This window comes from Empedobacter falsenii, from assembly GCF_019308355.1.
Lineage (GTDB): Bacteria > Bacteroidota > Bacteroidia > Flavobacteriales > Weeksellaceae > Empedobacter > Empedobacter falsenii_B.
In genome coordinates this window covers 1-57671 of sequence record NZ_JAAGKM010000007.1, presented here as the reverse complement: position 1 = coordinate 57671, position 57671 = coordinate 1, and the positions used below count along the sequence as shown (strand labels likewise).

Annotated in this window: 63 protein-coding genes, 1 pseudogene and 1 riboswitch (1 of these 65 running past the window's edge); of the genes and pseudogenes, 49 read left to right on the top strand and 15 right to left on the bottom strand. The window is 32.7% G+C overall.

Features of this window, described 5'->3' with window-relative positions; translation table 11 throughout:
* The 11 genes in view from rplB to rpsN are tightly spaced (at most 36 nt apart) and all read left to right on the top strand, a layout consistent with a single transcriptional unit that may run on beyond the window.
* Positions 1 to 466, top strand: partial view of a 50S ribosomal protein L2 gene (gene rplB / locus G0Q09_RS05000; protein WP_038335472.1) — the 3' portion only. It extends 359 nt beyond the left edge of the window; 466 of the gene's 825 nt are visible here — the last part of the coding sequence; its start codon lies beyond the left edge, outside the window; the stop codon is at positions 464 to 466.
* A gap of 3 nt (positions 467 to 469) precedes the next feature.
* Positions 470 to 748, top strand: coding sequence for a 30S ribosomal protein S19 (gene rpsS / locus G0Q09_RS04995; RefSeq protein ID WP_019974202.1), 279 nt, complete (start codon positions 470 to 472; stop codon positions 746 to 748).
* A 9-nt stretch (positions 749 to 757) separates the two neighbouring features.
* Positions 758 to 1174 (top strand): 50S ribosomal protein L22, encoded by a 417-nt coding sequence (gene rplV / locus G0Q09_RS04990; RefSeq protein WP_019974201.1) that lies wholly within the window; start codon positions 758 to 760, stop codon positions 1172 to 1174.
* A 4-nt stretch (positions 1175 to 1178) separates the two neighbouring features.
* Positions 1179 to 1901: a 30S ribosomal protein S3 gene (gene rpsC / locus G0Q09_RS04985; protein ID WP_019974200.1), complete on the top strand. Its 723-nt coding sequence runs from the start codon at positions 1179 to 1181 to the stop codon at positions 1899 to 1901.
* 36 nt (positions 1902 to 1937) lie between these two features.
* Positions 1938 to 2357: a 50S ribosomal protein L16 gene (gene rplP / locus G0Q09_RS04980; protein ID WP_019974199.1), complete on the top strand. Its 420-nt coding sequence runs from the start codon at positions 1938 to 1940 to the stop codon at positions 2355 to 2357.
* A gap of 22 nt (positions 2358 to 2379) precedes the next feature.
* Complete coding sequence (gene rpmC, locus G0Q09_RS04975; protein WP_038335494.1) at positions 2380 to 2568, top strand: 50S ribosomal protein L29; 189 nt, start codon at positions 2380 to 2382, stop codon at positions 2566 to 2568.
* Positions 2569 to 2584: 16 nt separating this feature from the next.
* Entirely contained in the window at positions 2585 to 2839 is a 255-nt protein-coding gene (gene rpsQ / locus G0Q09_RS04970) for a 30S ribosomal protein S17 (RefSeq protein ID WP_019974197.1), read from the top strand.
* Positions 2840 to 2847: 8 nt separating this feature from the next.
* Entirely contained in the window at positions 2848 to 3216 is a 369-nt protein-coding gene (gene rplN / locus G0Q09_RS04965) for a 50S ribosomal protein L14 (RefSeq protein ID WP_019974196.1), read from the top strand.
* 9 nt (positions 3217 to 3225) lie between these two features.
* Positions 3226 to 3540 carry a 50S ribosomal protein L24 gene (gene rplX / locus G0Q09_RS04960; RefSeq protein ID WP_038335509.1) on the top strand — a complete coding sequence of 105 codons (315 nt, stop codon included), beginning with the start codon at positions 3226 to 3228 and terminating at the stop codon, positions 3538 to 3540.
* Position 3541: 1 nt separating this feature from the next.
* Positions 3542 to 4105 carry a 50S ribosomal protein L5 gene (rplE, locus tag G0Q09_RS04955; RefSeq protein WP_038335516.1) on the top strand — a complete coding sequence of 188 codons (564 nt, stop codon included), beginning with the start codon at positions 3542 to 3544 and terminating at the stop codon, positions 4103 to 4105.
* Positions 4106 to 4111: 6 nt separating this feature from the next.
* Complete coding sequence (gene rpsN / locus G0Q09_RS04950; RefSeq protein WP_019974193.1) at positions 4112 to 4381, top strand: 30S ribosomal protein S14; 270 nt, start codon at positions 4112 to 4114, stop codon at positions 4379 to 4381.
* 71 nt (positions 4382 to 4452) lie between these two features.
* Here the strand turns inward: rpsN and G0Q09_RS04945 are convergent, their stop codons facing one another.
* Genes G0Q09_RS04945 through thiM form a run of 5 tightly spaced genes read right to left on the bottom strand, consistent with a single transcriptional unit; the run spans position 4453 to position 7982 of the window.
* Positions 4453 to 5088, bottom strand: a complete 636-nt coding sequence (locus G0Q09_RS04945) for an HAD family hydrolase (protein WP_125349695.1) — start codon at positions 5086 to 5088, stop codon at positions 4453 to 4455.
* Positions 5073 to 5735 (bottom strand): thiaminase II, encoded by a 663-nt coding sequence (gene tenA, locus G0Q09_RS04940; RefSeq protein ID WP_038335522.1) that lies wholly within the window; start codon positions 5733 to 5735, stop codon positions 5073 to 5075. The genes G0Q09_RS04945 and tenA overlap by 16 nt, the downstream gene beginning before the upstream one ends.
* Positions 5719 to 6555 (bottom strand): bifunctional hydroxymethylpyrimidine kinase/phosphomethylpyrimidine kinase, encoded by an 837-nt coding sequence (thiD, locus tag G0Q09_RS04935; RefSeq protein ID WP_038335524.1) that lies wholly within the window; start codon positions 6553 to 6555, stop codon positions 5719 to 5721. The genes tenA and thiD overlap by 17 nt, the downstream gene beginning before the upstream one ends.
* Positions 6530 to 7189, bottom strand: a complete 660-nt coding sequence (gene thiE, locus G0Q09_RS04930) for a thiamine phosphate synthase (RefSeq protein WP_038335526.1) — start codon at positions 7187 to 7189, stop codon at positions 6530 to 6532. The genes thiD and thiE overlap by 26 nt, the downstream gene beginning before the upstream one ends.
* Positions 7179 to 7982 carry a hydroxyethylthiazole kinase gene (thiM, locus tag G0Q09_RS04925; protein ID WP_038335529.1) on the bottom strand — a complete coding sequence of 268 codons (804 nt, stop codon included), beginning with the start codon at positions 7980 to 7982 and terminating at the stop codon, positions 7179 to 7181. The genes thiE and thiM overlap by 11 nt, the downstream gene beginning before the upstream one ends.
* Before the next feature lie 82 nt (positions 7983 to 8064).
* Positions 8065 to 8157: riboswitch (TPP riboswitch) on the bottom strand.
* Positions 8158 to 8444: 287 nt separating this feature from the next.
* Here thiM and rpsH point away from each other — a divergent pair.
* From rpsH to G0Q09_RS04810, 23 genes are all read left to right on the top strand, one after another.
* Positions 8445 to 8846: a 30S ribosomal protein S8 gene (gene rpsH / locus G0Q09_RS04920; RefSeq protein ID WP_019974187.1), complete on the top strand. Its 402-nt coding sequence runs from the start codon at positions 8445 to 8447 to the stop codon at positions 8844 to 8846.
* A gap of 22 nt (positions 8847 to 8868) precedes the next feature.
* Positions 8869 to 9414 carry a 50S ribosomal protein L6 gene (gene rplF / locus G0Q09_RS04915; RefSeq protein ID WP_219034155.1) on the top strand — a complete coding sequence of 182 codons (546 nt, stop codon included), beginning with the start codon at positions 8869 to 8871 and terminating at the stop codon, positions 9412 to 9414.
* 13 nt (positions 9415 to 9427) lie between these two features.
* Positions 9428 to 9781: a 50S ribosomal protein L18 gene (gene rplR, locus G0Q09_RS04910; RefSeq protein ID WP_114999013.1), complete on the top strand. Its 354-nt coding sequence runs from the start codon at positions 9428 to 9430 to the stop codon at positions 9779 to 9781.
* A 16-nt stretch (positions 9782 to 9797) separates the two neighbouring features.
* Positions 9798 to 10319, top strand: coding sequence for a 30S ribosomal protein S5 (gene rpsE, locus G0Q09_RS04905; RefSeq protein WP_114999014.1), 522 nt, complete (start codon positions 9798 to 9800; stop codon positions 10317 to 10319).
* A gap of 11 nt (positions 10320 to 10330) precedes the next feature.
* A complete protein-coding gene (gene rpmD / locus G0Q09_RS04900; protein ID WP_038335538.1) occupies positions 10331 to 10510 on the top strand; it encodes a 50S ribosomal protein L30 in 180 nt (59 codons plus the stop codon).
* 30 nt (positions 10511 to 10540) lie between these two features.
* On the top strand, positions 10541 to 10996 hold the full coding sequence (gene rplO / locus G0Q09_RS04895) for a 50S ribosomal protein L15 (protein WP_114999016.1): 456 nt from the start codon (positions 10541 to 10543) through the stop codon (positions 10994 to 10996).
* Positions 10997 to 11011: 15 nt separating this feature from the next.
* The gene (secY, locus tag G0Q09_RS04890) at positions 11012 to 12382 is read left to right on the top strand and encodes a preprotein translocase subunit SecY (RefSeq protein WP_038335544.1); all 1371 of its coding nucleotides are present in this window, start codon (positions 11012 to 11014) and stop codon (positions 12380 to 12382) included.
* A gap of 22 nt (positions 12383 to 12404) precedes the next feature.
* Positions 12405 to 12620 (top strand): translation initiation factor IF-1, encoded by a 216-nt coding sequence (infA, locus tag G0Q09_RS04885; protein WP_019974180.1) that lies wholly within the window; start codon positions 12405 to 12407, stop codon positions 12618 to 12620.
* Positions 12621 to 12695: 75 nt separating this feature from the next.
* Positions 12696 to 12812: a type B 50S ribosomal protein L36 gene (ykgO, locus tag G0Q09_RS04880; protein WP_013598490.1), complete on the top strand. Its 117-nt coding sequence runs from the start codon at positions 12696 to 12698 to the stop codon at positions 12810 to 12812.
* Between the two features lie 12 nt (positions 12813 to 12824).
* Positions 12825 to 13202 (top strand): 30S ribosomal protein S13, encoded by a 378-nt coding sequence (rpsM, locus tag G0Q09_RS04875; RefSeq protein ID WP_038335547.1) that lies wholly within the window; start codon positions 12825 to 12827, stop codon positions 13200 to 13202.
* An 11-nt stretch (positions 13203 to 13213) separates the two neighbouring features.
* The gene (gene rpsK / locus G0Q09_RS04870; RefSeq protein ID WP_019974178.1) at positions 13214 to 13603 is read left to right on the top strand and encodes a 30S ribosomal protein S11; all 390 of its coding nucleotides are present in this window, start codon (positions 13214 to 13216) and stop codon (positions 13601 to 13603) included.
* 47 nt (positions 13604 to 13650) lie between these two features.
* Positions 13651 to 14253, top strand: coding sequence for a 30S ribosomal protein S4 (rpsD, locus tag G0Q09_RS04865; RefSeq protein WP_114999018.1), 603 nt, complete (start codon positions 13651 to 13653; stop codon positions 14251 to 14253).
* 22 nt (positions 14254 to 14275) lie between these two features.
* Positions 14276 to 15268, top strand: a complete 993-nt coding sequence (locus G0Q09_RS04860; protein WP_038335552.1) for a DNA-directed RNA polymerase subunit alpha — start codon at positions 14276 to 14278, stop codon at positions 15266 to 15268.
* A gap of 12 nt (positions 15269 to 15280) precedes the next feature.
* Positions 15281 to 15754, top strand: coding sequence for a 50S ribosomal protein L17 (gene rplQ / locus G0Q09_RS04855; protein WP_038335555.1), 474 nt, complete (start codon positions 15281 to 15283; stop codon positions 15752 to 15754).
* Between the two features lie 230 nt (positions 15755 to 15984).
* Entirely contained in the window at positions 15985 to 17055 is a 1071-nt protein-coding gene (locus tag G0Q09_RS04850) for a DUF6263 family protein (RefSeq protein ID WP_257468065.1), read from the top strand.
* A gap of 1 nt (position 17056) precedes the next feature.
* The gene (locus G0Q09_RS04845) at positions 17057 to 17314 is read left to right on the top strand and encodes a hypothetical protein (protein ID WP_125349691.1); all 258 of its coding nucleotides are present in this window, start codon (positions 17057 to 17059) and stop codon (positions 17312 to 17314) included.
* Positions 17304 to 19949 (top strand): YfhO family protein, encoded by a 2646-nt coding sequence (locus G0Q09_RS04840; protein ID WP_257468064.1) that lies wholly within the window; start codon positions 17304 to 17306, stop codon positions 19947 to 19949. Before G0Q09_RS04845 ends, G0Q09_RS04840 begins: the two co-directional genes overlap by 11 nt.
* Positions 19950 to 19956: 7 nt before the next feature.
* Positions 19957 to 21258: a glycosyltransferase gene (locus G0Q09_RS04835; RefSeq protein ID WP_219034154.1), complete on the top strand. Its 1302-nt coding sequence runs from the start codon at positions 19957 to 19959 to the stop codon at positions 21256 to 21258.
* Positions 21259 to 21317: 59 nt separating this feature from the next.
* A complete protein-coding gene (locus tag G0Q09_RS04830) occupies positions 21318 to 22163 on the top strand; it encodes a GLPGLI family protein (protein ID WP_219034153.1) in 846 nt (281 codons plus the stop codon).
* 161 nt (positions 22164 to 22324) lie between these two features.
* Positions 22325 to 22549: a hypothetical protein gene (locus tag G0Q09_RS04825; protein ID WP_125349688.1), complete on the top strand. Its 225-nt coding sequence runs from the start codon at positions 22325 to 22327 to the stop codon at positions 22547 to 22549.
* A 55-nt stretch (positions 22550 to 22604) separates the two neighbouring features.
* Positions 22605 to 23426 carry a GLPGLI family protein gene (locus tag G0Q09_RS04820; RefSeq protein ID WP_219034152.1) on the top strand — a complete coding sequence of 274 codons (822 nt, stop codon included), beginning with the start codon at positions 22605 to 22607 and terminating at the stop codon, positions 23424 to 23426.
* Complete coding sequence (locus G0Q09_RS04815) at positions 23423 to 26050, top strand: carboxypeptidase regulatory-like domain-containing protein (RefSeq protein ID WP_219034151.1); 2628 nt, start codon at positions 23423 to 23425, stop codon at positions 26048 to 26050. The genes G0Q09_RS04820 and G0Q09_RS04815 overlap by 4 nt, the downstream gene beginning before the upstream one ends.
* A gap of 143 nt (positions 26051 to 26193) precedes the next feature.
* Complete coding sequence (locus G0Q09_RS04810) at positions 26194 to 28458, top strand: NADP-dependent malic enzyme (protein ID WP_219034150.1); 2265 nt, start codon at positions 26194 to 26196, stop codon at positions 28456 to 28458.
* Between the two features lie 158 nt (positions 28459 to 28616).
* Here G0Q09_RS04810 and dnaK read toward each other — a convergent pair whose 3' ends face one another.
* Together dnaK and G0Q09_RS04800 are read right to left on the bottom strand one after the other, a co-directional pair.
* Positions 28617 to 30518 (bottom strand): molecular chaperone DnaK, encoded by a 1902-nt coding sequence (dnaK, locus tag G0Q09_RS04805; protein WP_219034149.1) that lies wholly within the window; start codon positions 30516 to 30518, stop codon positions 28617 to 28619.
* Between the two features lie 265 nt (positions 30519 to 30783).
* The gene (locus tag G0Q09_RS04800; protein WP_286483038.1) at positions 30784 to 31110 is read right to left on the bottom strand and encodes a tRNA-binding protein; all 327 of its coding nucleotides are present in this window, start codon (positions 31108 to 31110) and stop codon (positions 30784 to 30786) included.
* Positions 31111 to 31726: 616 nt separating this feature from the next.
* Here G0Q09_RS04800 and G0Q09_RS04795 point away from each other — a divergent pair.
* From G0Q09_RS04795 to ftsY, 6 genes are all read left to right on the top strand, one after another.
* Positions 31727 to 33373: a M1 family metallopeptidase gene (locus tag G0Q09_RS04795; protein ID WP_219034148.1), complete on the top strand. Its 1647-nt coding sequence runs from the start codon at positions 31727 to 31729 to the stop codon at positions 33371 to 33373.
* A gap of 142 nt (positions 33374 to 33515) precedes the next feature.
* Positions 33516 to 35171: an apolipoprotein N-acyltransferase gene (gene lnt / locus G0Q09_RS04790; RefSeq protein ID WP_219034147.1), complete on the top strand. Its 1656-nt coding sequence runs from the start codon at positions 33516 to 33518 to the stop codon at positions 35169 to 35171.
* Positions 35172 to 35253: 82 nt separating this feature from the next.
* Positions 35254 to 35490: a 50S ribosomal protein L28 gene (rpmB, locus tag G0Q09_RS04785; RefSeq protein WP_038337064.1), complete on the top strand. Its 237-nt coding sequence runs from the start codon at positions 35254 to 35256 to the stop codon at positions 35488 to 35490.
* Between the two features lie 11 nt (positions 35491 to 35501).
* Positions 35502 to 35684, top strand: coding sequence for a 50S ribosomal protein L33 (rpmG, locus tag G0Q09_RS04780; RefSeq protein WP_038337065.1), 183 nt, complete (start codon positions 35502 to 35504; stop codon positions 35682 to 35684).
* 14 nt (positions 35685 to 35698) lie between these two features.
* Positions 35699 to 35848 (top strand): DUF4295 domain-containing protein, encoded by a 150-nt coding sequence (locus tag G0Q09_RS04775; protein ID WP_084106961.1) that lies wholly within the window; start codon positions 35699 to 35701, stop codon positions 35846 to 35848.
* 124 nt (positions 35849 to 35972) lie between these two features.
* Positions 35973 to 36935, top strand: a complete 963-nt coding sequence (gene ftsY / locus G0Q09_RS04770) for a signal recognition particle-docking protein FtsY (RefSeq protein ID WP_219034146.1) — start codon at positions 35973 to 35975, stop codon at positions 36933 to 36935.
* A 68-nt stretch (positions 36936 to 37003) separates the two neighbouring features.
* On the opposite strand, the gene G0Q09_RS04765 is transcribed toward ftsY, so the two are convergent.
* Positions 37004 to 37438 (bottom strand): hypothetical protein, encoded by a 435-nt coding sequence (locus G0Q09_RS04765; protein WP_219034145.1) that lies wholly within the window; start codon positions 37436 to 37438, stop codon positions 37004 to 37006.
* 115 nt (positions 37439 to 37553) lie between these two features.
* Here G0Q09_RS04765 and G0Q09_RS04760 point away from each other — a divergent pair, with 115 nt between their 5' ends.
* The gene (locus G0Q09_RS04760) at positions 37554 to 39644 is read left to right on the top strand and encodes an outer membrane beta-barrel protein (RefSeq protein WP_219034144.1); all 2091 of its coding nucleotides are present in this window, start codon (positions 37554 to 37556) and stop codon (positions 39642 to 39644) included.
* Positions 39645 to 39772: 128 nt separating this feature from the next.
* Here G0Q09_RS04760 and G0Q09_RS04755 read toward each other — a convergent pair whose 3' ends face one another.
* Positions 39773 to 40834, bottom strand: coding sequence for an acyl-CoA reductase (locus tag G0Q09_RS04755; protein WP_219034143.1), 1062 nt, complete (start codon positions 40832 to 40834; stop codon positions 39773 to 39775).
* Between the two features lie 62 nt (positions 40835 to 40896).
* On the opposite strand from G0Q09_RS04755, the gene G0Q09_RS04750 reads away from it, so the two are divergent.
* Entirely contained in the window at positions 40897 to 41247 is a 351-nt protein-coding gene (locus tag G0Q09_RS04750; RefSeq protein ID WP_114999046.1) for a 4Fe-4S dicluster domain-containing protein, read from the top strand.
* Positions 41248 to 41444: 197 nt separating this feature from the next.
* Here G0Q09_RS04750 and gldG read toward each other — a convergent pair whose 3' ends face one another.
* Genes gldG through G0Q09_RS15180 form a run of 4 tightly spaced genes read right to left on the bottom strand, consistent with a single transcriptional unit; the run spans position 41445 to position 45275 of the window.
* Positions 41445 to 43112: a gliding motility-associated ABC transporter substrate-binding protein GldG gene (gene gldG / locus G0Q09_RS04745; protein ID WP_257468062.1), complete on the bottom strand. Its 1668-nt coding sequence runs from the start codon at positions 43110 to 43112 to the stop codon at positions 41445 to 41447.
* Positions 43113 to 43116: 4 nt separating this feature from the next.
* Positions 43117 to 43845, bottom strand: coding sequence for an ABC transporter permease subunit (locus G0Q09_RS04740; protein ID WP_219034141.1), 729 nt, complete (start codon positions 43843 to 43845; stop codon positions 43117 to 43119).
* 1 nt (position 43846) lies between these two features.
* Complete coding sequence (locus G0Q09_RS04735) at positions 43847 to 44392, bottom strand: CopD family protein (RefSeq protein WP_125349671.1); 546 nt, start codon at positions 44390 to 44392, stop codon at positions 43847 to 43849.
* Positions 44393 to 44432: 40 nt separating this feature from the next.
* Positions 44433 to 45275 carry an SAM hydrolase/SAM-dependent halogenase family protein gene (locus G0Q09_RS15180; protein WP_114999051.1) on the bottom strand — a complete coding sequence of 281 codons (843 nt, stop codon included), beginning with the start codon at positions 45273 to 45275 and terminating at the stop codon, positions 44433 to 44435.
* 76 nt (positions 45276 to 45351) lie between these two features.
* Between G0Q09_RS15180 and G0Q09_RS04725 the strand changes: the two genes are divergently transcribed.
* Positions 45352 to 46326 carry a PhoH family protein gene (locus G0Q09_RS04725; protein ID WP_115001971.1) on the top strand — a complete coding sequence of 325 codons (975 nt, stop codon included), beginning with the start codon at positions 45352 to 45354 and terminating at the stop codon, positions 46324 to 46326.
* A 67-nt stretch (positions 46327 to 46393) separates the two neighbouring features.
* Here G0Q09_RS04725 and G0Q09_RS04720 read toward each other — a convergent pair whose 3' ends face one another.
* A complete protein-coding gene (locus tag G0Q09_RS04720; RefSeq protein WP_219034140.1) occupies positions 46394 to 46567 on the bottom strand; it encodes a hypothetical protein in 174 nt (57 codons plus the stop codon).
* 238 nt (positions 46568 to 46805) lie between these two features.
* Between G0Q09_RS04720 and G0Q09_RS04715 the strand changes: the two genes are divergently transcribed.
* Complete coding sequence (locus G0Q09_RS04715) at positions 46806 to 49721, top strand: DUF2135 domain-containing protein (protein WP_219034139.1); 2916 nt, start codon at positions 46806 to 46808, stop codon at positions 49719 to 49721.
* An 86-nt stretch (positions 49722 to 49807) separates the two neighbouring features.
* Here G0Q09_RS04715 and G0Q09_RS04710 read toward each other — a convergent pair whose 3' ends face one another.
* On the bottom strand, positions 49808 to 51334 hold the full coding sequence (locus G0Q09_RS04710) for a YifB family Mg chelatase-like AAA ATPase (protein WP_114999055.1): 1527 nt from the start codon (positions 51332 to 51334) through the stop codon (positions 49808 to 49810).
* A gap of 107 nt (positions 51335 to 51441) precedes the next feature.
* Here G0Q09_RS04710 and G0Q09_RS04705 point away from each other — a divergent pair, with 107 nt between their 5' ends.
* The 5 genes and pseudogenes from G0Q09_RS04705 to G0Q09_RS04685 all read left to right on the top strand — a co-directional run bounded on the left by G0Q09_RS04705 (position 51442) and on the right by G0Q09_RS04685 (position 57011).
* Positions 51442 to 51915, top strand: a complete 474-nt coding sequence (locus tag G0Q09_RS04705) for a cytidine deaminase (RefSeq protein ID WP_038337075.1) — start codon at positions 51442 to 51444, stop codon at positions 51913 to 51915.
* Between the two features lie 56 nt (positions 51916 to 51971).
* A complete protein-coding gene (pdhA, locus tag G0Q09_RS04700) occupies positions 51972 to 52976 on the top strand; it encodes a pyruvate dehydrogenase (acetyl-transferring) E1 component subunit alpha (protein ID WP_125349669.1) in 1005 nt (334 codons plus the stop codon).
* Between the two features lie 5 nt (positions 52977 to 52981).
* Entirely contained in the window at positions 52982 to 54586 is a 1605-nt protein-coding gene (locus tag G0Q09_RS04695) for a dihydrolipoyl dehydrogenase family protein (RefSeq protein ID WP_125349668.1), read from the top strand.
* A gap of 103 nt (positions 54587 to 54689) precedes the next feature.
* Positions 54690 to 55631, top strand: coding sequence for a YihY/virulence factor BrkB family protein (locus G0Q09_RS04690; RefSeq protein ID WP_219034138.1), 942 nt, complete (start codon positions 54690 to 54692; stop codon positions 55629 to 55631).
* 506 nt (positions 55632 to 56137) lie between these two features.
* Positions 56138 to 57011: pseudogene (locus G0Q09_RS04685) on the top strand (IS982 family transposase).
* Positions 57012 to 57671: the final 660 nt, after the last annotated feature.

Below are 57671 nucleotides of genomic sequence, written 5' to 3'. Positions count from 1 at the left end.
AAACGTAGAACCAGAAGTAGGTAATGCTATGAAGCTTAAAAATATGCCATTAGGTACAGTAATCTCTTGTATTGAATTACGTCCAGGGCAAGGAGCAGTTATGGCAAGAAGTGCAGGTACTTATGCTCAATTAGTTGCGCGTGATGGTAAATATGCTATCGTTAAGTTACCAAGTGGTGAATCAAGAATGATTTTAGTGGAGTGTAAAGCAACAGTAGGTGTTGTTTCTAACACAGACCATCAGTTAGAAGTTTCTGGTAAAGCTGGTCGTTCTAGATGGCAAGGTCGTCGTCCAAGAACTCGTCCAATGGTTATGAACCCTGTAGATCACCCAATGGGTGGTGGTGAAGGTCGTGCGACAGGAGGTATCCCTCGTTCTCGTAACGGTATTCCAGCGAAAGGTTACAAAACTCGTGACAAGAAGAAAGCGTCTAACAAATATATTGTTGAAAGAAGAAAAAAATAATTTATGGCACGTTCATTAAAAAAAGGACCATTCATCCACTATAAATTAGAAAAGAAAGTTCTTGCTAACGTAGAAAGCGGTAGCAAAAACGTGATCAAAACATGGTCAAGAGCATCAATGATTTCTCCTGATTTTGTTGGTCAAACAATCGCAGTACACAACGGAAAGCAATTTATTCCTGTTTATGTTACTGAGAACATGGTAGGTCATAAATTAGGTGAGTTCGCTCCTACACGTACTTTTAGAGGTCATGCCGGAGCTAAAAACAAAGGAAAAAAATAGTAAAGGGCCATGGGATCTAGAAAAAGATTAAGTAACGAAAGAATCAAAGAAGCTAACAAGCAGGTAGCTTTTGCGAAATTAAATAATGTTCCTACTTCTCCTCGTAAGATGAGATTAGTAGTAGATATTATCCGTGGAGTTGAAATTCAAAAAGCTTTAGGTATTTTAAAATATACTAAAAACCACGCTTCAATCCGTTTAGAGAAATTGTTATTAAGCGCTATCGCTAACTGGCAAATCAAAAACGAAGGAGCTGATGTTGAAGAAGCTGGATTATATGTTAAAGAAATCTCTGTTGATAGTGCACGTCAATTAAAAAGAATTCGTACTGCACCTCAAGGTAGAGCACATAGAATCAGAAAACGTTCAAACCATGTAACTTTGGTTTTAGGAACTAAAGAAGATAAACAAAAAGTACAAGATTAAGAATATGGGACAAAAAACTAATCCAATCGGAAATCGTTTAGGAATCATCAGAGGATGGGATTCTAACTGGTACGGTGGAAATGATTACGGTGATAAAATTGCAGAAGATGCAAAAATTCGTACTTATTTAAGAGCACGTTTGTCTAAAGCCGGAGTTTCTCGTATTTACATCGATCGTACTTTAAAATTAGTTACAGTAACTGTAACTACTGCTCGTCCAGGTATCATTATTGGTAAAGGTGGACAAGAAGTTGACAAATTAAAAGAAGAGTTAAAGAAAATCACTGGTAAAGAGGTTCAAATTAACATCTTCGAAATTAAGAGACCAGAATTAGATGCAATCTTAGTAGGGGATAGTATCGCTCGTCAAATTGAGAATCGTATTTCTTACCGTCGTGCTATTAAAATGGCAATTCAATCAGCAATGAGAATGAACGCAGAAGGAATCAAAGTTCAAATCTCTGGTCGTTTAAACGGTGCAGAGATGGCACGTTCTGAAACTTATAAAGATGGACGTATTCCTTTGTCTACATTCCGTGCAGACATTGATTACCACATTTCAGAAGCTCATACAACTTACGGTCGTTTAGGGATCAAAGTATGGATCATGAAAGGTGAGGTATATGGTAAGAGAGAATTATCTCCTTTAGTTGGATTACAGAAAAAACAAAAAAAATCTGACAACAACAGAAAGGGAGGTGAAAGATCTAATAATAGAAAGCGATAATTTAGTTTAACAACTAACATAAAGAATTAAGTAGATATGTTATCACCGAGAAGAGTAAAGTTTAGAAAAACCCAAAAAGGTAAGATGAAAGGTGTTTCTCACAGAGGAACTCAATTAGCTTACGGGACTTTCGGGATCAAATCTTTAGACGAAGCGTTTATTACAGCACGTCAAATCGAGGCAGCTCGTATTGCTGCAACTCGTTTCATGAAGAGAGAGGGTCAATTATGGATTAAAATATTTCCAGATAAACCAATTACTAAGAAACCAGCAGAGGTACGTATGGGTAAAGGTAAAGGTGCACCAGAATATTGGGTAGCTCCTGTACAACCAGGTCGTATCTTATTCGAAGTAGGAGGTGTGCCATTAGAGGTTGCAACTGAAGCATTGCGTTTAGCAGCTCAGAAGTTACCTGTTAAGACTAAGTTTATCGTTGCACGTGATTTCCAAAATTAATAATTTCAAAAATTAAGAAAAAATGAAAGCAGCAGATATTAGAAATCTAAGTGTTGAGGAGTTACAAGCTAAAATAGCTGAAGAACAAGCGAACTACGATCAATTAAAATTGACAAACGCTGTTTCTCCTGTAGCAAATCCAATCGGTATTAGAGACTTACGCAGAACAATTGCTCGTTTGAATACCGTGTTAAACGAAAAACAATCATAACAGTAATCTGTAACTGATGGAAAGAAAATTAAGAAAAGAAAGAGTAGGTTTAGTTACATCAAACAAAATGGAAAAAACCATTGTTGTAGCTGAAACTAAGAAGCAAAAGCACCCATTCTATGGGAAATTCGTTTTAAAAACGAAGAAATATACAGCGCACGACGAAAATAACGAGTGTAACGAAGGTGACACAGTGCGTATCATGGAGACTCGTCCTTTGTCTAAAAACAAAAGATGGAGATTAGTAGAAATCATTGAAAGAGCTAAATAAGATAAGTTATGTTACAACAAGAATCTAGATTAAAAGTTGCAGATAACACAGGAGCTCGTGAAGCATTAGTAATCCGCGTTTTAGGTGGTACTAAAAGAAGATACGCATCAGTAGGTGACAAAATCGTAGTTGCGATCAAAGAAGCTACACCTTCAGGAAACGTTAAAAAAGGTGCTGTATCAAAAGCTGTTGTAGTTAGAACTAAAAAAGAAGTTCGTAGAAAAGACGGTTCATATATCCGTTTCGACGATAATGCATGTGTATTATTGAACACTCAAGGAGAAATGCGTGGTACTCGTGTATTCGGTCCAGTTGCTCGTGAGTTACGTGATAAAGAATATATGAAAATTGTATCATTAGCCCCAGAGGTATTATAATAGAACAACATGGCAAAGTTAAAAATTAAAAAAGGAGACAAAGTAGTCGTTTTATCAGGATCTAACAAAGGTCAAACTGGTACTGTGTTACGCGTATTCCCTGACAAAGCTAAAGCTATCGTTGAAGGGGTTAATATTGCAAAAAAACGTGTAAAGCCAAGCGCACAAAATCCACAAGGTGGAGTTGTTGAAAAAGAAGCTCAAATCTATTTATGTAAATTGGCTTTAGTAGATCCAGAAACTGGGAAAGCAACGAAAGTAGCGATCAAAGAAGAAGGAGGGAAAAAAGTAAGAATTGCTAAAAAATCAGGAAAAGCTATCTAAGATGAGTACAACAACATACACACCTCGTCCGCAGGTTAAATATAAAGAAGAGATTGTAGCTGCTCTTAAAGAAGAGTTCGGATACAAATCTATTATGCAAGTTCCTAAATTAGAGAAAATTGTTTTATCTCAAGGTTTAGGTGCGGCTACAGCTGACAAAAAAATCGTTGATTACGCTATCGAAGAGTTAGAATTAATCACTGGTCAAAAAGCAGTAGGAACAATTTCTAAGAAAGATGAAGCAGCTTTCAAATTACGTAAAGGAATGCCAATTGGGGCTAAAGTAACTTTACGTGGTGAGAAAATGTATGAATTCTTAGACCGTTTAGTATCTGCAGCTTTACCACGTGTACGTGATTTTAGCGGTATTTCTTCTACAGGTTTCGACGGTAGAGGTAACTATAACTTAGGTATCAAAGAACAAATTATCTTCCCAGAAATTAATATTGATAAAATCAAGAAAATTCAAGGTTTAGATATTACCTTTGTAACTTCAGCGAACACAGATAAAGAAGCTAAAGCTTTATTATCTAAATTCGGATTACCATTTACTAAAGAAAAATAAGAAGTCATGGCTAAAGAATCAATGAAAGCGCGTGAGCGCAAAAGAGAAGCATTAGTTGCTAAATATGCTGCGAAACGTCAAGCTTTATTAGAAGCTGGTGACTACGAAGCATTACAAAAATTACCTAAAAACGCTTCTCCTGTACGTTTACACAACCGTTGTAAATTAACAGGTCGTCCAAGAGGATACATGAGAACTTTCGGGATCTCTCGTGTAACTTTCCGCGAAATGGCGAACGAAGGGTTAATCCCAGGTGTTAAAAAAGCGTCTTGGTAATTTACCAATAGCTTTAGAAATATTAAATCCTTACTCTTTATTGAGTAAGGATTTTTTTGTTTTTGTAAGGTTTATATTTCTTTGATCAATTCCCTAAAATCAGCTATGTAATTTGGCTGAAGACAAAAATCTGAATTGTTGTAAATTTTATAATTTAAACCAGCATCTTTTGCTGAATTAATTCCGGTGAGTGAATCTTCGATAACTAAAACTTCTTCCTTTTGCTTTTCGCATAATGATAAAGCTTTTAAATAAGGTTCTGCATTTGGTTTGCCTTTTGAAACATCATCTGCTGAAATAGTGTGATCAAAATAGGAATGAAGTTTTAATTGTTGAAAAGCATACTTAATTTGTCTTCTAGAGGAATTGGAAACAAGAACAATTTGAATTTGATTGGCTTTTAAATGTTCCAACATCTCAGCAACGTGGTCATTTAATTGTACAAACTGATGAAAGTTTTCGACATAAAATTTTTCTGTCCAATCGATTATTTCCTCGTACAAATGATTTGTAAAGCGTTGCTGATTTTCTAACATCAATTGGATTGCTTCATTTGTTGTGAAATTCATTCCGTCATTTTCTACCAAACATATCGTATCCAACCGATATATTTTAATGACTTCATCAAACATCAGCTCCCATAATTGTTGACTATTTACGATTACCCCATCAAAATCAAAAAAGATGGCATTTATTTTCTTTCCCATGTGATATTTTCATAAGATGCATTCCAAAACTGAAATTCTAATTCGCTTGCTTTGACAAAAGCTTCTAGCATTTGTTCTTTTATTTTTTCAGTTGCTCCTTCTGCAATCTTATCAACATAACTTTTCGCTTTTTTTACACCTTCACCAAATTCATCTCCACTATAGGTCTCAATCCATTTTTGATATGGATTATTTTCTTTTGTTTGATTTTTGATGATTTCATCACCAACTTCTTTATAAATCCAAAAGCAAGGCAAAACAGCAGCTAATGCAATTTCAATAGGTTCGAATGCAGCTGTACTTTTTAAGAAATGTGAATAATGGTGACAAACAGGTTGTGTTTCGATGATGATGTTTTGCGATAATCCAAAATCCTCAAAATAGGATTCGTGTAAAGCACGTTCAACAATTAATGCATTTTTTCCGAATTCGAAAAAGTCAATGGCTTGTTGATTGTCTTCAGATTTTGATCCAATGGCAGCTAATACTCGCCCAAAATGTTCCAAATATTTTGCATCTTGTAACATGTAAAACTGAAATTTCTCTATTGGTAATGACCCATTTTGCAATTCAATTATAAAAGGCATATTTAGAATATCATTGTAAATAGGCGCGATGGTTTCCCAAGCTTTAGTTGTGAATGTCATAGGTTTTTAATTTTTGTGGATTAAATAAATGATTAAGAGGTCCATTTCCTTTTCCAATTGTTAGGTCTTTACTTCCTAATATTGCTTGTTCAACATATTCTTGTGCTAGTTGTACACTTTGTGTGAGTGAAACCCCCAAAGCTAAATTACACGCAATTGCAGAAGATAGTGTGCAGCCTGAACCATGCGTATTTTTTGTCTCTATTTTTTGAGAGGTATAACTTTGTACAGGTTGTTCTTTTTGAAATAAATAACTGATAATTTTTTCTTGCTGAAGATGTCCGCCTTTTAATAAAAGATTCTGACAACCTAAATTTAAAATCGTTTCTCCATAAGAAAGCATCAATTCAGCAGAATCAATTTTATGATTTACCAAAATACTTGCTTCATCAAGATTTGGCGTGATAAGCGTGGCCAAAGGAAAAAGCTTTTCTATGCAAGCTTCAAGTGTTTCTTCTTTGATTAACCGATGTCCACTTGTCGCAACCATGACAGGGTCATAAACAATCGGTCTATTGTAATTTTTTAATTCCTCTGAAATGATATGAACCAATTCAACACTATGAACCATTCCAATTTTTATTGCATCAGGATAAATATCCTCTAATATGGATTGAATTTGTTCACGAATTGCTTGTGCAGGAATTTCGTAAATATTTTGTACGCCTTGTGTATTTTGAACAGGCAAGGCTGTCAATACATTTGTTGCATAACAGCCATGAGCGGAAATTGTTTTGGTATCAGCTTGTATGCCAGCGCCACCGCTTCCGTCAAATCCGGCAATTGTTAAGACACTATATGCTTTTTGGATGGTATTCATTTTCGTTAATAATTTGTTTTAAAATTTGGGCAGATTTTTTTGGATTTTTGCTTCCGCAAATTGCAGAAACAATTGCAACACTATCTGCACCGGCTTGTATGATTTTAGCAATATTACTTTCATTAATTCCGCCAATTGCAATCAATGGTTTTGATGTTTTAGTTTTCAAAAATTTTAATCCTTCAAAACCCCATTCAGTAATCGTATTGGTTTTTGTTGGAGTCGAAAATATTGGACTTACCCCTAAATGATGTACATATTTCATTTCATCATCATTCAACTGTTTGATAATTTCTAAAGACCAACCAATATTTTTTAGAGCTTGTGCATTTTTGTGAATTTCAGAAGGTAATATATCTGACTGCCCGACATGTATTCCCCAAGGGTTAACAGCGGTTGCGACTTCTAATGAATCGTTAATAATCAAAGGGATATTGTAGTGGTCCGTAATTTTTTTTAATATTGTAGCTTTTGAAATATACTCGCTGACAGTGCAATTTTTTTCCCGAAGCTGAATGATATCAACCCCACCTATAATTGCTTGCTCTGCAACATCTAACCAATGAAGATGCGTACAATCTTTTTCAGAAATGACTAAATACAAAGGATAAGGAAAAGTTGGATTAATCTTCATAAACTGAGATTTTCAAATTTGTTTGAATTTCTTCTGCAGATATATGGTATAACGTGTCATACAAATTCATTTGTAAGGTTCCTGGGCCATTACTTTTTTTCTGTGCCAATTCACCTGCTAAACTAAATATGGCCATGCCGCTAACCGTTTCGAGGAAAGGATTTTTATTAAGGCCAATAAAAGCACCGATGCTAGCTGTTGCTGAACAACCTAAACCAGTAACTTTAGTCATCAATTCATGACCATTTTTAATTTCAATTATCGGATTGTTGGATACAATAAAATCTGAAGCACCTGAAATGCAAACAACAGATCCAATTTTCTGGTTTAAATTGTGTGCTGCTTTTATCGCTTGATTACTTTGATGTGTACTGTCGACTCCTTTTCCCTGAACAGCTTCGAAGGTATCTAAAGTTAAAATTTCTGAAGCATTTCCTCTTATGACAGTAGGATGATAGCGAAGCAGTTCTTTTATAAGTTCATTTCTGAAAGTTGAAATTCCAGCTCCAACAGGGTCTAATACCCAAGGTTTATTCAGTTGATCTGCTTTTTTTGCTGCAATTAGCATGCTTTCTGCCCAATAATCATCAAGAGTTCCGATATTGATGACTAATGCATTTGAGATTTTGACGATATTTTCCACTTCTTTGTGTGCATGTATCATAACAGGCGATGCTCCAATTGCCAAAAGAGCATTTGCAGTATTGTTCATCACCACAAAATTGGTGATGTTGTGAACAAGCGGATTTTTTGTCCGGACAGCATGTAAATTTTGAATAATTAGATTTTCCATTAATTGATAATTTTTTAGATGAAACAATTAATGGCTAAAGAGGATTTTCTTTGAAAATAAAGCGTTGCAAATATTAAATAATTGCATAGATATTGCTTTTCCCTACGTCGGTGTTAACCGTATCAGGTTCAAAGGGACTCTCTCAATTCTTTTCAGAATACCCCTAAAGCCAAATCAAATTTATATAAATTGTTTTGACTTTCAGCTATTTTTTAAGAATAAAAATAGAAGATTACATCAAGAATTAATTGTTGAGATCGATTAAAAAGATAAATAAATATAAAGATTGAGTTTCATGTTTTGTCTTAATCCCTAGTTATAAAACGATTAAAAATAAATTATTTAGATTAATAGTTTGTAATTAAAAAATATGCAATATATTTGCAACCCAAATGCATAGTGCATTTTGGTAAAAGTTTAATTTTAAAAGTAGTGCTTACGCGCTATACTATAGAATTATTTATGTATACAGATCCAATTTCAGATTTTCTAACTCGCGTTAGAAATGCAATGATGGCAGGACACAAAGTAGTGGAAATTCCTGCATCTAAAATTAAAAAAGAGATCACTAAGATCTTATTTGAACAAGGTTACATCTTGAACTACAAATTCGAAGGACAAGATCAACCTCAAGGAACAATTAAAATCGCTTTAAAGTACGACAAAGTTACTAAAGAGCCAGCTATCCGTAAAATCAAAAGAGCTTCAACTCCAGGTTTACGTCAATACGCAGGATCTAAAGAATTACCTCGTGTATTAAACGGTTTAGGTGTTGCTATCATCTCAACTTCTAAAGGTGTGATGACAGATAAACAAGCTCGTCAAGAGAATGTAGGTGGTGAAGTTTTATGTTTTGTTTATTAATCTTTTAAAAAATTAAGAAATTATGTCAAGAATAGGACACGCACATATCAACATCCCTGCAGCAGCAACTGTTGAATTTAAAGATAACGTAGTTACTGTAAAAGGTAACAACATTACAATGACAAGAGAGTTAAAAGAAGGATTTGATTTAACAATCGAAGACGGAGTTTTAACTGTAGTTCGTCCAAACGATTCTAAAGATAACAAAGCTTTACATGGTTTATACCGTTCATTAATCAATAACATGATTACTGGTGTAACAGAAGGTTTTAAAAAACAATTAGAATTAGTTGGTGTTGGTTATAGAGCATCTAACAACGGACAAAAATTAGATTTGTCATTAGGTTTCTCTCACAATATCGTTATTGAATTACCTGTTGAAATTAAAGTTGAAACTTTAACAGAAAAAGGTAAAAATCCTATTATTACATTATCATCTCATGATAATCAATTATTAGGAATGATTGTAGCGAAAATTCGTTCTTACCGTAAGCCAGAGCCTTACAAAGGAAAAGGAATTAAATTCGTAGGAGAAATTATTAGAAGAAAAGCAGGTAAATCTGCATAAAAATCATTGAAAAATGGCATTATCTAAAGTAGAAAAAAGACAAAAAATAAAAAGACGCGTGCGTCGAAATATTTTTGGAACAGAAACTAAACCTCGTTTATCAGTTTACCGTTCTAACAAAGAAATTTACGCTCAAATTATTGACGATAACAATGGAGTAACTTTAGCTTCTGCATCATCTCGTGAAAAAGGTGTTGCTGTAGAAGGTACAAAATCTGAAGTTTCTGTATCAGTTGGTAAAGCATTAGCTGCTAAAGCTATTGCAAAAGGAATTGAAACTGTAGTTTTTGATCGTAACGGTTTCGTATATCATGGTAGAATCAAAGCTTTAGCAGATGGTGCTAGAGAAGGTGGATTAAAATTCTAAAAAAGAGAAAGAAATTATGTTAGGATTTAAAAACGTAGAAAGAGTAAAACCAACAGGTTTAGATTTAAAAGATCGTTTAGTTGGAGTACAACGTGTTACTAAAGTAACAAAAGGAGGTAGAGCATTTGGTTTCTCTGCAATCGTAGTAGTAGGTGACGGAAACGGAGTAGTAGGTTACGGATTAGGGAAATCTAAAGACGTAGCTTCTGCAATCGCTAAAGCTATCGAAGACGCTAAGAAAAACTTAGTACGTATCCCGTTATTTAACAACACAATTCCTCACGAACAAGAAGCTCGTTTCGGTGGTGCGCAAGTATTCATCCGTCCAGCATCTAAAGGTACAGGGGTAATTGCAGGTGGTACAGTACGTGCGGTATTAGAATCAGTTGGTGTACATGATGTATTATCAAAATCAAAAGGTTCTTCTAACCCTCATAACGCAGTAAAAGCTACATTCCGCGCTTTATTAAGCTTACGTTCTGTAGAGACTATTGCTCGTCAAAGAGGTATTTCTGTAACTAAAGTATTCAACGGTTAAAAAAAAGTAAAATGAGCAAAGTAAGAGTAAAACAAACACGTAGTGCAATCAACCGTGATAAATCTCAAAAAGCTACATTAGTTGCTTTAGGTTTAAAAAAGTTGAATCAAGTTGTTGAGCACGAATCAACTCCTCAAATTGAAGGAATGATCCGTAAAATCTCACACTTAGTAGTAGTAGAAAGAGCTTAATCGCTTTTAACCTTTTAAAAATTATTAAAAATGAATTTAAGTAATTTAAAACCAGCTGCTGGTTCAGTACAAAATAAATTCCGTAAAGGTAGAGGTGAAGGTAGTGGAAACGGTTTGACAGCAGGTCGTGGACACAAAGGTGCTAAATCTCGTTCTGGTTATTCAAGAAAAATCGGTTTCGAAGGTGGACAAATGCCTTTACAAAGACGTTTACCTAAATTTGGTTTCAAAAACATCAACAGAGTTGAGTACACAGGAATCAATTTAGATACAATTCAACAATTAGTTGATAACAACAAAATTACAGATACTTTAAATAAAGAAACATTAGTTCAGTTAGGATTAGCTCACAAAAATGACTTAGTGAAAATTTTAGGTCGTGGAGAGTTAAAAGCAACTGTTAATGTTACTGCTGATAAATTCACTCAAACAGCTCAAGAAGCTATTGTGAATGCAGGAGGTAAAGTAGAATTAGTTAACGCTTAAGAATATATTTTATAGATGAAAGGGTTTATACAGACCATAAAAAATATCTGGAGCATAAAAGAATTGAAGGATAAGTTACTTGTAACTATCCTTCTATTGTTGGTTTATAGATTCGGTTCTCATATTCCACTTCCAGGTGTCGATATTAACGAGGTTAATCGTTTTGTTGCAGACCAAGAAAATGCAAATTCAGGAATTTTAGGATTATTAAACTCTTTTACCGGAGGTTCTTTTAAGAGAGCTTCCGTATTTGCGTTAGGAATTATGCCTTATATCTCTGCTTCGATTGTTATACAATTGATGGGATTAGCAGTACCTTACATCCAAAAACTACAAAAAGAAGGAGAAAGCGGACGTAACAAAGTAAACCAAATTACGAGATGGTTAACAATCGGGATTTGTTTGGTGCAAGCACCAGCATACCTTACATTGGTAACTTCTCAAATTTTACCTTACGATCCAACTTCATCATATGCTATCTATGTAATTCCTCCAACCAACTTTTGGTTCTGGTTCCCTTCAACAATCATTTTGATTACAGGGACAATCTTTGCCATGTGGATGGGAGAAAAAATTACTGACAAAGGTATAGGTAACGGTATTTCAATCTTAATTATGGTTGGTATCCTAGCCGACTTACCAAAAGCAATATTTAATGCATTTGAAGTTGACCCTTCAAACGGTATTTTCTTCTTGATAGAAATGTTAGGGTTAATCCTAGTTATTGCAATGTGTATTATGATTGTTGCAGCGGTGCGTAAAGTACCAGTACAATATGTAAGAAGAGCGCAAACTTCAAGTAGTTCATATATGAGATCAGTTACAGACTCTGTACGTTCATATATTCCACTTAAAGTAAATGCAGCAGGTGTAATGCCTATTATCTTCGCACAAGCAATTATGTTTTTACCAGGAACATTGGCAAACTATTTCTTAGACGAAGGAAGTCCAGTAAAAGCATTCTTCGCGAAAATGGCAGATCCATTTACGTGGGAATACAATTTGATCTTCGGATTACTAATTATTATCTTCACATATTTCTATACTGCAATCACAATCCCAGTAAACCAAATGGCAGAAGATCTTAAACGTAACGGAGGAATCATCCCTGGAATCCGTCCTGGAAAAGAAACTGCAAATTTTTTAGACGAAATTTTATCAAAAATTACGTTACCTGGAGCAATTTTACTAACTTTGCTTGCTGTTTTGCCAGCGATTGTAAAATTATTAGGTGTAGAACAGAGCTTAGCAATGTTCTTTGGAGGTACATCAATGTTAATTATGGTGGGAGTTATCTTAGATACTGTACAACAAATTAATACATATTTATTAAATCACCGTTACGATGGTTTAATGTCTTCAGGTAGAACTTCAAGAGATATCTAATAAGATTTTATTAAAAAGATTTATGGCTAAACAAAAACATATTGAACAAGACGGTACGATTACAGAAGCATTATCAAATGCAATGTTCCGTGTCGAATTAGAAAATGGACATGTTGTAACATGTAACATATCTGGTAAAATGCGTATGCACTATATCAAATTATTACCAGGTGATAGAGTTAAAATAGAGATGTCTCCTTACGATTTAACGAAAGGTAGAATATCTTACAGATACTAAAAGAAATAATAACGACTGGTGATAGAGTTAATGTAGATACGTTAACTCTATCGGATTATAAATAAATTTACAAAGATGAAAATTAGAGCATCCATTAAAAAGAGAAGTGCTGACTGTAAAATTGTGCGTCGTAAAGGACGTTTGTATGTGATCAACAAAAAGAATCCTAAGTTTAAACAAAGACAAGGTTAATTATTTAGAATTATGGCAAGAATTTCAGGTGTAGATTTACCTAAAAACAAAAGAGGGGTAATCGGACTTACATACATTTACGGGATCGGAAGAAGCAGTGCTTCTAAAATCTTAGCTGAAAATAATATTTCAGAAGATACAAAAGTTAGCGAATGGACTGATGAAGAAATCAACGCAATCCGTGCATCGATCAATGAAACTTTCAAAGTAGAAGGTGAATTAAGATCAGAAATCCAATTAAACATTAAACGTTTAATGGATATCGGATGTCAAAGAGGTATTCGTCACAGATTAGGTTTACCATTACGTGGTCAAAGAACAAAAAATAACTCACGTACAAGAAAAGGTAAAAAGAAAACAGTTGCTAACAAGAAAAAAGCCACTAAATAATAAATAGGATCATGGCAAAAAATCAGAAAGTAGTAAAGAAAAGAAAAGTAGTTATTGAAGCTACTGGACAAGCTCATATTCAAGCATCGTTTAACAATGTTATCGTTACTTTAACAAACAAAAACGGTGAAGTTATCTCTTGGTCTTCAGCAGGTAAAATGGGATTCCGTGGATCTAAAAAGAACACTCCTTACGCTGCTCAAGTAGCTGCTCAAGATGCAACAACAGTTGCATACGAAGCAGGATTAAGAAGAGTAAAAGTATTCGTGAAAGGACCAGGTCAAGGTCGTGAATCTGCTATTAGAACAATTCATAACGGTGGTATCGAGGTTTCTGAAATCGTTGATGTTACTCCATTACCACACAATGGATGTCGTCCACCTAAAAAGAGAAGAGTATAATCATTTTTCTCAATTTAATTATTTAATATATTTAATAGTAACAAATCATGGCAAGATATACAGGACCAAAAACTAAAATTGCAAGAAAATTTGGACAACCAATTTTCGGTGACGATAAATCTTTTGAGAAAAAGAAATATCCTCCAGGGCAACACGGACCTAACAAAAGAAGAGCTAAAAAATCAGAATACGCTATTCAGTTAACTGAAAAACAAAAAGCAAAATATACTTACGGTATTTTAGAGCGTCAATTTGCTAACTTATACAAAAAAGCAAATGCTTCTAAAGGAATTACAGGTGAAGTATTATTACAATTATGTGAATCTCGTTTAGATAACGTAGTTTACCGTTTAGGTATCGCAAACTCACGTAGTGCTGCACGTCAATTAGTATCTCACAAACACGTAACTGTAAACGGAGAAATCGTGAACATCCCTTCTTACCAATTAAAAGCTGGTGATGTAATCGCTGTTAGAGAAAAATCTAAATCTTTAACTGCAATCACAAACTCTTTACACGCACGTAGCGAGTACGATTGGTTAATTTGGAACGACGAACAAAAATCAGGAACTTTCACAAAAGCTCCAGAAAGAGTTCAAATTCCAGAAGATATTAAAGAGCAATTAATCGTCGAGTTATATTCTAAATAAACCTTAAAATCAGACTAATAAAATGACTATTTTAAATTTCATCAAACCTGACAAAGTAATCTTAGTAGAGTCTGACTCTAAATTCGGACAATTCGAGTTCCGTCCATTAGAGCCAGGATACGGGATTACAGTTGGAAATGCTCTACGTAGAGTGTTACTTTCTTCATTAGAAGGATATGCGATCACTTCAATCAAAATTGAAGGAGTTGAGCACGAATTTTCAACTATTCCAGGAGTAGTGGAAGATGTTACAGAGATCATTTTAAATCTGAAAAAGGTTCGTTTTAAGAAACAAATTGATGAATCAGATGCTGAAACTGTAACTGCTACTATCTCAGGGCAAGATCAATTAACAGCAGGTGATTTAGGGAAATTTATTTCTGGATTCCAAGTTTTAAACCCTGAATTAGTTATCGCTAACTTAGACGCTAAAGTAAACGTAACAATTACATTTACAATCGAAAAAGGTAGAGGATACGTACCAGCTGATGAGAATAAAAAGGCTTCTGCGCCAATCGGTACTATAGCAATTGACTCAATTTACACTCCAATTAAGAATGTAAAATACGCAATTGAAAACTATCGTGTAGAACAAAAAACTGACTACGAAAAATTAGTTTTTGAAATTACAACAGATGGTTCTATAACACCTCAAGATGCTTTAACTGAAGCAGCTAAAATCTTAATTCACCACTTTATGTTATTCTCAGATGAGAGAATTACATTAGAAGCGGAAGAAGTTGCATCTGGTGAAACTTATGATGAAGAAGCATTACATATGCGCCAATTATTGAAAACAAAATTGGTAGATATGGATTTATCAGTAAGAGCATTAAATTGTTTAAAAGCAGCTGAAGTTGAAACATTAGGCGAATTAGTTTCTTTCGCTAAGTCTGACTTAATGAAATTCAGAAACTTTGGTAAGAAATCTCTTACAGAGTTAGAAGAATTGGTGGACAGCAAAGGTCTTAACTTTGGAATGGACATCGTAAAATATAAGTTAGACGTAGAATAATTTTATTAAAAAATGAGACACGGAAAAAAATTTAACCATTTAGGTAGAACTGCCTCTCATAGAAGAGCTTTATTATCTAATTTAGCTATAGCGTTGATTACTCACAAGAGAATTAACACAACAGTAGCAAAGGCTAAAGCATTACAAACATATGTTGAGCCTTTATTGACAAAGTCTAAAACAGACGATACTAACAACCGTCGCGTTGTATTTTCATACTTACAAGATAAAGAAGCTGTAACTGAATTATTCAGAACTGTAGCTCCTAAAATTGCAAATCGCCCAGGAGGATACACTCGTATCATCAAAACTGGATTCCGTTTAGGTGACGGTGCTGATACTGCAATGATCGAGTTAGTAGATTTCAATGATATCTACACTAACGCGAAAGTAGAGAAAAAAGCAACTACACGTCGTAGTAAAAAAAGTACTAAAACAGAAGAAGCTGCACCAGCTGCTGAAACTGAAAGTACAGAAGAAGCATAATCTATTCGATTATATAGTAAAAAGCCTCCCAAATTGGGAGGCTTTTTTTGTATTTATTAATTATGACAATTTGTAATACTTTATAATTTTCTAGATTGACAATAAATTCTTTTCAATCATCTAATTTTCTAGATATGATTGTTTTAAAATCTTAATGTTAAAAAATCAACTAAAATCCTTATTTTTGGATTGATTTTGGCAATAAACCAACTATCAAACATAAAATTGATATGAAAAAATTACTATTCATGATGGCTGTCGCAATGGCAGTTGTTTCATGTAAAAAAGATGATAAAGTCGTAGGAAAAGATAAAGATGGAAAAGAATTAATTGTGAACGAAAAAGGTGATACAGTTGCCAAAATAGAAACAACAGATTCTTTGAAAATCGCTGAAACGCCTGCTGAAACAGAAGTTGTTGCAATAACAAAAGGTGCAGATGACAAATATGCATACAAATACAATTTGGAGATAGGAAAGACTTATCCAATGACGTTGGGAATTAAAACAACTCACACGGCTTCGGACGGGAAACAATCTCAAAAAATGTCAAGTGAAAGTAAAAAACAAATTGATTATACGGTAAAAGATTTCAAAGATGGTGTGTATACATTAGAAGTGAAATCTAAACAATATAGCGAGAAAATGACAGATCCTTCGGGAAAATCAATTTCGTATGACACAAATGCTGCGAAACCAGCGAACAAAGATATTGCGGTTTCTTGGTCGATTTACAAAGCTATGACAGGAAAAACGTATACAATGAAAGTTGATCAGAAAGGAAAAGTTGTAAGCGTTGATGGATTAGATGAAATTAAAAAATCAATTTTAAATTCTGTAAAAACTCAAGTAAGTGCAGAAGAATTTAAATTCTTTACACAGATTATCGATAATTCATTAAACAAACAAGCAATTTCTTCTCAATTTGAAGAAACGATGAATATTTTTCCTAACAAAACTTTAGCGCTTAAAGAATCTTGGAGCGATAGTCAAAAAATTGATCAAGGTCCAATGAAAGGAAATATTTCGATGAAGAGAACTTTAGCAAGTGTTGAGCCTGCAAATACGACAATTACTGTAAATGGAACGCAAAGTTTGAAAGGTAATGAGTCGCAGCAAGGTGTTACAATGTCTGCGAATAGTAGTGCGAATGTAGATGGAAAAATTTTGTTGGATACAAAATCTGGTTGGATCAACAAAGTTAATTTAACGAAAAAGGAAACATTAAAACGTACAGTAGAAGCGCAAGGTCAAAAACAAACGATGACTGAGTCGGTTACAACTGTCACAACAGTTAACTAAAATGAAAACAATTATTTGGATTATAATTTTAAGTATTATTTTCTTAACGATTTTTAGATTTTTAAGAAAAGTATTTGCAGTGAAAAAGGTTTTTCAAGAAGCAATTAATCAGCAAAGAAATGCTTATAATCAGAGCCAAAACTCAAATGATTCGTACAACGAATCGAAACCAAACACATCTTTCGACAAACCGAAATATAATATAGACGCCGAAACGGTGGATTACGAAATAATCGAAGAAAAAAAGGATGAAAAATAAAAAGAATTTACTCTACGTTCTTATCTCATTGCTGCTTTTTGCAGTGATTGCATTGGTGTATTGTTCACCAGTTTTATCGGGAAAATCTGTTATTCAGCCTGATATTATCAACTACAAGGGTAGTGCGCAAGAAATGTTGACGTATCAAGACAAAACAGGAGAAAATGTCTATTGGTCTGATGCGATGTTTGGTGGAATGCCAACCTATCAAACTGGTGCGAAATATAGTTTTGATATCATCAAAACCATTGATGGCGCATTCAGATTTTTACCGCGTCCAGCAGATTACATTTTCTTGTTGTTTACAGGATTTTTTATTCTTGGCTTAACGCTTTTCAAAAAGTGGCAATATGCTTTAGTCGGTGCAATTTTCTTTGCATTTGGTTCGTATTATTTCGAATTAATTGCAGCCGGACATAACGGAAAGCTACATACAATTGGGTATTTCGCGCCTTTGGTTGCTGGAATTCTTCTATTGTATCGCAAAAAATACATTGCAGGTTTTGTACTCACAACCTTGTTTATGGGATTGCAATTACAAGCCAATCACATTCAAATGACGTTCTATTTGTTTTTAGCGTTGTTGGTTTTTGCAATTGTTCAATTTATTGATAGTTTAAAGAAAAAAGAATTACCAGATTTCTTAAAATCATCTGCATTAGTAGTTGTCGCTGTAATTATTGCAGCAGGATTGAATGCAAATCGATTATTGTCAACTTACGAATATAGTAAAGAAACGACTCGTGGGAAATCTGAGATGACCTTGTTGAAAAAGAATTCGAACGGATTAGATCACGATTATATCACACAATGGAGTTATGGAAAATTAGAAACATTAAATCTTTTTATTCCAAATTTGATGGGGGGTGGTTCGCAAACGAATCCAGAAGATTTAAAGAATTATACATCAGAATTACAAAATACTCAATATAGTCTTGGTGAAGACGAGTTCAATCAGCAAGTTTTTCAAGCTGTGGCAAGTCAACCGAGAAGTGCATATTGGGGAGATCAGCCAGGAACTTCTGGTCCAGCTTATCAGGGAGCTGTAGTCGTTTTCTTGTTTATTATCGGAATGTTTATGGTACGTGGAAAATACGCGACCTATAAAAAATGGTTAGTTGGAGCAACGATTCTAAGTTTCATTTTGGCATGGGGTAAAAATTTACCATTCGTTACGAACTTATTTATTGATTATTTCCCGATGTATGATAAGTTTCGCGCTGTATCATCAATCTTGGTAATTGCCGAATTTACAATGCCTTTCTTAGCAATTTTGACTTTATATTATTTCTTTAATTCTGACGAATCAGATGAATTCAAAAAGAAAGTACTTTATATAGCTGGTGGTTCTACAGTTGGAATTTTAATTATATTCTTCTTATTCGGTGGAATGATTTTTCCATTTACATCAGAGAATGAAAAATTAATGACTGAACAATTAATCGGACAAATTCAGCAAGCAAATCCAAATGCAATCGGACTTTGGGATGGATTGATAAAACGATTAGATGAAGCATTAATTCAAGATAGAATTTCTATGTTTAAAGCGGATACAGTTCGCACATTGATTTTTGTTTTGTTCACAATGGCTTTGTTGTTGGCTTATTTATTCAAGTTTATCAAAAAACCAATTATCGTCATTTTAGCGATTGGTGCATTGGCTTTTATTGACGGATTTACGGTGAATAAAAGATATTTGAACGAAGATAATTTTGTATCTAAATACATTGTTGATAATCCTTTCCCAACTGAAATGTCGCCTCGTTTACAAACCGAAGCTCAGAACAACAATAATGTAGCGCAAATTGCTTACAAAGTTCCGTTGAATAATTTATTATCAAATATTTCAAAACAAGATAAATCGCATTTCCGTGTATACAATACAGTTTTGAGTACATTTAATGAAGCTGGAACTTCATATTTTGTTCCTTCAATTGGTGGTTATCATGCGGCGAAATTAGGAAAATACCAAGATGTTGTGGATATCTATTTTTCTCAAGATCCGCAATTGAAAAAATACGGAATCAAAGATGAAACAGGTTTGATTAATGTATTGAATATGATGAATACGAAATACATTATTCATGGAAGTCCAACGGAACCCCAAGTACAGCAAAATCCTACAGCTTTGGGAAGTGCTTGGTTAGCTTCAAATATCAAATGGACAGAAAATGCAAATGATGAAATCTTAGCGATAAATTCTACACCAGTTGATCATACAGTAATTTTACGTAAAGATTTGGTTGAGAATAAAAACTTGAATGTTTCGGCAGATGCTAATGCAAAGATTGAATTGGTTGATTATTCACCAATGAAAATGACGTACAAATCTTCTTCTAATACAGATCAAATTGCTGTTTTCTCAGAAGTTTATTATCCACATGGATGGACTGCAACAGTTGATGGAAAGGAAGTTCCGATCGAAAAAGCGAATTACGTTTTGCGTGCAGTTCCTGTGCAAAAAGGAAATCACACAATCGTGATGGAATTTAAACCACAAGTTATTTCTACTGGAAATATGATTGTGATAGTTTCGAATATTTTACTTTTAATCGTTGTGGCTGGAGGTATTTATTTGGGATATAAAAAATGTTCTACAAAAGAGAATTTAAACTTAGCCGCTGAAAAGGCTTAATTTTGGAATGAAAAAAATATTAATCATCACCTATTACTGGCCTCCTGCGGGAGGTCCTGGTGTTCAAAGATGGTTGAAATTCACAAAATATCTTCCTGAATTTGGATATGAAACCTACGTTTACATTCCAGAAAACCCTTCTTATCCAATTCTCGATGAAACTTTAGCCAAGGACATTAATCCAAAAGTTAAAATCATCAAGAATAAAATTTGGGAACCTTATCAGTTAGCAGAAAAACTGAATCCAAAGAATAAAGCTTATAAAGGTGGACATTTCGAAAAGAAAGAAAATCAATCTTTCATGTCGAGATTGTCAGTTTTTGTGCGTGGAAATTTCTTTATTCCAGATGCGCGCAAGTTTTGGGTAAATCCTTCTGCGGAATATTTAAAAGACTTTTTACAGAAAGAAAATATAGATACGATTGTAACTTCTGGTCCGCCTCATAGTTTACATTTAATCGGTTTGAAATTGAAAAAACAATTACCAAATCTCAAATGGTTGGCAGATTTTCGTGATCCATGGACTCAAATTAGTTATCACAAAGAATTGAAATTAACTTTTTGGGCTGCAAAAAAACACGAAGATTTAGAGCGTGAAGTAATGCAAAAAGCAGATGTTGTTTTAGCAACAAGTTATGCTGATGGAGAAAATTTCAAGAAGATTGGTGCAAAACATGTAGAAGTAATTACAAATGGTTTTGAAGAAGTAAAACAACAAACAGAAAAAGATCAAAATCACTTTCATTTGACGTATTCTGGAGGTTTGGAAATGCTTCGAAATCCAATCGCTTTGTGGAAAGCTTTAGCTGAAATTAGCAACGAAAATCAATCGTTTCGAGAAGATTTTAAACTTAATTTTTATGGTTCTTTAGCCGATGATGTCAAACAATCAATTCTTGAACAAAGTTTACAAAATAATTTAATTGTTCACGGTTATGTTTCGCACCAAGAATCGTTAAATGCGATTAATTCTGCAAATATTCTGTTGTTAACAAATTTTGATAATGTTGCTTCGAAAGGAATTATTCCAGGAAAATTATTCGAATATATGGCAACTGGAAATCCAATTTTAGCAGTTGGTCCAGCAGATGCTGATGTCGAAAAAATACTTCAAAAAACTAAAGCAGGTGATTATTTTTATCATCAACAAGTGAATGAAATCAAAACGTACATTCTCTCGATTTACAATCAATGGTTGAAAAATCCAAACCAAAAATTTGAAACAAACGAAGAGGAAGTTCAACAATTCAACCGTAAAAACTTGACTAAAAAGTTGGTTGACGTGATAAATAATTTAAAAATAAATTAATACTATATTTGTAGAATAAAAATATTTATAGTAATTTCATCATAATTAACAACCTTATAATGAAATTACTATACTATTTTATCATTTTTATTGGTTGCATTGTATATGCACAGCCACAAATAAAAACTGATATATCCTTTGCGCCTATTAAATATTCGCAAACGAATTACGAGTTGTCCAATTACAACATTATTTATGACTACAAAATTGTTCGTAATGTAAAAAAACCTGAAAAAACAAAAACTGGTTTAGCACTTTTACAAATTGGTAAACGTTACAATAAATTCGTCGATTACAATCAAATCGGTACGGATTCTATTCTTGAAAGTTTTAGTCATTTACCTACAATTAAGACGAATGAATTTAATCAAATAATGTCTCAAAGTTTTAAATCTGCTTTTAAATATCAACTTATTCTAAAGAAAGAAAATGATGAACTTACATTTGTTGATAGAATCTCTCCGAATGATTTTCTTTACAAAGAAACGTTACCAAAATTAGATTGGAAACTACTGAATGACACCAAACAAATCTTGAATTATACTGCAAAAAAAGCGACTGTAAACTACGGTGGTAGAAAATGGACGGCTTGGTACACTGACGAAATCCCAATGAATGCTGGTCCGTATAAATTTTATGGTTTGCCTGGTCTTATTTTAGAGATTTATGATGATAAAGAACATTATCATTTTACAGCAAACGCTAGCAACCAAAATCCTAAACAAATCTATTTAGCACAAGGTGAAAAAACACCTATAAAAGTTAAGAAAACAGAATTCTATAAAGCTGAAAAAGATTATCATGAAAATGCAGCTGAAAGGTTAAAAGGAGTTGCACTTGACGAAAATAAGAAACCTATAACCAATTTTGGTGGAATGCCTTATAACCCTATTGAATTAGAATAAACCAAATATTAAATTATTTGTTTTTATATACTTAAGTTGCAAAAAGATTTGTGTATTATTATTATTATTATTATTGAATGTACCTAACAAAGGGAAGAGTACAGAGGCAATTGTAGGTTGCAAACTATGATTGATTATTAAAAAACTAAATTACTTAAAAAATGAAGAAAATGTTATTAGCAAGTGCTTTTGCACTTATCGGAACTTTTGCAATGGCAAATGAAACAGAAACTGAAGATAAACAAGATGTAACTTCAGTAGAATGCTGGGATGTATCTGTTGAAAGATGTGGAGTTGGATTTGTATATGAAGATTGTGGTCCTTTAGGAGATGTTATAGATTTTGCTGTAGAACTTTATGAAGAAATGGAAGTTTATTGTAATTAAATAATAAGAGGTATAGCATTAAACTTAGTTAATGCTATACTTTATAAATAGAGTTATGAAAAAAATATTCATATTATTTATTTTATCCTCTTTTTTTATTCAAGCACAAACATATAAAGTTGTATATGACGTGAAATTTGTAACTGATTCTGTAAAAAAAGAAGTAAAATATGAAGAAATGGATTTGTATATTGCAAAAGATAGTACAATTTATATAAGTCCAAAAAAGGTAAACTACGATAATTATCTTCAAGGATTAAATGCTAAAAATACTCAAGAATTTATAACAAATAACACACTAAATATAGCTGCTATAAAAGAAAAATACCCACCCCCAATCATTAATCATACTATAATAAGAAATAATGGAACAAATAAAATATTAAGTAAAGTAAATAGAAATATTTACCTATTAAATCAGCCTATTGAGGAAATAAATTGGAAAATAGAAAATGAGCAAAAAACTCAGCTGGATTTAATTATAAAAAAAGCAACAACAACATATTTAGGGCGAAAATGGACAGCTTGGTACACAGAAGAAATACCAAACAGTGTTGGTCCATACAAATTTGGAGGATTACCAGGGCTTATTTTAGAAATCTATGATGACAATAATTATTTCCATTTTTCTGCAATTGAGATTAATCAAAATAATACAAAACCTGATTTAACAAAAGATTTTACAAAATCAAAAAAAGTGAATTTAGAGGATTACAAAAAAATATATGAAAATAGGGGAGTTGAAATTATACAAAACTTAAAAAGTCTTAATATAACAAGCTCTAATATTTCACCAGCTGAAATGGAAAAAAAGATAGATAATAAATTAAAAAGCGAAAATGTTTTTTTAGAAAAAAGTAATCATATTAATTTTTGAAAGCCCAATTAACACTATTATTTGCTTTATTTTTTCACTTTATTTTTGCACAACTTACCATTTCTGGTGTTGTAAAAAATGAGGAAGGAAAACCTATATCTGGTGCTAACGTTACCATTTCTCCAAGTACTTCGGAAGAAACCTTGGCGTATTTTATTACAAAATCGGACGGTAAATATTCGATAAAAATAGATAATCCATCGCACGAAACCTATGAAATTAAGGTTCGTGCGATGAATTATGCTTTTACTTCAGATTTGGTAAACGAATCTTCCACAAACTTTGATTTCACTTTACAAGAAAAAGCTATCGAGTTAAAAGAAGTTAAATTAAAAGAATCTCCAATTCGCAAAAAAGGGGATACAATTGCGTATGATGTCAGTAATTTTAAAGATATAAAAGACCGTTCTATAGCAGATGTGATCAAAAAAATGCCTGGAATAGAAATCGAAAATTCTGGTAGAATCTTGTATCAAGGCGAACCAATCAATAAATACTACATCGAAGGAATGGATTTGTTGGGCGGAAAATATGCATTAGCAAACGAAAATCTTTCTGCAGACGCTGTGGATAAAGTACAAATTTTAGAGAATCATCAACCGATCAAGATTTTAGACAGTTTGGTTTATAGCTCTAAAGCCGCATTAAATATCAAATTAAAAAGCAAAATTACCTATTCTGGTAAAGCAGAAGTTGGTCTTGGCGCTTCACCATTGTTGTATCAGGCGAATATTACACCAATGTTGTTCACAAAAAAGCAACAAATGATAGGTTCTTATCAAGGAAATAATCGTGGAAATGATGTTTCTCGTCAATTAAAAACCTTAAGTCTTGAAGATTTTTTAAATGACTCTGAAAAATTTTCGAACGAAAGTTGGTTATCAATTGCAGGTGTACAAACTCCCAATTTTGATGGCGAACGTTGGTTAGATAATGCAATAAATATTGGTTCTTGGAATCATCTTTTTAAATTAAAAAAAGAGCTAGATTTACGAATTAACTTGTCTTATCACAACGATTTTCAAAAGCGATTCGGAGAAACAAACACACAATATTTTTTACCAACAGGTGATATATTTCTCAACGAAATCAAAAAAAATTATTTGCAAATAGAAAGTCTTAATCTAAAAGCAACATTATCTCAAAATAGTTCTAAAAATTATCTTGAAAATGTCTTGGAATTTAAAGGAGACTGGAACAGTTCGAGAGGAGATCTCAATCAAAACAATAATTTTATTACACAACGTTTGGCTCAACCAAATCGTCAATTTACCAATCAGTTTAATACAATTAGAAAAATTGGTAATCAATTGATCACGTTTAAATCCAATATTGCGTACAGAAATTATAACGAGAATTTAAGTGTTTCTCCTGGAGTTTTTACTGATTTTATAAACAACGGAAATGATTATCAAAATGTGTTTCAACAAATTAATTTTGAGAAATTTTCGACAAATAATTTCGCTGAATTTTCAAAAGGAATAAAAGCTTTAACGCTACAATCAAAAATTGGAATTAAGTACACCAATCATACAATGAAAAGTGATTTGTTAGCAGATAATCAACCAATAAATTCTACTTTTACTAACAATACACGCTGGTCAACTTTAAATCCGTATGTAGAAAATAACTTTTCGTACAGAAAGAATCGACTTAATTTTTCTTTTGGAATTCCTTTTCAGTGGTATAATTTAGAGAATAATTCTTTCGGAAATAAAACTTCATACAATCGTTTTTACATCGAACCAAAATTTAATATAGGTTTAGAATTTTCAAAATTCTGGAAAGTATCAACCTCGCATAATTTCTCTAATGATTTGGGGAGTTTAACACGTTTGCACGAAGGATTTATATTGTATCGATACAATTCTATTCAACAAAATGACGGAAATTTTAACGAAGTAAAAAAATGGATTTCTTCTTTACGTTTCGAGTATAAAAATCCGATAAAATCTAGGTTTATCAATTTTGGATATTCGTACAATTGGTCAGAAAATAACTTAATCTACAATTACAGCTATAATGCGGATGCAAGTACAGTTTTAGAAGCTTTGAACTTAAAAAATCATCAAAAAACACATTCTGTTAATGCTAAAATAAGTCAATATTTTTCTAAAATTAAGACAACATTTAATTTAGCTGGAGGTTATAATTTTACAACCTACGATCAATTATTAAATGATGATTTAATCGAAATTCACAATACCATTTTAACTTCTAATTTTGACGCTTCTTTCAGATTATTAAGTTGGGTAACGTTTGAATATAAATATGGTGTAACCAATTACAAAAATAAATTTTCACAAGAAGCTAAATCACGTTCAATCACCAATCAAATCCACCAAATAGGATTACATTTTTTTCCTGCAGATCAGCATTATATAAAACTTAATTTTGATTTGTATGTTAATGATGATTCAAGATTAAATCCAAATTCTACTTTCGGAGATTTGATGTATCGTTACTCTTTAAAAAAGAAGAAAATAGATTTTGAATTAAGTGCTTATAATCTATTAAATGAAAAATATTTCTCTCAAAATAGCTTTTCTTCAAATTTCGAACAACGATTTATCTATAAGTTAAGACCAACACAAGTTATGTTTACAACAAGATTTAATTTTTAATTTATCAAGCTCATAATTATTAACTTCAAAATTGTATAACTCGATAATTTATTTTAATAAAATATCAAAATCTAACATCTGTCATAAGTGGGTTGAATATATTTTACCTAAATTTATTTTGAAAAAATATAAACCACAGAGAAATGAATGACAATCGTAAGAAAGATGCATTGAATTACCATTCGATGGGTCAACCAGGAAAGATTGCAGTAGTGCCTACAAAACCTACGAATACGCAACGTGATTTATCGCTTGCTTATTCGCCAGGTGTTGCGGAGCCTTGTTTAGAGATTGAAAAAGATCCAGAAAATGCTTATAAGTACACAGCAAAAGGAAATTTGGTTGCTGTAATTAGTAATGGAACAGCCGTTTTAGGTTTGGGAGATATAGGTGCAGTAGCTTCAAAACCGGTTATGGAAGGTAAAGGTCTTCTATTCAAAATTTTTGCTGATATTGATGTTTTCGATATCGAATTGGATACAAAAAATGTTGATGAATTTATCAATACGGTAAAAGCTTTAGAGCCAACTTTTGGAGGAATCAATTTAGAGGATATTAAAGCGCCTGAATGTTTCGAAATTGAGAAACGTTTGAAAGCTGAAATGAATATTCCAGTTATGCACGACGATCAACACGGAACAGCTATTATTTCTGGTGCAGCGTTGATTAATGCGTGTGAATTACAAGGAAAAGATATTTCTAAAGTCAAAATTGTAGTGAACGGAGCTGGTGCAGCAGCAATTTCGTGTACAGGAATGTATATTTCTGTAGGAGCAACGAAAGAGAATATCGTGATGTTGGATAGTAAAGGTGTTATCCGTTCGGACAGAGATAATCTTGATCCTTCTAAAGCAGAATGGGCAACAGATCGTGATATTTCGACATTGGCAGATGCTGTGAAAGATGCGGATGTTTTTATCGGTTTATCAGCGGCAGATGTTTTGTCAGCAGATATGTTGAATACAATGGCAGAAAATCCAATTGTATTGGCAATGGCAAATCCGAATCCAGAGATAGCATACGATTTAGCAGTTGCGACACGTCAAGATATTATTATGGGAACTGGGCGTTCTGATTATCCAAATCAGGTGAACAATGTACTTGGATTTCCGTATATTTTTAGAGGAGCGTTAGATGTTCGTTCAACGACAATTAATGAGGAAATGAAAATTGCTGCTGTTCGTGCAATTGCAGAATTGGCGAAAGAACCAGTTCCAGAAGTGGTAACGCAAGCATACAATAATCATTCAATCAAATTCGGAAAAGATTATATCATTCCAAAACCTAACGATCCACGTTTGTTACCAGAAGTTTCGGCTGCGGTTGCAAAAGCTGCGATAGAAACTGGTGTTGCAAAAAATACAATTACAGATTTCGAAGAATATAAATTGTCATTGATTAAGCGAATCGGAAAAGAAAGTACGATTATGCGTAATTTGACACAAACGGCGAAATCAAATCCAAAACGTGTTGTTTTTGCTGAAGGAGATCGTTTCGAAATTCTTCGTGCAGCGCAAATTGTAAAGGAAGAAAAAATCGCTATTCCAATTATTTTAGGAAAGAAAAATAAAATTCAACAAATGATAAAAGATTATATGTTGGATTTGGAAGATGTTGAAATTGTTGATACAAATGCAGAAGAAGATTCGGATAGATACAATCAATTCGTTGATTTTATTTACTCGAAACGTCAACGAAAAGGAATCTCAAAATCTGACGCGAAAAAATTATTGAGAGATCGTAATTATTTTGGATCATGTATGGTTGAGTTTGGTTATGCAGATGCAATGATTTCGGGAATGACGAAAAATTATTCGCAAGCGATTCGTCCAGCTTTAGAATTAATCGGAGCGGAGCAAGGTCAAAAAGTTGCGAGTATGTATATGATGTTGACAGAAAAAGGACCAGTTTTCTTAGGTGATACAACGGTTAATTTAGATCCAACTTCAGAGGATTTGGTCAACATTACATTGCAATTTAACGAAACAATTAAGAAGTTTAAAATTGAACCAAAGATTGCGTTATTGTCTTATTCAAACTTCGGATCGAATAAAGGAGAAACGGTTTCTAAAGTTCAGAATGCGGTAAATTATTTACATAAAAATCATCCAGATGTTTTAGTTGATGGCGATATTCAGGCAAATTTTGCAGTAAACAGAGAGAAATTACAAAGTAATTTTCCATTTTCTAAATTAGCAGGAACGCATGCGAATACATTAGTTTTTCCAAATCTTGAATCAGCGAATATTTCGTATAAATTATTACAAGAATTAGGAAATATAGAAGCGGTTGGACCAATTTTGATCGGAATGAAAAAACCAATTCATTTGTTACAATTGGATAGTACTGTTCGCGAAATTGTGAATATGGTTACCATTGCTGTAATTGATGCACAACAACATCAGTAAAATATAAAATTTATAATACAAAAAATCCACTTAAAATCATTTAAGTGGATTTTTTGTATTATATGAAACCGAGATGATTTAAAAAATAAACTATTTATATTAATAAACATAAAAAAGCCTCGCAATGCGAGGCTTTCCTATTGATAAATGAAATTCTATTATTTAACTTCTTCGAAGTCTACGTCTTCAACACCATCATTTTTTGCTTGACCTTGATCAGCTCCTGGTTGCGCTTGTGCACCACCTTCTTGACCTTCGTTCATTGCAGCATAAATTTCTTGTGAAGCAGCATTCCAAGCTGTATTTAATTTTTCCATAGAAGCATCAATTGCAGCAACGTCTTGAGCAGCGTGAGCAGATTTAACCTCAGCTAAAGCTTCTTCAATTGGTTGTTTTTTGTCAGCAGGAATTTTATCTCCGTACTCAGTCAATTGTTTTTCCGTTTGGAAAATTAACGCGTCAGCAGCATTTACTTTTTCAATTTTGTTTTTTGCTTCTTCGTCTTTTGCAGCATTTTCTTGTGCTTCTTTTTTCATTCTTTCAATATCAGCATCAGATAATCCAGATGAAGCTTCAATTTTGATTGATTGCTCTTTTCCTGTTCCTTTATCTTTTGCAGATACACTTAAGATACCATTCGCATCAATATCAAATGTTACTTCGATTTGAGGAACACCTCTTTGTGCTGGTGGAATATCTACTAAGTCAAAACGTCCGATTTCTTTGTTATCGTTGAATAATGGACGCTCTCCTTGACCAATTCTTAATGTTACTGCTGGTTGATTGTCAACTGCAGTTGAGAAAACTTCAGATTTTTTAGTTGGAATTGTTGTATTCGCTTCAATTAATTTTGTGAATACTCCTCCTAAAGTTTCGATACCTAAAGATAATGGTGTAACGTCTAATAATAATACGTCTTTTACATCACCTGTTAAAACACCTCCTTGGATAGCTGCACCAATTGCAACAACCTCGTCTGGGTTAACTCCTTTAGATGGTTTTTTACCGAAGAATTTTTCTACTTCTTCTTGGATTTTTGGCATACGTGTAGATCCACCAACTAAGATAACTTCGTCGATATCGTTGATTGATAAACCTGCATCAGATAACGCTTTTTTACAAGGCTCCATAGAACGACGTACTAAATCTTCTGTTAACTGATCAAATTTAGAACGAGTTAAAGTTTCTACTAAGTGTTTTGGTCCTGTTTCGTTAGCTGTAACGTATGGTAAATTAATTTCTGTTTGAGCAGAAGAAGATAATTCGATTTTAGCTTTTTCAGCAGCTTCACGTAAACGTTGTAAAGCCATTGCGTCTTTTTTCAAATCTACACCTTCTTTCGCTTGGAATTCAGAAGCTAACCAATTGATGATTGCATCATCAAAATCATCACCTCCTAAGTGTGTATCACCGTTTGTAGATAACACTTCGAATACACCGTCACCTAATTCTAGGATAGATACGTCAAAAGTACCACCACCTAAATCGTAAACAACGATTTTTTTATCTGAGTTTGCTTTGTCTAATCCGTAAGCTAATGCAGCAGCAGTAGGCTCGTTGATAATACGTTCTACTTTAAGACCTGCAATTTCACCAGCTTCTTTAGTTGCTTGACGTTGAGCATCGTTAAAATAAGCTGGTACAGTAATTACCGCTCTTGATACTTCTTGTCCTAAATAATCTTCAGCAGTTTTTTTCATTTTTTGTAAAATCATTGCTGAGATTTCTTGTGGAGTATAGTTACGTCCATCAATATCAACTGCTGGCGTATCATTGTTTCCTTTTACAACTGAATAAGGAACACGACCGATTTCATCTGCATCATTATTAAATTTAGTTCCCATGAAACGTTTAATAGAATAAATCGTTTTCTTTGGGTTTGTTACAGCTTGACGTTTTGCTGAATCACCAACTTTAATTTCTCCTCCTTCTACGAATGCTACGATAGATGGAGTAGTTCTTTTACCTTCTGCATTTGGAATTACAACTGGCTCGCTACCTTCCATTACAGAAACACAAGAGTTCGTTGTACCTAAGTCGATTCCGATTATTTTGCTCATATTGTTTAGTTATTTTTTATATTATTAATGATTTATTTTAAACTTTTACACATCATCAAAAATGATGCTACAACAGAATAGTCAATCTTTGTGCCAACATAAAAAAAATGACATCCAATAGATTTTAGATGTCAGGTTGTCAGATTATGATTAATGATTTGATTATTTATCGATAAAAAAGTCAGTTTATTGGTTGATAAAATGTCAGCGTTAAGTTATATACTTAAACTCAAACTTTATCTCAGTCTTAGTCTCAATCTCAATATTACCCAATCTTACTTCCGTTTTCAACTTTTCGTTCGGGATTCAAGAGAATAACATCATTATTATTTCCATAAACGCCCATCACGAGACATTCGCTCATAAAAGTGGCAATTTGTTTTTTCGGAAAGTTAACCACAGCCATTATTTGTTTTCCAATCAATTCTTCTTTGTTATAAAGCGATGTAATTTGTGCCGAACTTTTCTTGATTCCTAACGGACCAAAATCAATTTCTAACTGATAAGCAGGATTTCTTGCTTTCGGAAAATTATTTGCACTGATAATTGTCCCAATTCTCATATCAACTTTCTCGAAATCTTGCCAAGAAATTGTTTCAGTATTATTTTCAGGTTTTGGTTCTTCTTTTAGTTTATTCTCTTTATCGTAAATCGTTTGCAGAATTTTTTCTAAATCAGTTTTTTCATTCGCATATTTCGTTTTCATGTTATCTGGCATTCGGTTATAATACGTCAACGCTTTTTCGCCAAATTGTTTGATGTAAAAATTAGTCAATGGAGGAACGTTTGGAAATTGTTTATGAAAAATCATTTCTGTATACGCTTGCCATTCGCGTTCTTCTCGCAATTCAATTTGATTTTCTCCAGATCGTTGATAAAGATGAATTATTTCGTGCATTAGTAAATTAGATACTAATACTAAATCAAAATCTAAAATATTCCGAGGAACTCTAATTAGGAATCCATCTTTTTCATCTCCTTCCGCAGTTAATAAAAAACCTTTTGGATCGATTTCTTCTCGAAACGTAAAACCTGTAAAAGCATTATGTTTTAATTTCAATTCATCTAAAATTTCGTACAATGCTTCAACGATTAAGTGATTATTTTTTAAATAATTTATTCTTTCCTTAAATTTTTCTGTAATCATAGCTTTTTGGCTTATTTATCAAATATATAATCTTATTTTTGATAAGGTTTTAAAATTGCTCATGAAAAAAATAATACTCTTACTTGGTTTTATATCAATTACAACAAATGCACAAGTATTGCATCATAAAAAAGAATTTACAAAACAAGATTCTTTAAGAGGAACGGATAATGAATTTAGAAATTGGTGGAATGTTAAACATTATAAAATTAGTGTTGAACCTAACGAAAAAGAAAAATTTATTACTGGAAATGTTGAAATAAAATTTGATGAAATAATCAAGAAACACAACAGCCTTTTACAAATAGATTTGCAAGAACGAATGCAAATTAAAACTGTAAGTCTTAATGGAAAAGATGTTTCAGATTTTAAACGAGATGGGAATGTTTATTTTATTAATACAGAGAAATCTAAATTAAAATCAAATGATAATCTTTTACAAATTTCTTATTCTGGAAATCCTCGTGTTGCAGTGAAAGCACCTTGGGACGGCGGTTGGATTTTTACGAAAGATGAAAAAGGTCGCGATTGGATGTCTGTTGCGGTACAAGGTTTGGGCGCAAGTGCTTGGTTTCCGAACAAAGATTATTTAGGTGATGAGCCAGATAAAGGAATGGAATTGGAAATTATAGCTCCAAAAGATTTGGTTGGAGTTGGTAATGGACGATTAGTTTCTAAGAAAGAGAAAAATGGTAAAACAATTTCTACATGGAAAGTTGTCAATCCGATCAATAATTATAACATTATTCCATATATCGGACATTATGTCAATTTCAAAGATACTTTTGAAGGTGAAAAAGGTAAATTGGATTTAGATTATTATGTATTAGATTATAATATAGATAAAGCAAAATCGCAGTTTGAACAAGCAAAATTAATGTTGAAAAGTTTCGAACATTGGTTTGGACCTTATCCTTTTTACGAAGATTCTTTCAAAATTGTTGAAGCTCCGCATTTGGGAATGGAACATCAATCTGGAATTGCGTACGGAAATAAATTTGAGAATGGTTATTTAGGTCGTGATTTATCAGGTTCTGGTTGGGGATTGAAATGGGATTTTATCATCGTTCATGAAGCTGGTCACGAATGGTTTGGGAATAATATTACCGAAAAAGATGTGGCAGATATGTGGATTCACGAAGCATTTACGGCTTATTCGGAAACGTTGTTCACAGAAACTTATTATGGAAAGGATGCGGCGAGCGAATATGTGCGTGGAACGAGAAAAGCAATTCAAAATGATATTCCAATTATCGGCGTGTATGGCGTAAACCAAGAGGGTAGTGGCGATATGTACTATAAAGGTGCAAATATGATTCACACGTTGAGAACTTGGATGAATAATGATGAAAAATTTAGACAAATGTTACGTGGATTAAACAAAGAATTTTATCATCAAACTGTAACTACAGAACAAATTGAAAATTATATTGCGAAGTTTTCTGGATTAAATTTGAATACTTTTTTTAATCAATATTTAAGAACAGTGAAAGTACCAACTTTAGAGCTTAAACAAAATGGAAATAAAGTTGAATATCGTTATACGAATGTTGTGGATGGATTTGCAATGCCTTTGCGATTGAAAGATTCTGAAGTAACAATCAATCCAACGACTAATTGGCAAACGATTAATAACTCAACGATTACAAGAGCGATTGATGTAACAATTAATCCAAATTATTATATTGACACGCATATTATATATTAAAACTGAATGAGATATTGAAATGAGTTCAATATGACAAAGAAAGTCTACCTGAACTTGTTTCAGGTTCTCATCCAAAATGATTTATAAAATATTCCAAACAAATATCATCGGTTATTGAATGATGAAATTATAAATTTGTGACATGAAAAAATACATTGCATACGCAATCTTATCAGGATTATTATTAACAGCAGGTTGGCCATCGCACGGCTTTCCATTGTTATTATTTATAGGATTTGTACCCTTGATGTTGGCAGAACATCAAATCACTCAATGCGCAGAATTTAAGAAAAAAGGACGTAAAATTTTCGGACTTTCGTTTTTAGCTTTCTTTATTTGGAATGCGATTGTAATTTGGTGGTTGCATTATGCACAAGAAACGGACGCGAATGGAGATTTGCACAATTCGTGGAGCGCTTATTTGATTCCCGTTGTAGCGAATTCGTTGTTTATGTCAATTGTTTTTCAGTTATATCATTTCGTCAAAACCAAAGCTGGTAATTTATATGGATTGGTTTTTCTTCCTGCGATTTGGATGAGTTTTGACAAACTAACCTTGAATTGGGAACTAACTTGGCCTTGGTTTAACCTTGGAAATGGTTTTGCAAAATATTACGAATGGGTGCAATGGTACGAATACACAGGAACTTTTGGAGGTGCACTTTGGATTTGGTTAGTTAATATTACGGTATTCTATTATTTGACGGCTTATATTAATAAGAAAGAAATGAGGTATCTAAACAAATTAGGTATTTATGCTGGATTATTAATTGCTGTGCCAATTGGTATTTCTTATATTATTTATGCGAATTACGAAGAAAAGGGAAAAGCACTTGATGTGTTAGTTCTTCAGCCAGATCTTGATCCATACAACGAAAAGTATATGAAAGATGGTTTGCAGATTTATGAAGAATTGAAACAATTGGCACTGAAAAATATTAAACCAAAAACTCAATTTGTTGTTGCACCAGAAACAGCCGTACCTGGATCATCTGCTTTGATTTTTGATAATATGTATGATGATTTAATTATACAAGACATTCAGCAATGGACAAAAACCAAAAAAGATTTACATTTTGTAACAGGAGCATCTATCATGCGAATTTATCCAATGCAATCTTTAGCATCGGAAACGGCATCTGTTATGAGAGATGGAATTACGTGGTACGACGCTTATAACTCAGCTTTGCAGATAAGTGGAAACGATTCGATAGAAGTTTATCACAAGAGTAAATTAGTACCTGGAGTAGAAATTTTTCCATATCGAAACATTTTAATGCCAATTATTGGAGAATTTATGCTTAACTTTGGCGGCACAACAAAAACGTTGGGGATTCAACCTCATCGTTCTGTTTTCAAGAATAAAACAAACAACGCTACTGTTGCTCCGGTTATATGTTACGAATCTATTTACGGGGACTATACAACAGAATATGTGAGAGAAGGCGCAAATGTTATATTCACAATGACCAACGATTCTTGGTGGGGCTCTACCGATGGTCATCGTCAATTACTATTATATGGTAATTTGAGAGCTATTGAAAATAGACGCGCTATCGTTAGATCTGCAAATTCAGGTATTTCGGCTTTCGTTAATCAGCGAGGAGATATAATGAAGTCTTTACCATATGGAGAGCAGGGTGCCTTAAATGGTACAATTTTAATGAATAGTGAATTAACGTTTTATACAAAATATGGCGATGTAATCGCGAGAATAGCGCTGTTGGTAATGGGAATTATCTTGGCTTATACTCTTGCGCAGAAGTTGTTATATAAACAAAATAAGAAAAAAATATAAAATTAATAACCTAAAGAGTTGTATAAGTAATATATAATTTGTTACTTTGCACTCCGTTTAAAATAGGACAATACAAAATAAGATGTCAAAAATTTGTCAAATTACAGGTAAGAAGAGATTAGTGGGAAACAATGTTTCTCATGCTAATAATAAAACAAAACGCACTTTTGAAGTGAATTTGTTCAAAAAGAGATTTTTTATGCCAGAAACTGGTGAGTGGATTACATTAAGAGTTTCTGCACACGGTTTAAAAACAATCAACAAATTAGGAGTTGATGAGGCTGTTAAACGTGCACGTAAAGAAGGTTTAATCAAATAATTTAAGACACCATGGCAAAAAAAGGAAACAGAGTACAGGTTATTTTAGAATGTACAGAGCATAAAGAAAGTGGTATGCCAGGAATGTCTCGTTATATCACAACTAAAAACAAAAAAAATACTCCAGATCGTATTGAGTTGAAAAAATACAACGCAGTATTGAAAAAGTATACAATTCACAAGGAGATTAAATAATAAAATTTTAGACGATGGCAAAGAAAACGGTAGCAACCCTACAAACTGGGTCTAAAAAAATGACCAAAGTTATCAAAATGGTAAAATCTCCAAAATCTGGAGCTTACGTATTTGTTGAAAAAGTAGTTAACGCTGATGAAGCAGATTCTTTCTTCACGAAATAATCAAATCATCTCCTTAACAAAAAATATTTAAGGTTAATTGAGCTGCCTCGTTTTCAGGGCGGCTTTTTTATTTCCTTATATTTTATGTATCTTCGTACAAAATTTTAAGAAATTTAGCTTATTAATGAGTTGGTTCAAAAAGATATTAGGTAAAGAAAGCAAAGAAAAATTAGATGAAGGATTAGAAAAATCTAAAACTTCTCTATTCGATAAAATCAGTCGCGCTGTAGTAGGTAAATCTAAAGTAGACGATGAGGTTTTAGATGATTTAGAGGAAGTATTGATCTCTTCTGATGTCGGCGTTGAAACAACGATCAAAATTATTCGTCGAATAGAAGAACGCGTAGAGCGTGATAAATATGTTTCGACTTCTGAGTTAGATTTAATTCTTCGCGAAGAAATTGCAGGCTTACTTTCCGAGAATAATATCGAAGATACAAATGGTTTTTCGATTCCAAAGAAAGATGTGCCATATGTTATTATGGTGGTCGGAGTAAATGGAGTTGGAAAAACAACGACGATTGGTAAATTGGCTTCTCAGTTCAAATCTCAAGGACTTAAAGTAGTTCTTGGTGCGGCAGATACGTTTCGTGCGGCAGCTGTAGATCAGTTGGTAATTTGGTCGGATCGTGCAGGTGTACCAATTGTAAAACAAGCGATGGGTTCTGATCCTGCTTCGGTTGCATTTGATACCATTCAGTCGGCAGTTGCCCAAAATGCAGATGTTGTTTTGATTGACACAGCAGGACGTTTGCATAACAAAATTAACTTGATGAATGAGTTGACAAAAATAAAACGTGTGATGCAAAAGGTAATTCCAGATGCGCCTCACGAAGTTTTATTAGTGTTAGATGGTTCTACAGGTCAAAATGCTTTTGAACAAGCGAAACAATTTACACAAGCAACAGAAGTTTCTTCTTTAGCGGTTACAAAATTAGATGGAACAGCAAAAGGAGGAGTAGTAATTGGGATTTCAGATCAATTTCAGATTCCAGTTAAATATATTGGTGTTGGTGAAGGAATCAATGATTTACAAGCTTTCAATAAAATGGAGTTTGTCGATTCTTTTTTCAAACGAAATAATTAAGAAATTTAATTCCTATAAAAATATAAATCCTTCAAGTTTTTCTTGAAGGATTTTTTTATGATATAGTTTTAATAAATCACCTTAATATATTCTTTATAAAACTTTTTGCTTTTGTTTTCTTTTTTCGAAATAGTTTTTAGAAACTCGTTTAAATATTCTCTAAAAGGTGAATCTTTCGCTAAAGCATCTTGTTTCTTACTCGTCAAAACTTGAACAGTTCCGTACATTTCTTCATCATTTTCTACGCTCGATGCAATCAAAGTAAAAGTTTCATTTGATTCATTAATGATGTTTTTATTCGACCAAACTAACAACGGTTGATTTTTTTCGTTGTACAAAACATTGTCCCATTTTCCTAACCAATCATATAGCATTTTTTTTGCAACCAAAGGCGTTTGAAAACTTTCGACACGATATTCTGTCAACGAACGTTCGGCTTGTTCTTGCGCATATAATAAATTGAAACTTGTAAAAAGTGCGATAAAAAGAAATAATTTTTTCAAACTCAAAAATCTTGTTTAGCGTAAAGTTATCAAAAATAATTGCAATTCTTATGTAACTTATTTGTTCTTCATGCGTCATATAAATATACACTAACTCTTAATAGAAGAATTAACCATGAAGAAATTTTTTGTACTTGCTGTTACATTATCAGGAATTTTTGCTTTTGGACAAGATGAAAAGCAGGACTCAACCGACTATAATCCAATCGAAATAAAAGAAGTTTTAGTTCAATCGCAACGCAAAAAAATGTTTGCGGACAAAACAGTTTATACCTTCGATAAAGAAGCGTTGGAAAAAGCGCGTTACGCAAAAGATTTGTTAAATACGTTACCAGAATTACAAGTTGATCCAATTTCTAACACTATACAAAGCACAAAAGGAGGTACAACATTGATCTTAATCAACGGAATTGAAGTAACGGATAATCAAATTCGTTCCATCAAACCAGAATATGTTGTACGTGTAGAATATTTTGATATTCCACCAACACGTTTTGCTACTAGAGCCGATCAGGTTGTTAATTTGATTACACGAAATCCAGAAAATGGCTATGTATATGGAGCTGATCTCACTTCTGCTTTAGCAACAGGTTTTGTAAACGGTTCTGCTTATGCTGAATTTACAAAAGGAAAAAATAATTTTGGATTAGAATATGCAATTAATTTAAGAGATTATAATAACCGAGAAAACAACAACTCTTACAATTATTCACTTCGAGATGATTTTAATCAAATTGTAGATTATCAAACAAATGAAAAAAGATTTGATCATTTTGGATATACTTTTCAGAATGCCACTCTGCGATACACCAATACAGATTCGGACAAATATACTTTTCAAACAAAATTGTACATCGACATTCTCACGAGTTTTTCTGATGTTAATGGAAATAGCATTTTCTCGATTAATCAAAATTCTGAAAATCATACAGTTTATAAACATACTAATTCTGATTATTCCAAACCAACTTTAGACTTCTATTATGCTAGGAAATTGGGCAAAAAAGATGAATTGATTTTTAATTTCGTCGGGGCACATTTCAAGACAAGTTCTTACGATTTTTCTCATGAATGGCAAACAAATAATCAGGCAGATGTTTATCGTTATGTAACCAATCTACAAGCAAAACAAACTTCTGTGGTTGGAGAAATTGCGCATACACATGATTTTTCATCAGGCAAATTGAATTCTGGTTATCGGTTAACAACAAATAACATTAACAATGATTTAGTTAATTTAGAAGGATCTTCTCATTACAAAGTCAATTATTTGCAACAATATATGTACTCAGAATTTTCGGGTAAAACAAAGAAATTAATGTACCGACTGGGTATGGGATTAACAAATATACATAACCAAAGCGAAGAAAACACGGAAAATACATGGACAATAACACCAAAAATTGTATTGGGATATGAAATAGCAAAGAACAAAAGTTTGCGTTTTACAACTTCCTACACGCCTACAAGTCCTTGGAGCAATGCTTTAAGTAGTAATGTGGTACAAATAGTACCGAATATTGTACAAAAAGGAAATCCCGAATTAAATATTCAGAAATCTTTTGTTAATAATTTAGTGTATAGCTACAATTCAAAATATTTTGATCTGAATACAAATTTATTCTATCGATATAAAAAAGATGCTATTAATGAATTGTATATTTTAGACGGTAATCGTTATGCATTAACCTACGAAAATGCAGAAAATTCGCAAAGTTTGGGTGTACAAATATCTGGTTCTGTCAAGCCGTTTGGTACAGACTTATTGACGCTGAAAGTTGTTCTAAAACCAACAACAGAAAGTGTAAAATTGAAAGATGGAAGAAGTATCAAGAATGATTATTTAGGAAATAATTTTGTGATAAATTCTGCTTTCAAGAATTTTAGTATATCATATATACTCAATATTCCGGCGTATTCTCTAGATGGCGCTTTCCTAAGCACAAATGAAAATAGTAGCGATCTTTCAATCGCTTATAAAAAGAATAATTGGACTTTTTCTACAGGAATGTATTGGATCGGAATACCTTCGGAATATAAAGTAAAATCGTTAAAAGAAAGTTTGGTAAATTATACCAGTCATACTCAAATTTGGAACAATAAAAACATGTTTATTTTAGGGTTGAGTTATGATTTTTCGACAGGTAAAGAAACAAATATCAATCGAAAATTAGAAAATGAAACTGCAGGAGCAGCGACATTTTAATAAATAAACAAAAAGAGAATCCTTAGGATTCTCTTTTTGTTTATTTATAATTTGACTGTGATGTTGAAACGAGCTCAGCAAGACATATTAATTGTTTTTAATAAGTATAAATTTTAGCTTTCTAACATCTACAACTCCGCCAAAAATTTCAACGTATCAATATTATCGGCATAATCTGTTAATTTAGGGAATTGAGTTTGCCCAAATTCAACATAATTCGGATTATCTTTCATGTCATTTCCTATCACGCATTGTATTTGATTTTCATTTTCGATCAAATAATTTTTAACATCATTTATATCTTTATAAACTTCAAAATTTACAACTGCAATAGGCGAATGTAAAGCTATATCTTTTTTCATCAGAACAAAATTATTGTCTAAAAATTCATCTTTTCCTAACAAAAATATTGCACGATTGTAATCGTAATTATTTGCATATTTAGGATGATTAATCACATCGCCATAAGAAAAAATAGCTTCGAATATTTTTGGTAATTGTGCTTCATCTTTTACATAAAGTTTCGTCACATTTCGGCATCCTAATCCAAAATAAATGAATATATCATTACCCAATTTTTTCAATTCTTCATCAGTTTCCGAACCATTCAATACAGCAACCGAAGTTCTATTTTTACGAATAATGTTAGGAACTTTACCAAAATATTGTTCAAAATAACGTGCCGTGTTATTACTTCCAGTTGCAATAACTGCATCAAAATTTTCTAATCGTTCAACAGTTTGAATAATCAATTTGAAATTTTCATCAATCAAATACAAATATTTTATCGCTAATTTGATTAATTTATCATCTTTAGATGAGGTTTTGATTAACGCATTATTTCCAGAAATAACAACAGAAAGTAAATCATGAAAACCAACCAAAGGTAAATTCCCAGCCATGATAATTCCGACATTTTTTTGCGTTTCAGCAAAAGGATAATCTTTCGACCAAGCCAATAAATTTTCTTCCGTTAAAGCTTCTGCCCAACTTTTCAAGGCTAACGTAATATTATCTTTTGTAAACCAATTGTTGTAGGCTTCTGCATCGCTCACTGCATATTCAGCTTCTTCTTTCCAATTCTCGAATTTTTCTGTCAGTTCTGTGTCTTTAATCGAATCATTATTTATAATAAAATTAAAAAACTGCCCCAATTCGTTAAATGCTGAAATCCTTTGTTCAAATGTCATTTTTTCTGAAAATTAAATGTAATTTTGTAGTTGCAAATGTAGGAAATAAAAAAACAGATACAATGGCTATAATTATTACAGATGAATGTATAAATTGTGGAGCTTGTGAGCCAGAATGTCCAAATAACGCGATTTATGAAGCTGCGGTAGATTGGAAATATTCTGATGGAACTTCTCTTAGCGGAACAATTGTAAACGTAGACGGCGCAACTTTTGACGCTGATGCGGTGCAAGATCCTGTGAGTGATGAGGTTTATTACATTGTTCCCGATAAATGTACTGAATGTAAAGGTTTCCACGAAGAACCACAATGTGCGGCAGTTTGTCCGGTGGATTGTTGTGTGCCTGATGATAACCACGTAGAAAGCGAAGAGCGCCTTTTGAGCAAAAAAGCGTTTATGCACTTAGAGTAAAATCGTCACAACTTTACATATAAAAACCTCTCAAAATTTGAGAGGTTTTTTTAGTTTTCGGGCAATCCCTTCGGGCGGGCTTTTCGTTCCAATCTTTTCCTCAAACTTCGACTTCGCACAGTTATCAAAAAGGATTTCCACTTCAATCCCTATTGCATTTTATTAAATTTCGAAACTCGAGCTTCGAAACTCGAATTTTAAGAATATTTTCTCTTTCTAATCCAAAAACCAATTCCAGCAAACAAACCAATAATTGCAGTTGGAACAAGTAAATTCATCATTTGCCACGTAGATTTTTCTTGTAAAACAGTTGTTTCACTTAACAACGGAATTTCTAATTTACGATTGCGTAAAGCCAAGAAATCAGTATCACCTAATAAATAATCCATTGCATTCATTATAAATGTTTGGTTGGCGTATGTTTTCGGTTTTCCATCTGGATTATCTGGACGAACCGAAAATTTATTTTCTCCTAATTGCATTGGAATTCCTCTCCATAAAGCATTTTTCAAAACATCTCCATCCGAAATAACGATCATTTTTCCGTCAGTAGTTTTCGGTTTGAAATTCGGAAATTCTTTACGTTCGTAACGCGAAGCATAAGCCGAATTGAAATTACCTTCTAACAAAACTGCCATCGGAATTTTACCCATTTTATATTCTTCAGGATTTTCGATTTCGACTTCGTTTAATTGAATATAATTTAAAGCAGGTTTCAAACTTGTTTGTTCAGAAGAACTCAACAAAACGGTTTGTTTAATATTTGGATTTTTTAATAACTCGATTGGATTCGCAAATTGAAATAAAACATGATCGATCGAACTTGTAATTGGGTTTTCTTCACCTTTAATTCCTAATTCAAAATAAGGCCAATTGTAATAATTGTAACTTGTATTTCCTGCCGTTTCACCATCAGCCAAAACAATTTGCGCCCCATTCATATCCTTGATAACAGCTGGATGAATACGAACACCATAATTGAATAAGAAATCATTTAACTTCAAATCTCTTGGAAAAGCAACGATTTTTCCACTTCGGAAAATAGAATCCATTTCAGCATCGACAGTTTCCACAGCCATCATCATTTTTCCACCATTCATGATATATTGATCCAAAACCAATTTATCCATATCAGAAAAAGGTAATGTAGGTTTTGCGATAATTAAGGCGTCAAAACGTTTCAAACTATCCAAATCAGAAGGTTGTAAAGTAAACGATTTGTTTGCTATTGGATTAAGGTAGATCTCAACATCATATTTTTCTGACAAAGCAGAACCTAATCCTTGAATATTTACTTCTGGTAATTCGTCATGATGAACGATAAAACCAACTCTTTTGCGCTCAAAATTGGTTGCTTTCTGAATTTTTTCGGCAAATAAATATTCTAATTTTTCAGTAGATGCTAATGCTAATTTTTCAAATGGAGTAGAAGGGTCATTCACTAAAACCTCCATATAAGTCGATTTGTCACCGTAAGTTAATTTTGCATACGGATAAACATTCAAAATTCCTTTGTCTGTTTTAATTGGAACTGGAGCTAATTTATTTTGCTCTAATTCGGCTTGTCCTAAATCTACAGGATCAACAAAAGAATAAGAAATATTACTATTTTTTTCGCGAAGTTCGTCTAATAAAAATTGAATTTCGTTCTTCAAAATTCTGTAATCACCTGTTAAATCTCCACCCAAAAGAATTTCAATTTTAAGCGGTTGTTTTACATTTTCTACTAACTTTTCGGTTGTAGAAGTTAACGTAAAACGTTTGTCTTTTGTCATGTCAATTCGCGTATAAAAAAATTGAGCGATGATAAAAAGCGCGATAAATGCGATGAAAGTAATTAGATGTTTTTTGTTTAATTTTTTCATGGCACTATTTTTTATTTTCAAGATTAACAATTGAAATTTGATTCAAGATTCCAATCAAAATCAAAAAGTAAAGTAAATCTCGTGTGTCAATAATTCCTTTCAAAAACTGGTTGTAATGTGTAAAACTTCCAATTTTTTGAACATAGAAATCCATCGAACCAAGTAAATTATATGACGCTAAACTTTCGAATCCATAAAAAATAATGAAGCAAAAGAAAACCGCCAAAACATAAGCCATTACTTGATTTTTGGTAATAGATGAAGTAAATAAACCAATTGCGGCGAATAAACTTCCTAGAAAGAAAAGTCCTAAATAACCAGAAAAAATTGTTCCGTAATCTAATTCTTGTTCGGGCATCAAAAATTCTTGCAACGTAATCGTGAACAAGAAAGTTGAAAGCAGACAAAAAACGACAACTGAAACGACTGCTAAATATTTGCCCCAAATAATTTGGTTATTTTTTATAGGTAGTGTGAATAACCACAATAATGTGCCATTTGCTTGCTCTTCCGCGATTAATTTCATCGTTAAAGCTGGAATCATGAATAGAAAAATCCAAGGTCCAACAAAGAAAAAACTACTTAAAGAAGCATTTCCAGTATTGAAAACATTGAATTCGTTATCAAAAAACCAAAGGAACAAAACCGAAACGATAACAAATGTTGCGGTTGCTAAATAAGCGTTGAAGCCTAAATAAAAATTGGAAAACTCTTTTTTGAAGATTGTCCACATGTTATTTTTTATTATTACGATTAATTAAACGCACAATAAGCATAAGTAGTATACCACAACCAAAGAAACTGACAATTGACCAATACCAATCTCGACCAAAATCTGTTTTTTGAATCACAGCAAACACGATAACAAATAATAAAATTGTTGCCAATTCATTCATCATTCGCAGTTGAACAGAAGTGTATTTGAAAACTTTATTTTGGATTTGTTTCAACGTTCGCCAGCACCAAAAATGATAAATTAATAAAACACTTATCATCCCCAATTTACTTTTCATCCAAGGCATATACAGCAAACCTTGATTTTTGTAAAGCATATTCAATCCCATTGTGATCAAAATAACCAAAGCAGGAGCGGTAATTACATTCCATAATTTTTTCTCCATGTAGGTATATTGATCCTGCAAAATTGATTTTTTTGGTTCTTCCATTTGTTGTGTTTCTGTATGATAAATCATCAAACGAACAATGTAAAATAAACCAGCAAAGTAACTTACCACAAAGATAACGTGTATTGCTTTGTATATTAAATAATTATAAGTCATATAGTTATTGTAAACTCTCTAATACTAAATTTTCTCAGCGTTAATTTTCAAATTCAATTGTAATTGTATCGTTTTTCTTTAATCCCATTAACTGATTTGCACCTCCTGATATTGTTGGATTACTCTTGTATAAAGTAACTTCTAAAAATCCTGCCGAATTAAACAAACACAATGTTCGTCCAAAAGCTTGCACTTCTTTGTTAAAATCTTGTACAACTTCGTTGTAATGCTCATAAATAACAGTAATATCGGTCATCGAGAAATCTTTCTGACGAAGCAAAATTTTATATTTTCTGTCTTGTGCAATTTCATCGAAAAAATCTTTCGAAATATTACTCACAACATTTCCAAAATGATCAATATAAATCACATTTCCTATGATATATTTATCATCACGATAAATTGGTTTCAACTCATTCAATTGCTTCATTTCGGTACGTTTGTTCCCTAAAAGAGCAGGAACTCCGCCGCGCGCCAAGTGACATGCAACTGGTACAAAACAATTTTTCATTGGAAATAAACTGTCTATTCCTTCTGGATAAGCAGTGATTTCGTAAATTTCTTCTGGTTGATTTTTTTGGCAAATCAAGGATAAAATTCCATTATCTGCACAAATAAAATAATGATGATTGATTAATGCACAAATCGGCTTCTGATAAGGCGTACTTAAGGCATTAATTCCAATAATATGTATAGTTCCGTCGGGAAATTCTTCGTAAGAATTACGAATGATATAGGCAGCTTCAGATAAATCATAGGGATTAACATGATGCGAAATATCTACAATTGTAACATCGGCCAATTCTTTTAGAATTGCGCCTTTAACGCTAGAAACAAAGTAATCTTTGACTCCAAAATCCGATGTTAATGTAATAATTGCCACTATTCTCTAATAATTAGCAAATATATTGTTTATTATTCTTTATTTTTGTGTAAGTGAACCAAAAAAACAATCTCATTTGACAGAAATTAATATTGAATTAGCCGAAATTAATGCTCAAGATTTTTATGGTGCTAATAATGAACATCTAAAAAGAATCAAAGAATATTATCCAAAATTAAAGATTGTTGCTCGCGGAAGAGAGTTAACAGTATTTGGAAATGAAGATGTTCTGAAAGTATTTGACCAAAAAATGCAACGAGTAATTCAGCATATTCACAAATACAATCGACTATCTGATCGCGAACTCGAAATCATTATGACCGAAGATAATAATGAAATGCTTCAAATAAAAAAAGAAGACGAAATTATTGTACACGGTGTAAATGGTAAAATCATCAAACCTCAAACGCCTAATCAACAAAAGCTGGTACAAACTGTTTACAACAAAGACATGGTGTTTGCAATTGGGCCTGCTGGAACGGGAAAAACTTATACTGCTGTTGCGTTGGCGGTACAAGCGTTAAAGAACAAAGAAGTTCGCCGAATTATTATGACACGTCCTGCCGTAGAAGCTGGCGAGAATTTAGGTTTTTTACCAGGTGATATGAAAGATAAATTAGATCCATATTTACAACCTTTGTATGATGCGTTGAAAGATATGATTCCGTTCGAGAAACTTTCGTCTTATACCGAAAAAGGAGTGATAGAAGTAGCGCCTTTAGCATTTATGCGTGGTCGAACATTGGACGGAGCTTTTGTAATTCTTGATGAAGCACAAAACACAACCTATGCTCAGATGAAAATGTTTTTGACGCGTATGGGAAAAAATTCTAAATTTATTATCACAGGAGATCCAGGTCAGGTCGATTTACCACCAAAACAAAAATCTGGTTTACGTGAAGCGATTAATATATTGAAAGATGTAAAAGATATCGGATTTATTTATTTGGATGATAAAGATGTTGTTCGACACAAAATTGTTCGTGAAGTCTTGAAAGCTTACAAAGTGAGCGAAGACAAAGAGCGAGAGAAAATAGATATAAAAAAGTAAATCAAAAAGCCAATTGTTTCTAAAAGCAATTGGCTTTTCGATTTAATATTTATGGCAGAATATTAAATTATTCTTTTAGCGGATTAGTTTTTAAAGTAAAACCTAAAATGTTAAACGCTAATCCTATTGGCAAAATCATTCCTGCGATTAAACTCATTCTATTAGAATCAGAAAACTCTAAGACTAATAAAATTGAAGTTAATATTAAAACTAATCCCGTTATATATAATATATTTTTCATTTTATTATAAATTGTAATTCAATCAAATATAATGATTTATTTCTGATTTTGTAAAAAAATATTCGATTCTAAAATCAAGTTCAGAAAGATAATTTTGATAATGCGAATCAAGTAAATGTGATTCTGACAAAAGGGGAAATCTGAAATAAACTTATAACTAACAACTCAACACTTAAAACTTTTTCACATCAACCAACCTTTTTGTAATTTGTTGCATCTAACTTACAAATCAAACAATATGAAAAAGTTATTTTCTTTTTTCTTTGTTTTTGTTGGAATGTTTTTTTCTACAAAAATAAATGCGCAAGATATTCGAATCGGATTTCCGCGTATCGAAATTGGTGAACGCCCAGACGAAAATTCTGTGAGTTTGCAATCGATGGATGTGCAAGTTGAGATTTTTGGAAATTTGGCCAAAACGACAACAACTTTAGTTTTTACAAATTCATCAAGTCGAAATCTTGAAGGGAATTTAGTTTTCCCTTTGCCCGAAAACACGACTGTTAGTGGATATGCAATTGATATTAATGGAAAATTGCGAAATGCAGTTCCTGTTACAAAAGTGCGTGCGGTTGAGGTTTTCGAAAGTATTCAGAAGCAAAATATCGACCCTGGAATCATCGAAAAAGTAGAAGGAAATAATTTTCGAACTCGTATTTCTCCGATTCCAGCAAAAGGTTCACGTACGATTCAGTTATCGTATTACCAAGAATTAAAATTGGATAAATCGTCGTATCAATATCATTTGCCGTTAGATTCTTCGAAAAAAATTGCGAAGTTTAATTTGACAACAAAAGTGTACAATGCTGCTGGAAAACCACAATTGATTGAAACGCCAGATGGTTCGTTCAATTTTTCGGAAAATAGTAATATATATGAAGCAAATTTGTCGAAAACAGATTTTACACCTAAAAAATCATTGATTATTAATCTTCCGAAATCGCCGAATAATGTAGAATCTTTTGTTCAGAAAAATGTAGATGGTTCGGTTTATTTTTATGCGAATTTATTGGTTGATGCAAAATCTCAACCAAAAGTTTGGTCAAAAAATATTGGAATTATCTGGGATAATTCGTTGAGTGGTTTGAAACGAAATCATCAAAAAGAGTTAGAATTTTTAGATAAAATTATTTCTCAACAAAAAAATCTAAATATTGAAGTTTCGTTATTGAATTTTTCTTTGGAAAAATCGAGATTTTTTCAAATTAAAAATGGTGATTGGTCAGAATTGAAAAAATATTTGGAAAATGTGACGTATGATGGAGGAACAAATTATGCGAAAATTCTTCCAGCAAGTCTGAAAGCAGACGAATATTTATTGTTTTCGGATGGAATTTCGTCTTTTGGCTCGAATATTTTTAATATAGATAAACCTTTTTATACAATTGCATCTTCGCCGACTTCTAATTATGGCGTTTTGAAAATGATTGCGCAAAAAGTTGGAGGAAAATTTATCAATCTAAATGAAAATTCTGTAGAAAATGCGTTCAAACAAATCAACGAAAGTTCGGTTCAATTCTTAGGAATTATCAATAATACAGCGGGAGAAGTTTACCCAATTTCGACAAATGATGTGAACAATGGAATTTCGATTTCGGGAATTTCTCAATATCCAAATGCAAAATTAATGATGATGTTTGGACGAAACGGAAAAGTGGAATTCAATAAAGAATTGGATTTGAGTAAAGCAACTCAAAATCTTGAAATTAGTAAAATTTGGGCGCAAAGTAAAGTGAATTATTTGGAATTGAATCTAGAACAACATAAAACAGAAATTGAAGAAATTGGAAAACAATTTTCTATCGTAACTTCGAACACAAGTTTGATTGTTTTGGAAAATGTTTCGGATTATGTAAAGTATAAAATCAATCCACCAGCGGAATTGCAAAGTGAATTTAATAAATTATCGAAACAAGGTTTTGAACAAAATGAAACTCGAAAAGCTGATTTGTTGAAAAATGCAATTGCGAAAGCAAAGGAATTGAAAGAATGGTGGAAGAAAGATTTTAAATATATAAAACCAAAATATCCAAAACCTGTTGGGGATTCTGTTTTAGTTTCAGTTGCATTAGAAGGAAGAGCGGAAGGGATTGCAATTGAAGAAAGAGAAGTTTCTGCAGATATACAAGCTGTTTCTGTTACAGCATATGGAACAACTAGAAGAGAAAGTAGAGCGAGTAGTGCAAATATGCTTGTTACAGATAAAAAAATGAAGGATGTATCATCAGCTTCGGTTCCAGAAATTAAAATAGTTAATGTAAAATCGGATAAAGAATATATGAAGTTGATAGAAGCATCTAAAAATCCATATCAAACTTATTTAGATTTGAGAAAAGATTATGCCGAAACACCTGCGTATTATTTTGATGTGGCAACATTTTTCTTTCAGAAAAAGGAAAGAGAAACTGGTCTTAAAATTTTAAGCTCGATTGCAGATTTAGGATTGGAAGATGCCGAATTGTATAAAATGTTAGCATACAAATTGAAAGAAATTGAGGAATATCAAACCGAATTATTTATTACGAAAAAAGTATTAGATTGGCGACCTTTTGATGCGCAAAGTTATCGAGATTATGCGTTGGCGTTACAAGATAATGAGCAATATCAATCGGCTTTAGAATATCTGTATAAAGTATTAACGAATGATTATTCAGTAGAAATTGCCAATCGTGATCGAGATATTACGGAGATTATTGTTCCTGAAGTTAATAATTTGATTTCGCTTCATCGAAAAGAATTGAATTTATCGAAAATTAATAAAGATATCATTGTTGATATTCCGGTTGATATTCGTGTGGTGATGAATTGGAATAAAGATATGACCGATATTGATTTGTGGGTGACGGATCCAAATGGCGAGAAATGTTTTTACGGACATCGTACAACTGCGATTGGTGGACGAATGAGTGAGGATGTGACGCAAGGTTTCGGACCAGAACAATTTATGTTAAAAAAAGCGATCAAAGGAAAATATAAAATAGAAACGAATTTTTTCGGAGAAAGACAAATGAGTATTTCAGGGCCAACAACTATTTCGGCAGAGATTTACTTGATGTATAGCTCAGGAAAACAAGTGAAGAAAATGATTACTTTCCAGAATAACAAGCCAAATTCTGGCGGCGAAGGAATTTTGGTTGGTGAATTTGAATTTTAGTAAATGGAAAAGGAATCTTGAAAGAGATTCCTTTTTTTTGCATAACGCATAATTCATCATTCATCATTCATCATTAATAATTAAACTCACATCCACTGATTTCGATCCAAACTTCTATACTGAATAGCTTCACTAATATGTTTTGAAAGAATAGTTTCAGAATTATCTAAATCTGCAATTGTTCGTCCAACCCTAATAATTCGATCATACGCACGAGCAGAAAGATTTAATTTTTCCATAACAACTTTGATTAAATGCTTCGAATGATCATCTAAATCACAAAAAGTATCCAACTCTTTTGGTCCCATTTGCGAGTTGTAATGGACTTTTGTATTTTCAAATCGTTTGGTCTGGATATTTCTTGCATTAATGACACGTTCACGAATCACAGCACTTTTTTCGCCACGACGTTCTTGCGACAAATCATCAAACGGAACAGGATTCACTTCGATATGTAAATCAATTCGGTCCAAAAGTGGTCCAGAAATTTTATTCATATAACGTTGCATTTCCGCTAAAGAGGAAGTGTTGTTTGGATCATCCATAAAATAACCGCTCGGACTTGGATTCATAGAAGCTACTAACATAAAACTCGCAGGATAATTCACAGTGAATTTTGCCCTCGAAATTGTGACTTCTCGATCTTCCAAAGGTTGACGCATAACTTCTAAAACAGTTCGCTTAAATTCGGGTAATTCATCCAAAAACAAAACACCATTATGCGCCAAAGAAATTTCTCCAGGTTGTGGATAAGAACCACCGCCGACTAAGGCGACATCCGATATAGAATGATGTGGACTAGAAAAAGGACGACTTACAATTAATGATTTGTTAGATAATTTTCCAGCAACGCTATGAATTTTTGTTGTTTCGAGCGCTTCTTGTACGGTCATTTTCGGAAGAATTGAAGCAATTCGTTTGGCTAACATTGTTTTTCCACTTCCTGGAGGACCGATCAAAATAATGTTATGTCCTCCTGCAGCAGCGATTTCCATCGCACGTTTTACATTTTCTTGACCTTTTACATCAGCAAAATCGAAAGGATAATTATTCATTTCACTAAAAAAATAATCATCTAAATTAACTTGATGAGGTTGTAAAATGATTTCTTCGTTAAAATAATCAACAACTTCTCTGATGTTATTAACCGCAAAAACATCGATTCCTTCTACAACAGCTGCTTCGTCTGCATTTTGTTTGGGTAAAATAATTCCTTCGAAACCTTCTTCTTTTGCTTGTATTGCAATCGGCAATGCACCTTTTATAGGTCGAAGTGAACCATCTAGCGATAATTCGCCCATCATTATAAATTTATGGAGTTGTTCAGAATTTACTTGCTCCGAAGCTGCTAAAATTCCAATTGCGATTGGTAAATCATAGGCAGAACCTTCTTTTTGTAAATCTGCTGGCGCCATATTAATCGTGATTTTTTTACCAGGTAATTTCAAATTAGAATTTTTTAGTGCAGCATTTATCCTAAAATTACTTTCTTTTATTGCGCTATCGGGCAAACCAACCAAATGATACCCGACACCTTGATCAATATTAACTTCCACAATAATTGTTTTTGCGGAAACTCCGAAAATAGCACTTGCAAAAATTTTCACTAACATAAAATATTTTTTTATAAATTTACTTCCTTTTTCTATTGAATAAAATAGCTGAGAGGATTTAAGTATTTAATAATTAATTAAATAATACACTTTGGTGTAAATTCTATATGAAAAAAGAAAAATATTCTTTTGAATTTGAACGATTCGAGAGTAAATCTGAGCTTGCAGCAGAACAAAAAAAAGTAGTAGAAGAGGCTTATGATATTTCGTTGAATGCATATGCGCCTTATTCTAATTTCAATGTTGGTGCATCTGTTCAATTAGAAAATGGAGAAATTTTTTCGAGTTCAAATCAAGAAAATGCTTCGTATCCAGTCGGAACTTGTGCCGAAAGAGGTTTATTGGCTTATGTAAATGCAAACTTCCCAAATATTAAGATTGAAAAATTGGCTGTTTCTACGCCAAATGTCAATTATCCATTGCCTCCATGCGGGATGTGTCGACAATATATTTTAGAGATTGAAAAGAAACAATCGCAACCAATCGAAATTATTTTATCTGGAAAAGAAGGTGATGTTTTGGTGATAAATTCTGCTAAAGATTTGCTTCCATTACATTTTACTGACGAATTTTTAGGGTAGCAATTTTGTACACTAAATAGATTAGTTTAAATTTGTTCCAACGGAATTGTGCAATTATGGAAAAATTAACGCAAGAAACGTACCTACAATGGTATCGTGATATGACTTTTTGGCGTCGCTTCGAAGATAAGTGTCGTTCATTATATTTAAAGCAAAAAATTAGAGGTTTCTTACATTTATACAATGGTCAAGAAGCTTTACCAGCCGGTTTTATTCATGCAATGAAACCTGGTGTAGATCATGTGATTACTGCTTATCGTTGTCACGTTTGGCCTATGGCTTTGGGTGTAGACCCAAAACGTATTTTGGCTGAATTATGTGGTAAAGAAACAGGAACTTCTCATGGTTTAGGAGGATCTATGCACGTTTTCAGTAAAGAGCATAATTTTTATGGTGGACACGGAATCGTTGGTGGGCAAATTCCATTAGGAGCAGGAATCGCTTTTGGTGATAAATTCTTTAATCGCGATGGTGTTACAATCTGTTTAATGGGAGATGGCGCAACTCGTCAAGGTACATTACATGAAACATTTAACATGGCGATGAACTGGAAATTACCAGTTGTTTTTGTTTGCGAAAACAATCAATACGCTATGGGAACTTCTGTTTCTCGTACTGCTAACCACGAAGATATTTGGAAATTAGGTTTAGGATACGAAATGCCTTGTATGCCTGTAGATGGTATGGATCCTGTAAAAGTTGCAGAAGCAGCTTACGAAGCTATTGAAAGAGCGCGTCGTGGAGATGGACCAACTTTCTTAGATGTACGTACATATCGTTATAGAGGTCACTCTATGTCTGATGCTGAGCCTTATCGTACAAAAGAAGAGGTGGAAGAGTACAAACAAGAAGATCCAATCTTGAATGTTGAGAATCATATCTTAGTAAACAATTGGGCAACTAAAGAACAATTAGATGCAATTATTGATGAAGTAAAAGTGATGGTAGAAGAATGTGCAGAATTTGCAGAAAACTCTAACTATCCAGAAGAACACGTAATGTATGATTATATCTATTCAGAAGAAAATTATCCATTCTTAGATAAAATCGAAAACAACTAAAAACCATGGCAGAAATTATTACAATGCCTCGCTTAAGCGATACAATGGAAGAAGGAACTGTTGTAAAATGGCACAAAAATGTAGGAGATAAAATTGCTGAGGGTGATATCTTAGCAGAAATCGAAACAGATAAAGCAATCCAAGAATTCGAATCAGAATTTGATGGAGTATTATTATATCAAGGTGTTGCAGAAGGAGTGTCAACAAATGTTGATGAAGTTTTAGCAATCATCGGAAATGAAGGAGAAGATATTTCAGGTTTAATCGGGGGTGGAGCAAAAGTTACGACTGAAGTTAAAGAAGAAAAATCAACTCCCAGCGAAACAAAAACAGAAGAAGCAAAACCTGTTGCAGAAATTCCTGCAAATGTGGAAGTAATTACAATGCCTCGTCTTTCTGATACAATGGAAGAAGGAACTGTAGTTGTTTGGCACAAAAATGTTGGAGATCAAGTTGCGGAAGGTGATATTTTAGCAGAAATTGAAACAGATAAAGCAGTGCAAGAATTCGAATCAGAATTTGATGGTGTTTTATTATATCAAGGAGCTAAAGTGAACGAGCCTGCACCAGTAGATTCTGTTTTAGCAATTATTGGTGAAGCTGGTACTGACGTTTCTGCAATTGTAGCAAACGGAGGTAAAGTTGCTGCACCAGCAGTTTCTACAGAAGTTGTTGATGACGAAAAACCAGTAGTTGTACAATTAGATGTAAATAATAAGGTTGAAGAAACTTCTTCTTCTGATCGTATTTTTGCATCGCCATTAGCAAAAACAATTGCAAAAGATAAAGGAATTAATTTAGCAGAGGTGAAAGGTTCTGGTGATAATGGACGTATCGTGAAAAAAGATATCGAAAATTATCAACCATCTGCTCAACCAAAAGCGGAAGCAAAATCTGAATCAGTTAAACCAGCTCAAACTTTTGTTTCTGGAGAAGATAAAGTGATTCCAAATTCTCAAATGAGAAAAGTTATCGCTAAACGTTTGGCTGAATCTAAATTTACAGCTCCTCATTATTACTTAAATGTAGAGTTGGATATGGATAATGCGATTGCTGCGCGCAAACAATTAAACTCAGTGCCTGATACGAAAATTTCATTCAACGATATGATTGTGAAAGCATGTGCAATGGCTTTACGCAAACATCCAGCTGTTAATTCTACTTGGACAGATACAGAAATTATTCAACATGGAGATATCAATATCGGTGTGGCAGTTGCTGTAGAAGATGGTTTATTGGTTCCTGTTGTTAAAAATACAGATCAAAAATCATTTGCTCAAATTTCTGCTGAGGTCAAAGATTATGCAGGTCGTGCAAGAGATCGCAAATTAAAAGCAGATGAAATGGAAAAATCAACATTCTCTGTTTCAAACTTAGGTATGTTTGGAATCGAATCATTCACATCGATTATCAATCAACCAAACTCTTGTATCCTATCAGTTGGTTCAATTATTCAAAAACCAGTTGTAAAAGACGGACAAGTTGTAGTTGGTAACACAATGAAATTATCTTTAGCTTGTGATCACAGAACAGTAGACGGAGCAACAGGTGCACAATTCTTACAAACATTAAGAATGTACATCGAAAATCCTGTTACAATGTTAGTGTAAGCTAAGATTTAATATATTTTTTTAAAGACCATTCATCGAATGGTCTTTTTTTTGTTATAGATTTTATGAATTTGTATCTTTAATCTCTAAAGTAATTAATTTAATGAAGCAACTAAAATTCTACTTTAATATTTTAAAACAGACAATTGTTGAATTTGGTGAGGACCGAATTATGAAATTGAGCGCTTCGTTATCTTATTACGCATTGTTTTCACTTTCACCATTAATTCTGATTGTAATTTCCAGTGCAAGTTTATTCTTTAAGAAAGATGCTATCGAAAACCGAATGTTTTATGAGCTTAAAAATATTGTTGGTCCAGATGTCGCTTTAGCTGTACAAAATTTTGTTACAAATTCTACCATTTCAGGAGATAGTTCGCTTGCTTTATATATAGGTATCGGAATTTTGATTTTTGGTTCTACAACAATGTTCACCGATATGCAAGATAGTCTCAATCTTATTTGGCGTGTCGAAGCAGTTCCTCGTAGAGCTTGGTTGAAATTTGTAATAAATAGAGGGCTTTCATTTTTGATTATCCTTTCATTAGGAATAGTTTTAATAGCAACAGTAATATTAAATAGTATATTAATGAGTTTTGGAGAAGAAATTTTCAGTCTTTTCGAACTCGATACCATTATGACGAAGACCACAGTTATTCTTCTTAATAATACATTGAGTATTTCAATCTCGATTTTGATATTTTATATTCTCTTCAAGATTCTTCCCGATGCACGTATCAAAGCAAAACAAGCTTTTGTAGGAGCGTTTTTTACGGCGATTCTATTCTTTATTGCAAAATATTTAATTGGTATTTATATCGCAAACTCCAAATATTCTACCATTTTTGGATCGGCAGGTTCGTTGGTTATTCTTTTGTTGTGGATTTATTATGTTGCAACAATTCTATATTTCGGCGCAAAATTCACAAAAGTATTTGCCGAAGCCAAAGGTTACCCTATTATTCCAAAACGAAATGCGAAGCTCAGAAAAGTATCGTTTATTGATTATCAACTCGATAAAAAAGATTATGAAAGTATAGATTAGTTACTAATTTATTTCGCTTCTCGAAACCTCTCCCGAGCCCATAACCCAAAAGTAGCCGCTGCCTATTTGTTTGATTCAGCAAATATTCACCGCCTAATCATTTCATACAGTGAAAATACAAAACTCGAGTGTAATGATTCACCATTTTTTTTCAACTCGAACTGTCAACAAAATTAAAACTCTTGAAAAACAATTGTACTTTTCGTCAGTTCGAGTGAAAATCTCTGATTTTAGTATCGGGAACTTAGACGAATTGCTGTCAACTTTCAACCGTCCAAAAAAAGTATTGTATACACTCTACTGCCACTATGTTGCCTTCATCCTGCCTTAAAGTAGGGAGTAAGCTGCAATTACGAATTGAGGATATGGCTGATTTTTTACAAAACTTAAATCAAAATTATGATTAAAAATATTAGTTTTACCCGTTGTGCATTTTGATTACTAAATAATAAAGTTGTTCATTTGATTGAAAATCAGTAAATTGTTTTAAGTACAAAACATTTACAATGAACAACTTACTTTCGAATTGCGAAAGAATATTAGAAGTTCTACTAAAAATATCCACAGATACACTTTTAATTTATCAACGTAGAAGACCTAAACTTTTTGATTTATAAATCATGTTTTAACAGCTCAATTTATGGGTATTGATAGTGAAAATCATTTATTTCGAAATCCTCCTATAGTGCTAAGTGTAAAATTGAGCGAAGTATTTACAATCGTAGTACTTAAGGGAGATTATCAGCGAAAATTAATAGTATTCAACTCAAATTAGCGAAAGAATTTAATGAATTTGAAAATTGTTTTATCGTTGATAGTATACCATTTGAAGTGTGTAAAATAGCAAGAATTAATCGCTTAAAAATTTGAAAGGAATATCAGTATAGTGTACTAAATAGAGGTTTTTGTGCTTCTCAGCAAATGTCTTTTTAAGGCTATAAAATTTATGCTGTTTGTTCTTTAATAGGTGTTTTCCAGAGTATTGATATTAGTCCTGCATCTGTTCATGATTTTCATTTTTTGAAATATATAAAATCTCAACTATCATATTGAATACTACTTGATGACAGAGATTATTTGTTACAAACAATTCAAATTGACTTATTTAATGAAGCTAATATTTGATTAGAAACAGCGAAAAGATCCAATCAAAAAGAGTATAAACCTCAGTTTTATCTCTTCAAAAAGTACCGAAAAAGAATTGAAACTTTATTTTCTCAACTATGCGATTAATTTATGATTAGACGTAATTATACAAAGACTTTTGAGGGGTTTAAAACCAGAATTCTAGCTAAAATTACTGCACTTACTGTGGTTCAGTACATTAATAAAACATACTTTAATCGAAATATTAATAAGCTAAAAACTCAAATTATTTAAAATGCACAACGGGTATTAACTATATTGAATAAATGAGTTTCGCTTTGTGCAATTTCTCCCGAGTAGTTCCTTCAAAAGTATCCCTTTTTCTTTTCTTGAACAAAAGAAAAGCAAAAGGTCTAATCATTTTCTGCTGTAAAAACGGGTTTTCTCGTCAAAAATCTAATATCTCACATCTCAAATCTAAAATTCTCAAAAAATATTTTCCATTGTACCAGCGACTTAAGGAAAGAATGTAAAATAAATGTAAATTATGTTTGGAAAAACAAATAATGCAGGCGTATATTTGCAGCCGCAATACGAAAGACGAGTAGTATTGTAGTTGACATAAGGACTTAGTAGCGACAAAAATTATTTAAAAATAAATTTGCGAGAATCTAAATAAGTATTATCTTTGCCATCCGATTCCGAAAGGGGTTTTTGGAGTGAAAGTAAGAATTGACTTATTGAAATAAAAACTTTAAAATTTATCAAAATAAAATTTGTTAGTTAAAAAATAAGTATTACCTTTGCAACCGCAAATACCGAGAGGGTTTGCTAAGATGAGAAGTTCATTTGAAATTATAAAATATACAGAAGAAAAAATAGCCGAATAAAACGAAGTCAATCCTTGAATAATGGAGCTATAGGAAATTCGAAGTTGTAAAAAACAGGTACTAC

Coding starts and splice junctions, on each gene's coding strand:
- rpsS (WP_019974202.1), top strand. CDS start 470: ATGGCACGTTCATTAAAAAAAGGACCATTCATCCACTATAAATTAGAA.
- rplV (WP_019974201.1), top strand. CDS start 758: ATGGGATCTAGAAAAAGATTAAGTAACGAAAGAATCAAAGAAGCTAAC.
- rpsC (WP_019974200.1), top strand. CDS start 1,179: ATGGGACAAAAAACTAATCCAATCGGAAATCGTTTAGGAATCATCAGA.
- rplP (WP_019974199.1), top strand. CDS start 1,938: ATGTTATCACCGAGAAGAGTAAAGTTTAGAAAAACCCAAAAAGGTAAG.
- rpmC (WP_038335494.1), top strand. CDS start 2,380: ATGAAAGCAGCAGATATTAGAAATCTAAGTGTTGAGGAGTTACAAGCT.
- rpsQ (WP_019974197.1), top strand. CDS start 2,585: ATGGAAAGAAAATTAAGAAAAGAAAGAGTAGGTTTAGTTACATCAAAC.
- rplN (WP_019974196.1), top strand. CDS start 2,848: ATGTTACAACAAGAATCTAGATTAAAAGTTGCAGATAACACAGGAGCT.
- rplX (WP_038335509.1), top strand. CDS start 3,226: ATGGCAAAGTTAAAAATTAAAAAAGGAGACAAAGTAGTCGTTTTATCA.
- rplE (WP_038335516.1), top strand. CDS start 3,542: ATGAGTACAACAACATACACACCTCGTCCGCAGGTTAAATATAAAGAA.
- rpsN (WP_019974193.1), top strand. CDS start 4,112: ATGGCTAAAGAATCAATGAAAGCGCGTGAGCGCAAAAGAGAAGCATTA.
- G0Q09_RS04945 (WP_125349695.1), bottom strand. CDS start 5,088: ATGGGAAAGAAAATAAATGCCATCTTTTTTGATTTTGATGGGGTAATC.
- tenA (WP_038335522.1), bottom strand. CDS start 5,735: ATGACATTCACAACTAAAGCTTGGGAAACCATCGCGCCTATTTACAAT.
- thiD (WP_038335524.1), bottom strand. CDS start 6,555: ATGAATACCATCCAAAAAGCATATAGTGTCTTAACAATTGCCGGATTT.
- thiE (WP_038335526.1), bottom strand. CDS start 7,189: ATGAAGATTAATCCAACTTTTCCTTATCCTTTGTATTTAGTCATTTCT.
- thiM (WP_038335529.1), bottom strand. CDS start 7,982: ATGGAAAATCTAATTATTCAAAATTTACATGCTGTCCGGACAAAAAAT.
- rpsH (WP_019974187.1), top strand. CDS start 8,445: ATGTATACAGATCCAATTTCAGATTTTCTAACTCGCGTTAGAAATGCA.
- rplF (WP_219034155.1), top strand. CDS start 8,869: ATGTCAAGAATAGGACACGCACATATCAACATCCCTGCAGCAGCAACT.
- rplR (WP_114999013.1), top strand. CDS start 9,428: ATGGCATTATCTAAAGTAGAAAAAAGACAAAAAATAAAAAGACGCGTG.
- rpsE (WP_114999014.1), top strand. CDS start 9,798: ATGTTAGGATTTAAAAACGTAGAAAGAGTAAAACCAACAGGTTTAGAT.
- rpmD (WP_038335538.1), top strand. CDS start 10,331: ATGAGCAAAGTAAGAGTAAAACAAACACGTAGTGCAATCAACCGTGAT.
- rplO (WP_114999016.1), top strand. CDS start 10,541: ATGAATTTAAGTAATTTAAAACCAGCTGCTGGTTCAGTACAAAATAAA.
- secY (WP_038335544.1), top strand. CDS start 11,012: ATGAAAGGGTTTATACAGACCATAAAAAATATCTGGAGCATAAAAGAA.
- infA (WP_019974180.1), top strand. CDS start 12,405: ATGGCTAAACAAAAACATATTGAACAAGACGGTACGATTACAGAAGCA.
- ykgO (WP_013598490.1), top strand. CDS start 12,696: ATGAAAATTAGAGCATCCATTAAAAAGAGAAGTGCTGACTGTAAAATT.
- rpsM (WP_038335547.1), top strand. CDS start 12,825: ATGGCAAGAATTTCAGGTGTAGATTTACCTAAAAACAAAAGAGGGGTA.
- rpsK (WP_019974178.1), top strand. CDS start 13,214: ATGGCAAAAAATCAGAAAGTAGTAAAGAAAAGAAAAGTAGTTATTGAA.
- rpsD (WP_114999018.1), top strand. CDS start 13,651: ATGGCAAGATATACAGGACCAAAAACTAAAATTGCAAGAAAATTTGGA.
- G0Q09_RS04860 (WP_038335552.1), top strand. CDS start 14,276: ATGACTATTTTAAATTTCATCAAACCTGACAAAGTAATCTTAGTAGAG.
- rplQ (WP_038335555.1), top strand. CDS start 15,281: ATGAGACACGGAAAAAAATTTAACCATTTAGGTAGAACTGCCTCTCAT.
- G0Q09_RS04850 (WP_257468065.1), top strand. CDS start 15,985: ATGAAAAAATTACTATTCATGATGGCTGTCGCAATGGCAGTTGTTTCA.
- G0Q09_RS04845 (WP_125349691.1), top strand. CDS start 17,057: ATGAAAACAATTATTTGGATTATAATTTTAAGTATTATTTTCTTAACG.
- G0Q09_RS04840 (WP_257468064.1), top strand. CDS start 17,304: ATGAAAAATAAAAAGAATTTACTCTACGTTCTTATCTCATTGCTGCTT.
- G0Q09_RS04835 (WP_219034154.1), top strand. CDS start 19,957: ATGAAAAAAATATTAATCATCACCTATTACTGGCCTCCTGCGGGAGGT.
- G0Q09_RS04830 (WP_219034153.1), top strand. CDS start 21,318: ATGAAATTACTATACTATTTTATCATTTTTATTGGTTGCATTGTATAT.
- G0Q09_RS04825 (WP_125349688.1), top strand. CDS start 22,325: ATGAAGAAAATGTTATTAGCAAGTGCTTTTGCACTTATCGGAACTTTT.
- G0Q09_RS04820 (WP_219034152.1), top strand. CDS start 22,605: ATGAAAAAAATATTCATATTATTTATTTTATCCTCTTTTTTTATTCAA.
- G0Q09_RS04810 (WP_219034150.1), top strand. CDS start 26,194: ATGAATGACAATCGTAAGAAAGATGCATTGAATTACCATTCGATGGGT.
- dnaK (WP_219034149.1), bottom strand. CDS start 30,518: ATGAGCAAAATAATCGGAATCGACTTAGGTACAACGAACTCTTGTGTT.
- G0Q09_RS04795 (WP_219034148.1), top strand. CDS start 31,727: ATGAAAAAAATAATACTCTTACTTGGTTTTATATCAATTACAACAAAT.
- lnt (WP_219034147.1), top strand. CDS start 33,516: ATGAAAAAATACATTGCATACGCAATCTTATCAGGATTATTATTAACA.
- rpmB (WP_038337064.1), top strand. CDS start 35,254: ATGTCAAAAATTTGTCAAATTACAGGTAAGAAGAGATTAGTGGGAAAC.
- rpmG (WP_038337065.1), top strand. CDS start 35,502: ATGGCAAAAAAAGGAAACAGAGTACAGGTTATTTTAGAATGTACAGAG.
- G0Q09_RS04775 (WP_084106961.1), top strand. CDS start 35,699: ATGGCAAAGAAAACGGTAGCAACCCTACAAACTGGGTCTAAAAAAATG.
- ftsY (WP_219034146.1), top strand. CDS start 35,973: ATGAGTTGGTTCAAAAAGATATTAGGTAAAGAAAGCAAAGAAAAATTA.
- G0Q09_RS04760 (WP_219034144.1), top strand. CDS start 37,554: ATGAAGAAATTTTTTGTACTTGCTGTTACATTATCAGGAATTTTTGCT.
- G0Q09_RS04755 (WP_219034143.1), bottom strand. CDS start 40,834: ATGACATTTGAACAAAGGATTTCAGCATTTAACGAATTGGGGCAGTTT.
- G0Q09_RS04750 (WP_114999046.1), top strand. CDS start 40,897: ATGGCTATAATTATTACAGATGAATGTATAAATTGTGGAGCTTGTGAG.
- gldG (WP_257468062.1), bottom strand. CDS start 43,112: ATGAAAAAATTAAACAAAAAACATCTAATTACTTTCATCGCATTTATC.
- G0Q09_RS04740 (WP_219034141.1), bottom strand. CDS start 43,845: ATGTGGACAATCTTCAAAAAAGAGTTTTCCAATTTTTATTTAGGCTTC.
- G0Q09_RS04735 (WP_125349671.1), bottom strand. CDS start 44,392: ATGACTTATAATTATTTAATATACAAAGCAATACACGTTATCTTTGTG.
- G0Q09_RS04720 (WP_219034140.1), bottom strand. CDS start 46,567: ATGAAAAATATATTATATATAACGGGATTAGTTTTAATATTAACTTCA.
- G0Q09_RS04715 (WP_219034139.1), top strand. CDS start 46,806: ATGAAAAAGTTATTTTCTTTTTTCTTTGTTTTTGTTGGAATGTTTTTT.
- G0Q09_RS04710 (WP_114999055.1), bottom strand. CDS start 51,334: ATGTTAGTGAAAATTTTTGCAAGTGCTATTTTCGGAGTTTCCGCAAAA.
- G0Q09_RS04705 (WP_038337075.1), top strand. CDS start 51,442: ATGAAAAAAGAAAAATATTCTTTTGAATTTGAACGATTCGAGAGTAAA.
- pdhA (WP_125349669.1), top strand. CDS start 51,972: ATGGAAAAATTAACGCAAGAAACGTACCTACAATGGTATCGTGATATG.
- G0Q09_RS04695 (WP_125349668.1), top strand. CDS start 52,982: ATGGCAGAAATTATTACAATGCCTCGCTTAAGCGATACAATGGAAGAA.
- G0Q09_RS04690 (WP_219034138.1), top strand. CDS start 54,690: ATGAAGCAACTAAAATTCTACTTTAATATTTTAAAACAGACAATTGTT.